General features: G+C 72.6%; 54 protein-coding genes (1 of these 54 running past the window's edge). 36 read left to right on the top strand and 18 right to left on the bottom strand.

All coding sequences use genetic code 11. From position 1 onward, the window contains the following. Positions 1–120: 120 nt before the first annotated feature. The 8 genes from mshD to pstB all read left to right on the top strand — a co-directional run bounded on the left by mshD (position 121) and on the right by pstB (position 9,737). Positions 121–1,158 (top strand): mycothiol synthase, encoded by a 1,038-nt coding sequence (gene mshD / locus ACIPLC_RS31200; RefSeq protein WP_400476393.1) that lies wholly within the window; start codon positions 121–123, stop codon positions 1,156–1,158. A gap of 300 nt (positions 1,159–1,458) precedes the next feature. Further along, on the top strand, positions 1,459–3,636 hold the full coding sequence (locus ACIPLC_RS31205) for an RNA degradosome polyphosphate kinase (RefSeq protein ID WP_400476445.1): 2,178 nt from the start codon (positions 1,459–1,461) through the stop codon (positions 3,634–3,636). A gap of 103 nt (positions 3,637–3,739) precedes the next feature. After that, positions 3,740–4,828 carry a CHAD domain-containing protein gene (locus tag ACIPLC_RS31210; protein ID WP_400476394.1) on the top strand — a complete coding sequence of 363 codons (1,089 nt, stop codon included), beginning with the start codon at positions 3,740–3,742 and terminating at the stop codon, positions 4,826–4,828. Between the two features lie 67 nt (positions 4,829–4,895). Then, positions 4,896–5,339, top strand: a complete 444-nt coding sequence (locus tag ACIPLC_RS31215) for an NUDIX hydrolase (RefSeq protein ID WP_400476446.1) — start codon at positions 4,896–4,898, stop codon at positions 5,337–5,339. Positions 5,340–5,583: 244 nt separating this feature from the next. After that, the gene (gene pstS, locus ACIPLC_RS31220) at positions 5,584–6,714 is read left to right on the top strand and encodes a phosphate ABC transporter substrate-binding protein PstS (protein ID WP_400476395.1); all 1,131 of its coding nucleotides are present in this window, start codon (positions 5,584–5,586) and stop codon (positions 6,712–6,714) included. 148 nt (positions 6,715–6,862) lie between these two features. Beyond that, on the top strand, positions 6,863–7,840 hold the full coding sequence (gene pstC / locus ACIPLC_RS31225; RefSeq protein ID WP_400476396.1) for a phosphate ABC transporter permease subunit PstC: 978 nt from the start codon (positions 6,863–6,865) through the stop codon (positions 7,838–7,840). Next, positions 7,837–8,913 (top strand): phosphate ABC transporter permease PstA, encoded by a 1,077-nt coding sequence (gene pstA / locus ACIPLC_RS31230; RefSeq protein WP_400476397.1) that lies wholly within the window; start codon positions 7,837–7,839, stop codon positions 8,911–8,913. Before pstC ends, pstA begins: the two co-directional genes overlap by 4 nt. A gap of 47 nt (positions 8,914–8,960) precedes the next feature. Next, positions 8,961–9,737 (top strand): phosphate ABC transporter ATP-binding protein PstB, encoded by a 777-nt coding sequence (gene pstB / locus ACIPLC_RS31235; RefSeq protein ID WP_400476398.1) that lies wholly within the window; start codon positions 8,961–8,963, stop codon positions 9,735–9,737. A gap of 156 nt (positions 9,738–9,893) precedes the next feature. On the opposite strand, the gene ACIPLC_RS31240 is transcribed toward pstB, so the two are convergent. Together ACIPLC_RS31240 and ACIPLC_RS31245 are read right to left on the bottom strand one after the other, a co-directional pair. After that, complete coding sequence (locus tag ACIPLC_RS31240; protein WP_063348283.1) at positions 9,894–10,889, bottom strand: inorganic phosphate transporter; 996 nt, start codon at positions 10,887–10,889, stop codon at positions 9,894–9,896. 5 nt (positions 10,890–10,894) lie between these two features. Next, positions 10,895–11,515, bottom strand: coding sequence for a DUF47 domain-containing protein (locus ACIPLC_RS31245; RefSeq protein ID WP_063348282.1), 621 nt, complete (start codon positions 11,513–11,515; stop codon positions 10,895–10,897). Between the two features lie 370 nt (positions 11,516–11,885). Here ACIPLC_RS31245 and ACIPLC_RS31250 point away from each other — a divergent pair, with 370 nt between their 5' ends. Next, the gene (locus ACIPLC_RS31250; RefSeq protein ID WP_400476399.1) at positions 11,886–12,278 is read left to right on the top strand and encodes a metal-sensitive transcriptional regulator; all 393 of its coding nucleotides are present in this window, start codon (positions 11,886–11,888) and stop codon (positions 12,276–12,278) included. Positions 12,279–12,355: 77 nt separating this feature from the next. On the opposite strand, the gene ACIPLC_RS31255 is transcribed toward ACIPLC_RS31250, so the two are convergent. Together ACIPLC_RS31255 and ACIPLC_RS31260 are read right to left on the bottom strand one after the other, a co-directional pair. Next, on the bottom strand, positions 12,356–12,556 hold the full coding sequence (locus ACIPLC_RS31255) for a hypothetical protein (protein WP_400476400.1): 201 nt from the start codon (positions 12,554–12,556) through the stop codon (positions 12,356–12,358). A gap of 196 nt (positions 12,557–12,752) precedes the next feature. Continuing rightward, entirely contained in the window at positions 12,753–13,652 is a 900-nt protein-coding gene (locus ACIPLC_RS31260; RefSeq protein ID WP_400476401.1) for a hypothetical protein, read from the bottom strand. Between the two features lie 163 nt (positions 13,653–13,815). Between ACIPLC_RS31260 and ACIPLC_RS31265 the strand changes: the two genes are divergently transcribed. Then, positions 13,816–14,013 (top strand): hypothetical protein, encoded by a 198-nt coding sequence (locus ACIPLC_RS31265; RefSeq protein WP_400476402.1) that lies wholly within the window; start codon positions 13,816–13,818, stop codon positions 14,011–14,013. A gap of 14 nt (positions 14,014–14,027) precedes the next feature. On the opposite strand, the gene ACIPLC_RS31270 is transcribed toward ACIPLC_RS31265, so the two are convergent. Further along, positions 14,028–14,747, bottom strand: a complete 720-nt coding sequence (locus ACIPLC_RS31270) for a phosphatase PAP2 family protein (RefSeq protein ID WP_400476403.1) — start codon at positions 14,745–14,747, stop codon at positions 14,028–14,030. A 184-nt stretch (positions 14,748–14,931) separates the two neighbouring features. After that, positions 14,932–16,158 (bottom strand): NlpC/P60 family protein, encoded by a 1,227-nt coding sequence (locus ACIPLC_RS31275; RefSeq protein WP_400476404.1) that lies wholly within the window; start codon positions 16,156–16,158, stop codon positions 14,932–14,934. A 239-nt stretch (positions 16,159–16,397) separates the two neighbouring features. Between ACIPLC_RS31275 and ACIPLC_RS31280 the strand changes: the two genes are divergently transcribed. The 6 genes from ACIPLC_RS31280 (at position 16,398) to ACIPLC_RS31305 (ending at position 24,046) form a co-directional block, all read left to right on the top strand. Further along, positions 16,398–16,748, top strand: coding sequence for a hypothetical protein (locus ACIPLC_RS31280; RefSeq protein ID WP_350885142.1), 351 nt, complete (start codon positions 16,398–16,400; stop codon positions 16,746–16,748). Between the two features lie 166 nt (positions 16,749–16,914). Then, positions 16,915–17,730 carry a hypothetical protein gene (locus ACIPLC_RS31285; protein ID WP_400476405.1) on the top strand — a complete coding sequence of 272 codons (816 nt, stop codon included), beginning with the start codon at positions 16,915–16,917 and terminating at the stop codon, positions 17,728–17,730. Beyond that, positions 17,720–19,018, top strand: coding sequence for a hypothetical protein (locus ACIPLC_RS31290; protein ID WP_400476406.1), 1,299 nt, complete (start codon positions 17,720–17,722; stop codon positions 19,016–19,018). Before ACIPLC_RS31285 ends, ACIPLC_RS31290 begins: the two co-directional genes overlap by 11 nt. Positions 19,019–19,025: 7 nt before the next feature. Next, the gene (locus ACIPLC_RS31295; RefSeq protein ID WP_400476407.1) at positions 19,026–20,615 is read left to right on the top strand and encodes an SCO6880 family protein; all 1,590 of its coding nucleotides are present in this window, start codon (positions 19,026–19,028) and stop codon (positions 20,613–20,615) included. Positions 20,616–20,669: 54 nt separating this feature from the next. Then, on the top strand, positions 20,670–22,019 hold the full coding sequence (locus ACIPLC_RS31300; RefSeq protein WP_350885150.1) for an ATP-binding protein: 1,350 nt from the start codon (positions 20,670–20,672) through the stop codon (positions 22,017–22,019). Between the two features lie 227 nt (positions 22,020–22,246). After that, positions 22,247–24,046 (top strand): bifunctional metallophosphatase/5'-nucleotidase, encoded by a 1,800-nt coding sequence (locus ACIPLC_RS31305; protein WP_400476408.1) that lies wholly within the window; start codon positions 22,247–22,249, stop codon positions 24,044–24,046. 58 nt (positions 24,047–24,104) lie between these two features. Here ACIPLC_RS31305 and ACIPLC_RS31310 read toward each other — a convergent pair whose 3' ends face one another. The 5 genes from ACIPLC_RS31310 to ACIPLC_RS31330 all read right to left on the bottom strand — a co-directional run bounded on the left by ACIPLC_RS31310 (position 24,105) and on the right by ACIPLC_RS31330 (position 29,631). Then, the gene (locus ACIPLC_RS31310; RefSeq protein ID WP_400476409.1) at positions 24,105–25,619 is read right to left on the bottom strand and encodes a sensor histidine kinase; all 1,515 of its coding nucleotides are present in this window, start codon (positions 25,617–25,619) and stop codon (positions 24,105–24,107) included. Next, positions 25,616–26,386 (bottom strand): response regulator transcription factor, encoded by a 771-nt coding sequence (locus ACIPLC_RS31315; protein WP_400476410.1) that lies wholly within the window; start codon positions 26,384–26,386, stop codon positions 25,616–25,618. Before ACIPLC_RS31315 ends, ACIPLC_RS31310 begins: the two co-directional genes overlap by 4 nt. Before the next feature lie 63 nt (positions 26,387–26,449). After that, positions 26,450–27,586, bottom strand: a complete 1,137-nt coding sequence (locus ACIPLC_RS31320; protein ID WP_400476411.1) for a S1C family serine protease — start codon at positions 27,584–27,586, stop codon at positions 26,450–26,452. A gap of 125 nt (positions 27,587–27,711) precedes the next feature. Continuing rightward, the gene (locus ACIPLC_RS31325) at positions 27,712–28,773 is read right to left on the bottom strand and encodes a LacI family DNA-binding transcriptional regulator (protein WP_400476412.1); all 1,062 of its coding nucleotides are present in this window, start codon (positions 28,771–28,773) and stop codon (positions 27,712–27,714) included. A gap of 126 nt (positions 28,774–28,899) precedes the next feature. Then, positions 28,900–29,631 (bottom strand): response regulator transcription factor, encoded by a 732-nt coding sequence (locus ACIPLC_RS31330; RefSeq protein WP_400476413.1) that lies wholly within the window; start codon positions 29,629–29,631, stop codon positions 28,900–28,902. A gap of 679 nt (positions 29,632–30,310) precedes the next feature. Here ACIPLC_RS31330 and ACIPLC_RS31335 point away from each other — a divergent pair. From ACIPLC_RS31335 to ACIPLC_RS31365, 7 genes are all read left to right on the top strand, one after another. Beyond that, positions 30,311–30,604 carry a MoaD/ThiS family protein gene (locus tag ACIPLC_RS31335; RefSeq protein WP_400476414.1) on the top strand — a complete coding sequence of 98 codons (294 nt, stop codon included), beginning with the start codon at positions 30,311–30,313 and terminating at the stop codon, positions 30,602–30,604. Between the two features lie 14 nt (positions 30,605–30,618). Next, on the top strand, positions 30,619–31,959 hold the full coding sequence (locus tag ACIPLC_RS31340; protein WP_400476447.1) for a hypothetical protein: 1,341 nt from the start codon (positions 30,619–30,621) through the stop codon (positions 31,957–31,959). Between the two features lie 214 nt (positions 31,960–32,173). Then, positions 32,174–32,899 carry a DUF2993 domain-containing protein gene (locus ACIPLC_RS31345; RefSeq protein ID WP_400476415.1) on the top strand — a complete coding sequence of 242 codons (726 nt, stop codon included), beginning with the start codon at positions 32,174–32,176 and terminating at the stop codon, positions 32,897–32,899. Positions 32,900–33,171: 272 nt separating this feature from the next. After that, positions 33,172–33,252 carry an Ms5788A family Cys-rich leader peptide gene (locus tag ACIPLC_RS31350; RefSeq protein WP_369405619.1) on the top strand — a complete coding sequence of 27 codons (81 nt, stop codon included), beginning with the start codon at positions 33,172–33,174 and terminating at the stop codon, positions 33,250–33,252. 232 nt (positions 33,253–33,484) lie between these two features. After that, the gene (locus ACIPLC_RS31355; RefSeq protein ID WP_400476416.1) at positions 33,485–34,321 is read left to right on the top strand and encodes a sulfurtransferase; all 837 of its coding nucleotides are present in this window, start codon (positions 33,485–33,487) and stop codon (positions 34,319–34,321) included. A gap of 38 nt (positions 34,322–34,359) precedes the next feature. Beyond that, a complete protein-coding gene (locus ACIPLC_RS31360; protein WP_030059605.1) occupies positions 34,360–34,650 on the top strand; it encodes a DUF1416 domain-containing protein in 291 nt (96 codons plus the stop codon). A 115-nt stretch (positions 34,651–34,765) separates the two neighbouring features. Further along, complete coding sequence (locus tag ACIPLC_RS31365) at positions 34,766–35,038, top strand: DUF3099 domain-containing protein (RefSeq protein WP_400476417.1); 273 nt, start codon at positions 34,766–34,768, stop codon at positions 35,036–35,038. A 13-nt stretch (positions 35,039–35,051) separates the two neighbouring features. On the opposite strand, the gene ACIPLC_RS31370 is transcribed toward ACIPLC_RS31365, so the two are convergent. Beyond that, positions 35,052–35,414, bottom strand: a complete 363-nt coding sequence (locus ACIPLC_RS31370) for a DsrE family protein (protein WP_400476418.1) — start codon at positions 35,412–35,414, stop codon at positions 35,052–35,054. A 348-nt stretch (positions 35,415–35,762) separates the two neighbouring features. Here ACIPLC_RS31370 and ACIPLC_RS31375 point away from each other — a divergent pair, with 348 nt between their 5' ends. From ACIPLC_RS31375 to ACIPLC_RS31385, 3 genes are all read left to right on the top strand, one after another. Continuing rightward, positions 35,763–36,347, top strand: coding sequence for an FABP family protein (locus ACIPLC_RS31375; RefSeq protein ID WP_400476419.1), 585 nt, complete (start codon positions 35,763–35,765; stop codon positions 36,345–36,347). Positions 36,348–36,453: 106 nt separating this feature from the next. Continuing rightward, positions 36,454–36,918: a Fur family transcriptional regulator gene (locus tag ACIPLC_RS31380; protein WP_400476420.1), complete on the top strand. Its 465-nt coding sequence runs from the start codon at positions 36,454–36,456 to the stop codon at positions 36,916–36,918. A gap of 10 nt (positions 36,919–36,928) precedes the next feature. Continuing rightward, complete coding sequence (locus tag ACIPLC_RS31385; RefSeq protein WP_400476421.1) at positions 36,929–37,891, top strand: YgfZ/GcvT domain-containing protein; 963 nt, start codon at positions 36,929–36,931, stop codon at positions 37,889–37,891. A 19-nt stretch (positions 37,892–37,910) separates the two neighbouring features. Here ACIPLC_RS31385 and dtd read toward each other — a convergent pair whose 3' ends face one another. Continuing rightward, entirely contained in the window at positions 37,911–38,351 is a 441-nt protein-coding gene (dtd, locus tag ACIPLC_RS31390; RefSeq protein WP_400476422.1) for a D-aminoacyl-tRNA deacylase, read from the bottom strand. 497 nt (positions 38,352–38,848) lie between these two features. Here dtd and ACIPLC_RS31395 point away from each other — a divergent pair, with 497 nt between their 5' ends. The 3 genes from ACIPLC_RS31395 (at position 38,849) to ACIPLC_RS31405 (ending at position 40,834) form a co-directional block, all read left to right on the top strand. Further along, positions 38,849–39,460 (top strand): ABC transporter substrate-binding protein, encoded by a 612-nt coding sequence (locus ACIPLC_RS31395; RefSeq protein WP_400476423.1) that lies wholly within the window; start codon positions 38,849–38,851, stop codon positions 39,458–39,460. Positions 39,461–39,531: 71 nt separating this feature from the next. Further along, entirely contained in the window at positions 39,532–40,494 is a 963-nt protein-coding gene (locus ACIPLC_RS31400; protein ID WP_400476424.1) for an asparaginase, read from the top strand. A 130-nt stretch (positions 40,495–40,624) separates the two neighbouring features. Next, a complete protein-coding gene (locus ACIPLC_RS31405; RefSeq protein WP_063348261.1) occupies positions 40,625–40,834 on the top strand; it encodes a dodecin in 210 nt (69 codons plus the stop codon). Positions 40,835–40,917: 83 nt separating this feature from the next. Here ACIPLC_RS31405 and ACIPLC_RS31410 read toward each other — a convergent pair whose 3' ends face one another. The 3 genes from ACIPLC_RS31410 to ACIPLC_RS31420 all read right to left on the bottom strand — a co-directional run bounded on the left by ACIPLC_RS31410 (position 40,918) and on the right by ACIPLC_RS31420 (position 43,828). Continuing rightward, positions 40,918–41,733, bottom strand: coding sequence for a heme ABC transporter ATP-binding protein (locus tag ACIPLC_RS31410; RefSeq protein WP_400476425.1), 816 nt, complete (start codon positions 41,731–41,733; stop codon positions 40,918–40,920). After that, on the bottom strand, positions 41,730–42,740 hold the full coding sequence (locus ACIPLC_RS31415) for a FecCD family ABC transporter permease (protein WP_400476448.1): 1,011 nt from the start codon (positions 42,738–42,740) through the stop codon (positions 41,730–41,732). Before ACIPLC_RS31415 ends, ACIPLC_RS31410 begins: the two co-directional genes overlap by 4 nt. A 62-nt stretch (positions 42,741–42,802) precedes the next feature. Then, a complete protein-coding gene (locus tag ACIPLC_RS31420) occupies positions 42,803–43,828 on the bottom strand; it encodes a hemin ABC transporter substrate-binding protein (RefSeq protein ID WP_400476426.1) in 1,026 nt (341 codons plus the stop codon). Between the two features lie 170 nt (positions 43,829–43,998). Here ACIPLC_RS31420 and ACIPLC_RS31425 point away from each other — a divergent pair, with 170 nt between their 5' ends. Then, positions 43,999–45,576 (top strand): HtaA domain-containing protein, encoded by a 1,578-nt coding sequence (locus tag ACIPLC_RS31425; protein ID WP_400476427.1) that lies wholly within the window; start codon positions 43,999–44,001, stop codon positions 45,574–45,576. A 54-nt stretch (positions 45,577–45,630) separates the two neighbouring features. Further along, complete coding sequence (locus ACIPLC_RS31430) at positions 45,631–47,277, top strand: HtaA domain-containing protein (protein ID WP_400476428.1); 1,647 nt, start codon at positions 45,631–45,633, stop codon at positions 47,275–47,277. Between the two features lie 94 nt (positions 47,278–47,371). Here ACIPLC_RS31430 and ACIPLC_RS31435 read toward each other — a convergent pair whose 3' ends face one another. Together ACIPLC_RS31435 and ACIPLC_RS31440 are read right to left on the bottom strand one after the other, a co-directional pair. Then, complete coding sequence (locus ACIPLC_RS31435) at positions 47,372–48,040, bottom strand: heme oxygenase (biliverdin-producing) (RefSeq protein ID WP_400476429.1); 669 nt, start codon at positions 48,038–48,040, stop codon at positions 47,372–47,374. 217 nt (positions 48,041–48,257) lie between these two features. Beyond that, entirely contained in the window at positions 48,258–48,749 is a 492-nt protein-coding gene (locus tag ACIPLC_RS31440) for an inorganic diphosphatase (protein ID WP_063348256.1), read from the bottom strand. Between the two features lie 76 nt (positions 48,750–48,825). Here ACIPLC_RS31440 and dacB point away from each other — a divergent pair, with 76 nt between their 5' ends. The 5 genes from dacB to ftsH all read left to right on the top strand — a co-directional run. Then, the gene (gene dacB, locus ACIPLC_RS31445; protein WP_400476430.1) at positions 48,826–50,466 is read left to right on the top strand and encodes a D-alanyl-D-alanine carboxypeptidase/D-alanyl-D-alanine-endopeptidase; all 1,641 of its coding nucleotides are present in this window, start codon (positions 48,826–48,828) and stop codon (positions 50,464–50,466) included. A gap of 181 nt (positions 50,467–50,647) precedes the next feature. After that, positions 50,648–51,823, top strand: a complete 1,176-nt coding sequence (locus ACIPLC_RS31450; RefSeq protein WP_400476431.1) for a zinc-dependent metalloprotease — start codon at positions 50,648–50,650, stop codon at positions 51,821–51,823. Between the two features lie 284 nt (positions 51,824–52,107). Then, on the top strand, positions 52,108–53,235 hold the full coding sequence (gene tilS / locus ACIPLC_RS31455) for a tRNA lysidine(34) synthetase TilS (RefSeq protein ID WP_363376734.1): 1,128 nt from the start codon (positions 52,108–52,110) through the stop codon (positions 53,233–53,235). Positions 53,236–53,305: 70 nt separating this feature from the next. Continuing rightward, positions 53,306–53,860, top strand: a complete 555-nt coding sequence (hpt, locus tag ACIPLC_RS31460) for a hypoxanthine phosphoribosyltransferase (RefSeq protein ID WP_350553213.1) — start codon at positions 53,306–53,308, stop codon at positions 53,858–53,860. A gap of 229 nt (positions 53,861–54,089) precedes the next feature. Next, positions 54,090–56,069: the 5' portion of an ATP-dependent zinc metalloprotease FtsH gene (ftsH, locus tag ACIPLC_RS31465; protein WP_400476432.1), read on the top strand. 75 nt of this gene lie beyond the right edge of the window; only the first 1,980 of its 2,055 coding nucleotides appear in the window; it begins with the start codon at positions 54,090–54,092; its stop codon lies beyond the right edge, outside the window.

Genomic DNA, 56,069 nt, shown 5'->3' on the forward strand with positions numbered 1-56,069 from the left:
GGTACTGCAGGGGGGACCCTGTGGGAGAGTAGGACGCCGCCGAACAATCATTCACAAAGAACCCCCATCCGGGAAACCGGATGGGGGTTCTTTGCATTTCCGGTGACGTATCGTCAGGGCATGGACGATCAGACAGCGGTCATTGCGAACAGTGTGCTCCGCCCCGAGCAGCGCGACGGCGCCCTGCGCGTTCTGGCGGACGCCCAGGCGGTGGACGGCCGGGCTGCCGTGTCCGAGCAGGGCCGGCTTCGGCTCCGTTCCTCGGACACGTCGCGCCCGGGTGTCAGCCACTTCATCGAGGTCGAGGTCGAGGTCGAGGCCGACACCGGGACCGAGGCCGACATCGAGGGCAAGCAGTCAGGCGCCGCCGTCGTCGGCTACGGGCAGCTCGAAGTCCAGGAGGGCCCCGCCGCCAACCCTGCCGCCAACCCCGCCGCCGAGCTGGTGGTCGACCCGGCCGCCCGCGGTCGCGGCCTGGCCCGGCCGCTGGTGGACGCGGTGCTGGGGGAGGCCCATCGGGCCGGCCGCGACGCGGTGGACTTCTGGGTGCACGGCGGTCACCCGGCGGCCCGGCACCTGGCGGGCCGGTACGGCGCCGAGCTGGTCCGCGAGCTGCGGCAGATGCGCCGCACCGGGCCGCAGACCGAGGCCGTCGCCGTACCGGAGGGCGTCGAGCTCCGGACCTTCCGCCCCGGGGAGGACGATGCCGAGTGGCTGCGGCTGAACGCGCTGGCCTTCGCCCACCACCCGGAGCAGGGTTCCTGGACGGAGCAGGACCTGGCCGAGCGGTTGGCCGAGCCCTGGTTCGACCCGGCCGGTTTCTTCCTCGCCACCCGGGACGGCAAGGTGGTCGGCTTCCACTGGACCAAGGTGCACCCGGCGACCGCCACCGAGTCGGCGCTCGGCGAGGTGTACGTGGTCGGGGTGGACCCGGCGGAGCAGGGCAGCGGTCTCGGCCGTGCCCTGACCGCTGCCGGTCTGCGCCACCTGACGGGCTCGGACGCCTCGGGCGCCGGCGAGCGTGGACTGGAGACGGTCCTGCTCTACGTCGACGCTGACAATCCGGCCGCTGTGCGGGTATATGAACGACTGGGGTTCACCATCCACGAGGTGGACCTCATGTACCGCGTCCAGTATCGAGAGGACCAAGCGGCCTAGCAGCCCGGCGGCCTAGCGGCTCCGGGCGGTCCGGGGCAAGGGGTCGGACGTCATCGGGCCTTGCCCCGACCGACTCAGCTTTCCTCCTGGCCATGCGGTGTTTACCGTGGATTCAATTGATGCCGCGAAGATCACAGGATGAAGTCCGTAGGGTCTCGCTCGTGCAGAGTCGACCGCCATGCGCCGGCCGGCCCTGTACGGACCGCGCCCGGCGGGTGGGCGTTGGCCCTGGGCGAGGACGACGGCCCGCACAGCCATTCGCGTCCGGACGCCGTCCTGCTGCTGGAGGAGCTGGAGCCCATGAGCATCCCCCGCCCCGTCTCTGCCCCGCTGTCCCCGCCGGCCAGGATGTCCGGTGCGCTGGGGATACCGCCGGAGCTGCCGGCCGAGGACGAGCAGGAGTTCGACGCACTGCCGCAGGGCCGCTTCCTGGACCGCGAGCGCAGCTGGCTCGCCTTCAACGAGCGGGTCCTGGAACTGGCCGAGGACCCGGGCATCCCGCTGCTGGAGCGGGCCAAGTTCCTCGCCATCTTCGCGAGCAACCTGGACGAGTTCTTCATGGTCCGGGTGGCCGGCCTGAAGCGCCGGATCGCGACGGGTGTCGCCCAGCGCAGCGCCTCCGGCCTGCAGCCGCGCGAGGTGCTGGACCTGATCTGGACCCGCTCGCGCGAGCTGATGGCGCGGCACGCCGCCGCCTTCCAGCAGGAGGTGCTGCCGGACCTCGCGACCGAGGGCATCGAGGTGGTCCGCTGGCCGGAGCTGGCGGAGAAGGAGCAGGCCCGGCTGCACACCCTGTTCCGGCAGAAGATCTTCCCGGTCCTCACCCCGCTGGCGGTCGACCCGGCGCACCCCTTCCCGTACATATCGGGACTCTCGCTCAACCTGGCCGTCGTGGTGCGCAACCCGGTGTCGGGGCACAAGCACTTCGCCCGGGTGAAGGTGCCGCAGTCGCTGGCCCGCTTCCTGGAGGCCTCGCCGCAGCGCTACGTCCCGCTGGAGGACGTGATGGGCGCGCACCTGGAGGAGCTGTTCCCGGGCATGGAGGTGCTCGCCCACCACGCCTTCCGGGTGACCCGCAACGAGGACCTGGAGGTGGAGGAGGACGACACCGAGAACATCCTCAAGGCCCTGGAGAAGGAGCTGATGCGGCGGCGCTTCGGCCCGCCGGTGCGGCTGGAGGTCGAGGAGTCGATCGACCCCTACATCCTGGACCTGCTGGTGCGGGAGCTGAACATCACCGAGGCGGAGGTCTTCCCGCTGCCCGGGCCGCTCGACCTGACCGGCCTGTTCGGGATCGCCGAACTGGACCGCCCGGAGCTGAAGTACCCGAAGTTCGTGGCGGGCACCGCCCGCGGGCTGACCGACGTCGAGTCGGCGTCCCAGCCGGACATCTTCGCCGCGATGCGCGAGCGGGACGTCCTGCTGCACCACCCGTACGACAGCTTCTCCACCTCGGTGCAGGCCTTCCTGGAGCAGGCCGCCGCCGACCCGGACGTCCTGGCGATCAAGCAGACGCTGTACCGCACCTCCGGTGACTCGCCGATCGTGGACGCGCTGATCGACGCGGCGGAGTCGGGCAAGCAGGTGCTGGTCCTGGTCGAGATCAAGGCGCGCTTCGACGAGCAGGCCAACATCAAGTGGGCCCGCAAGCTGGAGGAGTCCGGCTGCCACGTGGTCTACGGCCTGGTCGGGCTGAAGACGCACTGCAAGCTGTCGCTGGTGGTCCGCCAGGAGGGCGACACCCTGCGCCGCTACTCGCACGTCGGCACCGGCAACTACCACCCGAAGACCGCCCGGCTGTACGAGGACCTGGGGCTGCTGACCTCGGACCCGCAGGTCGGCGCCGACCTCTCGGACCTCTTCAACCGGCTGTCCGGCTACTCGCGCCGCGAGTCCTACCGCCGCCTGCTGACCGCCCCGCGCGGCCTGCGCGACGGGTTGGTCTCCCGGATCCACAACGAGATCGCCCACCACCGGGCCGGCCGGCCGGCGTACGTGAAGCTCAAGGTCAACTCGATCGTCGACGAGGCCCTGATCGACGCGCTGTACCGGGCCTCGCAGGCCGGTGTGCCGGTGGACGTCTGGGTGCGCGGGATCTGCGCGATCCGGCCGGGCGTGCCGGGGCTGAGCGAGAACGTCCGGGTCCGCAGCATCCTGGGCCGCTTCCTGGAGCACTCCCGGGTCTTCGTGTTCGGCAACAACGGCGATCCGGAGGTCTGGATCGGCAGCGCCGACATGATGCACCGCAACCTGGACCGCCGGATCGAGGCGCTGATGCGGATCACCGACCCGGCCCACCGGGCCGAGCTGTCCGGGCTGATCGACCTCGGGATGTCGGACGAGACCGAGTCCTGGCACCTGGGGCAGGACGGCGCGTGGACCCGCCACTCGCAGGACGCCGAGGGCCGGCCGCTGCGGCACGTCCAGGATCTGCTCATCGACTCGCGCCAGCGCCGCCGGGCCGCCGCCCCGCGCTGACGCGACCACTGATGCGAGCCGCTGGAACCGCAGGGGACCGGTTCCAGCGGTCGGCCACCAGCCCCGGGGGGACGAACCCGGGGGAACGGGGATCTACCACGCCATGACCGATGCGCCGATGACGGCCCAGGCGGCCGCCACAGCGACCGCCGGGGACATCCTCTCCAGCCACCTCACCGCCCAGGCTGGCGCGTTCCTGCGCGCCCTGCCGCTGGCGGTGGGCGAGGTCGGCGCCAGACCGGGGACGGCTGCGGTCATCCCGGCGGCCGGCACCGCCGACCTGCTGCGGGCGGTCCGGCGGATCGGCGGGCTGCTGCACACCTTCGGCTCCGTGTTCGAGCAGGCCTGGGCCCAGGAGTCGCGCACCGAACTGCGCTGGCTGCTCAACCTGCTGGCGCTGGAGCCCGGGTACGTCCGCCGCTCGGCCCGACTGCTGGGCGCGCTGGACTCGCTGAGCGGCAGCGACCCGGACGGGACGGGCATGCTGGCCGGGCACGCCGGGGCGCCCAAGGCGCGGGCGCTGCTCGACCGGCAGCTGACCCTGGCCCGGACCAGGGCGCACTCCTCGGTGCTCCAGGAGCTCCGGTCGGCCCGGCTGCACGCGCTGGCGGACCGGATGACGCTGCTGGTCGGCGAGGCGCCGCTGCTGGAGTCGGCGGGCGGCCGGGCGCCGGCGGTGCTGCTGCCGCAGGCGGCCGCCGCGTTCACGGCGCTGTCCGTGAGCGCCCAGCAGCTGCCGCTGCACCGGGCCGCCACGCCGTACGGCGGCGACGGGCTGCGCCGGCTGGGCGCCGTCCCGGCGGCGCGCGGCGCGGTGGACGCGGACACGGCGCTGGCGGCCGACGACGCGCCGTGGGCGCGGACGCGGATCCTGGTGAAGCGGGCCCGGTACGCGCTGGAGGTGTGCGGTCGCGGGTCCGCCGAGCTGGACGAGCTGGACGGGGTGCTGGGCCGGCACCAGGAGGCGGCGGACGCCGCGGTCACCGCGGCCACCGCGGCGCGGACCCCGCGGATCACCCCGGCGACCGCCTACGTGCTGGGCGTGGTGCATGCTGATCAGCGACTGGAGGTGGAGGCGGCGCGGTACGCCTTCGGCCGCCGGTGGCCCGACCTCCCGCCCGGTCCGGACGGCTGGCCGGACCTCCCCCCTGCCGAGGGCCGGGGGCATTCCCCCGCACCACGGACGGCCTGAATTGCGCGATCGCCTGAGCACCGGGCAGGCACGGGACGCAACCGCGACCGGGGCGGGGCACGCCCCGGTGATCCTGGCGGCGGGCGCGGTGCTGTGGCTGCCGGGCCGGCCGAAGAAGAGCGGCCGGCTGGGGCGGCCGCGGATCGCGGTGATCCACCGGCCCAAGTACGACGACTGGAGCCTGCCGAAGGGCAAGCTCGACCCGGGCGAGGGGGTGGTCGCGGCGGCGCTGCGCGAGGTGCGCGAGGAGACCGGGTTCGCCTGCCTGCTCGGTCCGGAGCTGCCGGCCCAGCACTACCTGGCGCAGGGCCGGCCGAAGGAGGTGCGCTACTGGGCGGCGGTGCCGGCGAGCGGGGCGTTCCGGCCGAACCGCGAGGTGGACCGGCTGGAGTGGCTGCCCGCCGGGAAGGCCCGCGCCCGGTTGACGCACGACCGCGACCGGTTGCTGGTCGACGCCCTACTGGCGATCCTGGGTGCGAAGCCCGTACGGGTGAGCGACCACCGGCGGTGAAGGAACGATGGAAGTGATCTCGTCGCGTCCTTGCCGTGACGCAACCGTGACTACCTGACGTAGTTTCCTGTCATCCTTTCGAGGTTCACTCTCCGTTCACTTGCGACCGGCTGTCGTGTCACCTACCCGGCCTAACTTCGGGTTTACCGGAGGGCCGAACGGGCCCCGGACCACAGCAGAACCCGCGCTCCGCCGTCCTCGCACGGCCCGCGCGACGGGCAATGCCACAGAAAGGGACACCCCTGTGAAGCTCCAGCGGAACGGCCGCTCCAAGGCCCTCGCCATCGGTGCCATGGCGCTCGTCAGCTCGCTGTCGCTCGCTGCCTGCGGCTCGGACGACAACGGTGCCAAGGCCACCGGTGGCTCCAGCGGCTCCGCTTCGGCCGCCGCGGTCAACTGTGGCAAGGGCGGGACGCTGCTCGCTGCGGGCTCGACGGCTCAGGCCAACGCGATCGACGTGTGGAAGACCACCTACGGCGCGTCCTGCTCCGGCACCACCGTCAACTACAGCGGTGGCGGCTCCGGCGCCGGTGTGCAGCAGTTCAACCAGGGCAAGGTCGCCTTCGCCGGCACCGACTTCGCGCTCAAGCCCGCCGACGTCGACGCTTCCAAGACGGTCTGCACCGGCGGCAAGGCGATCGACCTGCCGCTGGTCGCGGGTCTCGTCTCGCTGGTCTACAACGTCGACAACGTCGACAACCTGGTCCTGGACGGCCCGACCTCCGCCAAGATCTTCGACTCGCAGATCACCAAGTGGAACGACCCGGCGATCGCCGCCCTGAACCCGGGCGTCCAGCTGCCGGACGCCGAGATCCAGACCGTCCACCGCTCGGACGACTCCGGTACCTCGTACAACCTCACCTCCTACTTCGCCAAGACCTCCGGCGGCGCCTGGACCGCCGCGCCGGACAAGGCGTGGAAGGGCAAGGGCGGCCAGTCCGCCCAGGGCAGCGCCGGCGTCTCCGCGCAGATCAAGCAGGTCAAGAACTCCATCGGTTACGCCGAGCTGTCCTACGCGCAGAGCAACAACCTCAAGAGCGCCAAGATCGCCACCGGTGCGGCCAAGCCCGTCGAGGCGACCGCGGCCAACGCCGCCCTCACCTTCGCCTCCTCCACCGTCGTGGGCACCGACGGCGACCTCGCCCTCTCCCTGGACTACGGCACCAAGGCCGACAACGCCTACCCGATCGTCCTGGTGACCTACGAGATCGCCTGCGACAAGGGCAACAAGCCGGAGAACCTCGACAACCTCAAGTCCTTCCTGAACTACGCCATCAGCGACGGCGCTCAGAAGGCGATCGGCGACAAGGGCTACGTCCCGCTGCCCGCCGCGATCAGCGACAAGGTCAAGGCCGCCGTCTCCTCCCTGGCCTGACCCGACAGGAGCACCGGTGGGACGGCCCCGTGAGCGAGGGGGGCCGGGGTCGTCCCACCGGAACGCACCGACCCAGCACAACGTCCGGGGCACCGCCGCCATGGTGCCGTCCCCCTTCCGGGGCGGCACCACCAGACCGGAGTAGACAATGACTTCATCCTCCCCTGCCGCCCCGCGAGGCAGGGAACGCCGAACGCGCGACAGCCGTTTCGGCGACAAGATCTTCATGAACCTCGCCCGTGGTTCGGGCATCCTGCTGCTGGTCATCATGGCCGCGATCGCCGGCTTCCTGGCCTGGCGCGCGGGCCTGGCCCTCAGCACCAACGAGGGCAACTTCCTCACCACCTTCGAGTGGACGCCGGACGCCACGAAGCCGGTCTTCGGCATCGCCGTCCTGGCCTTCGGCACCCTCGTCAGCGCCGTCATCGCGATGACGATCGCCGTCCCGGTGGCCATCGGGATCGCGCTGTTCATCTCGCACTACGCGCCGCGGAAGATCGCCCAGCCGTTCGCCTTCCTGGTCGACCTGCTCGCCGCCGTCCCCAGCATCGTCTACGGCCTGTGGGGCGCGCTCTTCCTGGTCCCGCACATGGACGGCCTGACCAGCTGGCTCAACCAGTACCTCGGCTGGACGTACATCTTCGACCAGACCAAGACCGGTACCCCGCGCAACCTGTTCACCGTCGGCATCCTGCTGGCGATCATGGTCCTGCCGATCATCACGGCGGTCTCCCGCGAGGTGTTCCGCCAGGTGCCGCGGATGCAGGAGGAGGCGGCGCTCGCGCTCGGCGCGACCCGCTGGGAGATGATCCGCACCGCGGTGCTGCCGTTCGGCCGCCCCGGCATCATCTCGGCCTCGATGCTCGGCCTCGGGCGCGCGCTCGGCGAGACCATCGCGGTCGCGGTGGTGCTGTCCGCGAGCAACGTGCTCTCGCTGCACATCCTCGACGCGGGCGGCGGCACCTTCGCGCAGAACATCGCGCTGAAGTTCGCCGAGGCCGGCAACAACGGGCGCGACGCCCTGATGGCCTCCGGCCTCGTCCTGTTCGTCATCACCCTGCTGGTGAACGGCGCCGCGCGACTGATCATCGCCCGCCGCAAGGAGTACTCGGGGGCCAACGCATGACCGCGGCAACGACTTCCGTCACGGCCGACGCCCGGCTGATCAGCCGGTCGCTGACCGCCAACCGGCTGCCCAAGTGGGCCCCGGCCGTCATCGCGGTCGGCTCGATCGCGGTCGGCTGCGGGATCGGTGCCGTCGGCGGGCTGGAGAGCCACCTGCAGTGGGGCCTGATCTCGGCCCTGCTGTTCCTGCTGGTCAGCTACGGCGCCTCGGCCCAGGTCGAGGGCCGGCGCCAGGCCAAGGACCGGTTCGCCACCTCGGTGGTCTGGGTCGCCTTCATCCTGGCCGTGGTCCCGCTGATCTCCCTGACGGTCTACACGGTCCAGCAGGGCATCGGCGTGGTGAACGGGAACTTCCTGAGCCACTCGATGAAGGGCGTGATCGCCTCCGGCCCCGGCGGCGGCATCTACCACGCACTGCTCGGCACCATGCAGCAGGTCGCCCTGGCCACCGCGATGGCCGCCCCGGTGGGTCTGCTGACCGCCGTCTACCTGGTCGAGTACGGCCGGGGCAAGCTCGCCAAGGCCGTCACCTTCTTCGTCGACGTCATGACGGGCATCCCGTCGATCGTCGCCGGTCTGTTCATCCTGTCGCTCTGGAACATCGCCCTGGGCTTCAGCTACTCGGGCTTCTCGGGCAGCCTCGCGCTGGCGATCCTGATGATGCCGGTCGTGGTCCGGTCCACCGAGGAGATGCTCAAGCTCGTCCCGAACGAGCTGCGCGAGGCCTCGTACGCGCTCGGCGTGCCGAAGTGGAAGACCATCCTGCGGATCGTCCTCCCCACCGCGATCGGCGGCATCACCACCGGCGTGATGCTGGCGGTCGCCCGCATCACGGGCGAGACCGCCCCGGTGCTGATGCTGGTCTTCGGCGCCGACGCCATCAACAGCAACCCGTTCGACGGACCGCAGCAGTCCCTGCCGATGTACATCTGGCAGCAGTACTCAGTGGTCAACAACGACAACGGCTACGCCCGCGCCTGGGGCGCCGCGCTGGTGCTGATCGCCTTCGTGATGGGGCTCAACCTCATCGCCCGGGGCATCGCACGCTGGCGCTCGCCCAAGGGCGGACACTGAGCGACCGACTGACTGACGTACGAAGACAGACGAGAGAAGCAACGATCATGGCCAAGCGCATCGACGTCAGCGGACTGTCCGCCTACTACGGCACCACCAAGGCCATCGAGGACATCTCGATGAGCATCGAACCCCGCTCGGTGACCGCCTTCATCGGCCCCTCCGGCTGCGGCAAGTCCACCTTCCTGCGCACCCTCAACCGGATGCACGAGGTGATCCCCGGAGCCCGGGTCGAGGGCAAGGTGCTCCTGGACGACGAGAACCTCTACGGTTCGAACGTCGACCCGGTCGCCGTCCGCCGTTCGGTCGGCATGGTCTTCCAGCGCCCGAACCCGTTCCCGACCATGTCGATCTACGACAACGTGGTCGCCGGCCTCAAGCTCGCGGGCGTGCGCAAGAAGTCCGTCCTGGACGAGGTGGTGGAGCGCTCGCTGAAGGGCGCCAACCTCTGGAACGAGGTCCACACCCGGCTGAGCAAGCCGGGGGCCGGCCTCTCCGGCGGTCAGCAGCAGCGGCTGTGCATCGCCCGCGCCATCGCGGTCGAGCCGCAGGTCCTGCTGATGGACGAACCCTGCTCCGCGCTCGACCCGATCTCCACCCTCGCCATCGAGGACCTGATCGGCGAGCTGAAGTCGCAGTTCACCATCGTCATCGTGACCCACAACATGCAGCAGGCGGCCCGCGTCAGCGACCGCACCGCCTTCTTCAACCTGGCCGGTGTCGGCCAGCCGGGCAAGCTGGTCGAGCTGGACGACACCCAGCGGATCTTCTCCAACCCGTCGGTCCAGGCGACCGAGGACTACATCTCCGGCCGCTTCGGCTAGGCGGACCCCCGCCACCGGTCGACGGACCGCGGTGTCCGGAGGCGAACGGCGAGCACACAGGCTGCTCCGCGGTGCTGCATGGCGGTGCCGCCGTGGAGCATGAAGAAGGGCCCGCCCCCGAGATGTGGGGGCGGGCCCTGTCACGTGCGGGGCCGGTCAGCCCCAGAACAGGTGGGCGAACCAGTACACCAGCGCTGCGACGATGGCGGCCGCCGGCATCGTGATGAACCAGCCGAGCACGATGTTCTTGGCGACGCCCCAGCGCACCGCGCGGATCCGCTTGGTGGCCCCCGCGCCCATGATCGCCGCGGTGATCACGTGGGTGGTGGAGATCGGCGCCTTGAAGACGAACGAGGTGACGTACATGACCGTCGCGGCGGTGGCCTCGGCGGCGAAGCCCTGCGGCGGGTCCAGCTCGATGATCTTGCGTCCGAGCGTCCGCATGATCCGCCAGCCGCCCGCGTAGGTGCCCAGCGAGAGCATCGTGGCGCAGGAGATCTTCACCCACACCGGGATGCCCTCGCCGGAGTGGTGGCCGGAGATGGTGAGCGCCATCACCACGATGCCCATCGTCTTCTGGGCGTCCTGCAGGCCGTGCGCCAGCGCCATCGCGGCGGCCGAGGCGGTCTGGGCGACCCGGAAGTTGCGCTTGGCCTTGTGCGGGTTGGCCCGGCGGAAGATCCACAGGATCGCCAGCATCACCAGGAAGCCGCCGACCAGGCCGACCACCGGCGAGACGATCATCGGGATGACGATCTTGTCGAGGACGCCGCCCCAGATCACGTCGATGCCGCCGGCCATGGCCGCGCCCACCATGCCGCCGAACAGCGCGTGCGAGGAGGAGGACGGCAGGCCGAAGTACCAGGTGACCAGGTTCCAGGCGATCGCCCCGACCAGTGCGGCGAACAGGATCACCATGCCCCGGTCGCCGGTGGGCGTCTCGATGATCCCCTGGGATACGGTGTGCGCCACGCCGCTGCCGAGGAAGGCGCCGGCCAGGTTCATCACGGCGGCCATCGCCAGCGCGGCCCTGGGGGTCAGCGCCCGGGTGGAGACCGAGGTGGCGATCGCGTTCGCGGAGTCGTGGAAGCCGTTGGTGTAGGTGAAGAAGAACGCAACGCCGACGACGGCGATGAGTGCTGCCATGTCCACGAGGGTCAGGACTCCTTGACGGCGATGGTCTCCACCGTGTTGGCGACGTGCTCGAACGCGTCCGCCGCCTCCTCAAGGACGTCCACGACCTGCTTGAGCTTGAGCACCTCGATGGCGTCGTACTGGCCGGAGAACAGGTGGGCGAGCAGCTTGCGGTGGATCTGGTCGGCCTGGTTCTCCAGCCGGTTGACCTCGATCCAGTACTCGGTGAGGTTCGACATGCTGCGCAGGTTCGGCATCGCCTCGGCGGTGAGCTCGGCGGCCCGTGCCAGCACCTCGATCTGCTGCTCGATCCCCTTCGGCAGCGTCTGGATGTCGTAGAGGACGACCAGGTCGACGGCCTCCTCCATGAAGTCCATGATGTCGTCCAGCGACGAGGCGAGGTTGTAGATGTCCTCGCGGTCGAAGGGCGTGATGAAGGACGAGTTCAGCTGGTGGAACACGGCATGGGTGGTGTCGTCCCCGGCGTGCTCGGCGGCGCGCATGCGCTCGACGATCTCCGCGCGGGCCGACACGTCTGATCCCAGCAGTTCCAGCAGGAGCTTCGAACCGACGACGAGGTTCTCCGCGGCGGCAGAGAACATGTCGTAGAAGCTCGTCTCCTTCGGGGTCAGGCTAAAACGCACGGAAATCTCCGATGTGCGGGGTAGGGACTGAACGATGCTAGGTGCAACCAAGCGCAATCGCGCAAACGGGGTGGTGCCGGTGGAGGCGGAACCTCCCCTTCCGTTCGGCTGCCGCACCAGCTGACCCGGACCGCACACCCAGGTGCGGACGTGAGCCCCCAGTCTGACGGAACCTCGCCCGGATTGTCCCCGTGGTACGTGCGGAAGACCGGGGCGCCGCTCAGACGGGTGAACCACGCCGCGGCCCGTCCGCAGCCGGTCCGGAACCCTTCGGCACATGCCGCGTCGGCCGTCGGAACACCACGGACGGCCCCGGTGTTGGACACTGGTGGCCGACGCAGCCACCAGGCATCCAGACGAAGGCGGGCCGATGACCACGACGCAAGCGCGCACCGAGCCGGACCACGGGCACGGCACCGCCGCGCAGGCCGACGCACCCGCCGCCCCCGCGGCCGCCGCAGGGCATCAGGGCGGGCACGGCCCGCACGGCTACAGCGCGCAGAAGGACGCCCACCTCAAGCGGCTGCGCCGGATCGAGGGCCAGATCCGCGGCCTCCAGCGCATGGTCGACGAGGACGTCTACTGCATCGACGTGCTCACCCAGGTGTCGGCCAGCACCAAGGCGCTGCAGTCCTTCGCGCTCTCCCTGCTGGAGGAGCACCTGCGGCACTGCGTCGCGGCCGCCGCCGAGGAGGGCGGCGCCGAACTCGACGCCAAGGTCACGGAGGCCACCGCCGCGATCGGCCGACTGCTGCGCAGCTGAGGCCGGGCCCGGGCCGGGCGAGCGGGGGCGGCTGCAAAACGGCTAGGGCCTGTCCGGCGGATCTTGTCGGACAGGCCCTAGCCGTCGGCCCGCCGCCAGGACTCGCCGTCGGCCCGCCCCGGTTCGGCCCGGTCGAGCAGCACCTCGTCGATCCGCTCGGTCGGCAGCCGGTCGCCGGTGCTGGCCGTCGCGGCGATCATCAGCTCGCCGGCCAGATCAATCTCGTCGAGGGCCGCGTCGTCGTGGCCGCCGCTGCGGCCGCCCGTGGACGACACCACCTGCACCACCCCTTCAGTGCCTCGCCAGCCCGGGCGGCAGCCACCCGACGTCCAGCCTAGGCACTTCGGAGCCCGTCCACATGGCACGGACGGGCCATCTCGGCGCCGCCGAAACGGGTGACCGCCGCTCCCCGGGCAGCCACCCGCTCCGGCGGCGCCCCGGTTCGCCCCGGCGCCGGAGCCCTGCCCCGGCGGCCTACTTCGGGCTCTCCGAGGGCTTCATCGCGTAGATGTCCGAGGCCGGCGGCTCGGCCGCCTCCACCGGTTTGCCGAAGTCCGTCACCGAGGTGGTCGACGTCACCTTCACCTGGTCCTTGGCTTCCTTCGAACCGGCCACCCCGGCGAAGGTGAACACCTCGACCACCTTGCGCAGCCTGCCCTGGTCGTCCAGCCAGGCGTCGTACGGGACGTCCTTCACGGTGAAGGTCTGGGCCCCCATCCGCAGGCCGTCCCCGCCGCGGCCGCCGGTCGCGTCGGCCGCCTTGGCCAGGTCCAGGGTGCCGCGGTAGTGGTGCAGCGCCACTCCGTCGACGGTGTCGGTGCCGACCGCGTCCGCCTTCTGCGCCCCGCGCAGCGCGCCCGCCGCGGAGGCCGGGTCGGTGGCGCCGCTGCTGACCAGGTTGCCGTCCGGCAACTGGCGCACGTCCAGCTTGACCCACTTGCCCTCGGGCACCTTGGCGCCGCTGTTCTGCAGGTAGACGGTGCCCGGCAGGACCACCTCGACGATCTTCCCGGTGGTCGCCGCGCCCGGCGGCACCTGGACCTCCAGGCGGCCGATCCGCTTCACGTAGTCGTAGCCGCCCGTCCCGGTGAAGACGGCCTTCTTCTCGGACGACTCGGTGACCAACTCGGTGGCGGTGTGCGCGGCGCCGGTGCGGCCAGTGATGTCGGCGGTGTTGCGCACCGCCGTCAACGGGTCCGCGGCGAGCTGGTCGGGGGGGCCCGACTGCTGGTCGGAGGAGCCGCCGCCGGAGCCGGCCGCGCAGCCGGCGGACAGGCCGGCCAGGGCGGCGGCGAGCAGGGCGGCCCCGGCCGCCGCACGCAGATGCGGCAGCGGACGGCGCCCCGGCCGTCCGCTGCGCTGCTGGTCGGTCATCTTCATCCTCGCGACAACCCCCTCGGGCCCGACTGCCCTGCCGGACACCACCAGGTGGGCAGAGCTCTTTCCGGGCAAACGAGTTGAGCCGCAAAGGGTTACGCGGAAGGGGCCCTGTGGACGGCATCGCGCGCCGGGCGTCCGGCGCGTTACGGTGAACCACGTGCACAGTGAGCTGCCGGCCTCCCCCGGCACCGCCCGGATGCCCGAACACCGCGTCGCGGTCAGCGAGCGTGGTTCCTTCGCCTTCGCGACCTGCAGCTGCGGCTGGTTCTCACCGGCCCGCCGCTCGCGCGACCTGGCCCGGCGCGAGGGGGACGACCACCTCGCCCTCGCCGAGAGCGGCGACGGACCGGGGTAGCCGGGCCGGGCGGCTCACGCCGCCAGATCGGACTCCGGCGGCTGCTCCTCGGAACGCACCGTCCCGCGCTCGCGTCCGCGCCGCCGACCCCGCGGGCCGCCGCCGGCTCCGGCGCGCTCCGGCGCCCGGATCAGCGGGGCGAGGGCGGTCCGGCCCAGCGCGTGGCAGAGCGGGACCAGCACCGCCATCGCGATCGGCGCCAGCAGCAGCACCACCGCGGCGGCGAGCGCGAAGCCGCCGATCACGTCGGTCGGGTAGTGCACGCCCATGAACATCCGGCAGAAGCCCTGTAACAGGGCCAGGCCCCCGGCGATCCAGCCGAGCCGCCGGTTCACCAGGAACAGCGCCACCGCCACGCCCATCGTCATGGTCGAGTGGTCGCTGACGAAGGAGTGGGTGCCCGCCTTGCCGTCCACCAGCACCAACAGCCCGCTGTGGTCGACGAACGGGCGCGGGCGGTTCACGATCGCGGCGATCGGCAGGTTGGCCAGCTCGGCGATGGCGACGGAGAGCGGCACCCAGAGCAGCCCGGCGACGGCCACCGGCGCGTCCGGGCGGCGTCTCGCCTGTAGCCAGGCCACCAGGCCCAGCATCGCCAGGCCGATCAGGATGCCGTACTCACCGATCCACGAGACCAGGTGGTCCAGCCACTGCGGGGAGCGCTTGGCCAGACCGTTGACGGCGTAGAGCAGGCCGAGGTCGGGGTTGGTCGTGTCGGCAAGCGGCGTCGACACGCCGCACCTCCTTCTGGTCCGCTGCACCTGTTCGATCCGGTCGGGGCCCTCCCCGCGCGGGAAGCTGACGGTGGGCCATCGGGATCAACGCCATCGCCGGGGCACAGCGTTCCACGGAAACGCGCGGTTATGGAAACTTGACTCAGCGTCCACAGGGCACTCACACCTCGGGGCCTGGGGCGGCTCAGTTCCTCGCCGCCCGCCGCCCCGCCCCGGCGGGGTCCGGGCCGGCCGGGGCGGGCGGCGCGGCGGCCGCGGGCGGTCCGGCGGCGGGCGGGGTGGGGGCGGTGCTCGGGGTCGCCAGGGCCGCCGGCGCCACCGGGGCCGACGGGGTGGTCGGTGCGGCCGGGCCGGTCGGCGCCGTCGTGCCCGGGCGGCTCGGGGCGCTCACGGAACCGTCCGCGTTGCGACTCGGCAGCGCCTGGGCGCCGTCCGAGGTGACCCGGGTCGCGCCGATGTACTCCCTGGTGTCGATCTTGTCGTAGCGGATCACCGCGCCGGTGTGCGGCGCGTTGATCATGTAACCGCCGCCGACGTAGATCCCGACGTGGTGGATACTCCGCGGATCGTTCAGGTCCGTTGCCCAGAACACCAGGTCGCCCGGTCGCAGCTGATCGCGCGACGGGTGCGGCCCGGCGTACCACTGGTCGTTCGCCACCCGGGGCAGGGCGATGCCCACGCTGGCGTACGCCGCCTGGGTCAGGCCCGAGCAGTCGAACCGCCCGTTCTGCGAGGGCAGCCCCTCCCCGCCCCACAGGTACGGCGTCCCGAGCTTGCTCTGGGCGAAGTAGATCGCCCCGGCCGACTGCCCGGACACCTCCACCGGCGCCGTGGGCACGGTGAAGCTGCGGGCCATCGCCTGAATGTTCCTCACATAGCCCTGGGTCTCCTTGTACGGCGGCACCCCGTTGTACTTGGTCACCGCGTACGGGCCGGCGTTGTAGGCGGCCAGCAGGTTGGCCTGCCGGTCGCCCGGGACCTTGGCGACGTCCTTCGCGAGCGCGCAGTCGAAGGTCGCCGCCGAGGCGATCGCGTCCAGCGGGTCCCAGACGTCCTTCCGGCCGTCCCCATTGGCGTCCGTGCCGTACGCCGCCCAGGTATCGGGCATGAACTGCGCCATTCCCTGTGCCCCGACGCCCGATTGGGCCTTCGGATCGAAACCGCTTTCCTGGTACAGCTGTGCCGCGAGCATCGGCGGCGAGATCTCCGGGCAGAGCGCGCCCCACTGCTGGATCGGCGCCTGGAACGCCGCCGGGACCGTCCCCGGCGAGAGCGCGGCGCGATTCGCCGACTGCTGCGGCGTCCCGCTCGCCGCGAACGTCCCCACCGTCACCAGGCCGAGGAGCCCGAACGTCACAACTCCCGCAGCAGCGGCGGCCGTACCGGCCTTCCGGAGTACCATCAGCACCATCCCGACGAATCGTCAGTCGAAGTGTTCCGGAAGGCGTTGCTCACCGCAATCATCAGAGATACAAAGAGTGAGCGCTATCCTTCGTACGGTGGACATCCTCGCGTACGTGTCCGATGCCTCACCACCAATCCGCGAGAAGTAGCCAAGTCGACATCAGATCTGGCCAAGAATAGGTACCGCCCCTTCGCGCGGGCGGGGTCAGGGCCCTTGAATTTGCCTGATCGGGCGGTGAGATGGAAATGAACCTGAGCAGCGTGCACACGAACGCGATCGGCCACCTGGCCGAAGACCCTCCAAAGAAGCCGAATATCGACACCATCATCGGCGGGATCGCCCCGGACTGGGGCCCGTTCGCGACACTCGGGTCGGAGGCCAGGGTGATGGTCGAGGTCATCATGGCCGTCGCCATCCTCATCTGCCTCGGCATCGCCGTCTGGGGGGCGGCCAAACAGCGGATCGGTGCGACCGCGATGCGCGACAGCTTCGGCGCCGAACAGGGCAAGGGGCTGATCGTCGCCGGCCTGACCGGCGTGTTCATCATTGGATCACTCGGCACTCTGTTCACCATTGTCTACGGCATGGCGATCTGACGATCGGACAGCAGTGGCCAGGCCCGCCCCGCGGTCAGGTCTCCCGTCCGGACCACCCCGAGCCCACCCGCCAGTAGTCCACCCCCCGTTCCCACCCTCCGTCCGCGCCCGCCCCCGGCCGGAGGGCCCCCGGAGCCCCCCGGCTCCCCGCACCAGGAGGGCCGCCGTGCCGTTGTCCGACGACCAGCCGCACACCCGTACGCGGCTGCCGGTCGGCGAACAGCCCTCCTCCCAGCCGGCCCAGCGCCAGGCCCGGCCGCTCCGCACCCTGCTGACCGTCCTCGTCGTCGTCACCCTGCTCGTCGTGGCCATCTCCATCGCCAACCGCGACAAAGCCGACCCCGGCAGCACCAGCCGCTCCGCCGACCGCGCCGCCCCCACCGCGCCCGCCGGCGCCGGCCCCGCCCCCAGCGGCGACCAGCCCGTCGGCACCACCGTCAACGGCATCGGATCCGGCTACCCGCACACCGACCAGGGCGCCCAGTCCGCCGCCGCCAACTACGCGGTGGCGATCGGCTCCGCCGACATGTTCCGTGCCGACAGCCGCCACACCATCGTCGCCACCATCGCCGACCCGGGCGCGGCCCCGGGCCTGCAGAGCCGGCTGGACCAGGGGTTCGGCGGCGACACCGCCGCCCGCTACGGCCTCGACGCCCAGGGCCGCGCGCCCAAGGGCCTCACCTTCGTCAGCCGCACCGTCCCGGTCGGCGCCAAGTCGACCGGCTACAGCGACGGCGACGCCAAGGTCGAGGTCTGGTGCACCGGCCTCACCGGCCTCGCCGGCGAACACTCCGTCCAGCCCGTGACGACGAGCTGGTTCACCCTCACGCTCTCGCTCCACTGGACGGGCAGCGACTGGAAGCTCACCGACTTCACCAGCAAGCAGGGTCCCGCACCGATGCCGGGGGACCAGCAGGCCGCCACCGCCGACGAGATCACCGGCGCCGTCCAGCAGTTCGGGGGGTTCCGCTATGCCCGTTGACCAGACCTCGCACCGCTCCACCACACGCCGAGCGGGCACACTGGCGGGCGCGTTCGCCGCCCTGCAGGTCGCGGCGCTGCTGGGGGCCCAGCGGGTGTTCGCCGAGCCGTCACCGACGGCCACGCCGACGCCGGGTGCCACGCCGAGCGCCAACTGCCCTGACCTACCGATCTCCGGCAACGGGATTCTCTGCGTGGACAAGCCGGGCATCGGCTCGCTCCCGGGGAGCGGCACCGTCGGGAGTGTGACCGATCCGCTGGGGTCGTTGGCCAAGGGGTGTGCCCAGGCGGCGGCCTGGGTGGTGCGGAAGCTGTCGAGCGCGATCGACGGGACGACGCAGGTGGACTTCACCAATGCGTCGTTCCTGCAGCAGTACGCGGTGGTGTTCGCCGTGTCGACGGTGATCACGCTGGTGCTGTGGCTGCTGGCGGTGACGAAGCGGGCGGTGCGGGGGGCGCCGTTGGCGACGGCGTTCACGGAGGCGATCGGCTTCCTGTGGCTGACCGTCGTGGCGTCCGCGTTCACGCCGCTGATCCTCTTCACCGTGGTGAGCGTGACGGACGGGCTGACCAAGGCGATCGCGGTGGGGACGAAGTCGGACACCGGGTCGTACCTGGGGGCGTTCGCCGACACCCTGGAGAAGGGGGACATGGGCGGCGGCCCGCTGATCCTGATCATCGTGTCGCTGGTGGCGGTGCTGGCGGCGGCGGTGCTCTGGATCGAGCTGCTGATCCGGGCGGCGATGCTGTACGTGGGCGCGCTGCTGGGTACGGCGGTGTACGCGGGGCTGGTGGACAAGCAGCTGTGGAAGCACGTGCGCCGGTGGGCGGGGGTGATGGTGGCGGTGGACCTGGCGAAGCCGATCATCGTGGTCATCCTGGGCCTGGCGGGTGCGGTGGCGACGGGGGCCGGGGCCAACGACGACTTCGCGCGGGTGCTGTCGGGGCTGGCGATCCTGTTCCTGTCGATCTTCGCGAGCGCCGCGGTGTACCGCTTCGTGCCGGGCTTCGGCGACGAGATCATGAACATGCGTCATGCCCGGGCGAGTGCGGTGTCGGCCGGTTCGGCGATGATCAACGGCACCGCGAACCTGATGAAGCAGGGCATCACCACCCACGGCGACCGCGGGCCGGTCGGTGCGGGTGGTGGCGGCGGGGGTGCGGGCGGCGGTTCGGTCGCGCCGGGCATCGCCGCGCACGCCGGCCGGACGCCGGCGCCACCACCGCAGGCCGGGCCTCCGCAGACCTCGGTTCCGATCCGCGACAGCAACTCAGCGAAGGGAGGGTGACGGGTAAGTGAGCAGCGAACCGCTCGGCCAGTACGGGGCCCAGTACGCCCAGCCGTACGTGCACCAGCGCCGCACCTACCTGATCGGCAAGGCCCGCCCGAACGCGCCGATCGGCCGGAACCGGGAGTCCGGCGAGATCGTCCTGATCATCTTCGGCGCGTTCCTCGGCATGCTCTGGGGCCTGCTGATGCCGATCCTGCCGCTGCGGATCGGCGGCCTGATCGGCCTGCCCATGGTGGCCATCGCGGCGGTCTACGTGCCGTACCGCAAACGGACGTTCTACAAGTGGGCGGAGATCAACCGCACCTACCGCCGGACGGTCCGGAGCGGCCGGTCGGTGTGGCGCTCGGACGTGATGGACGCCGGCACCCGGATGGACGGCCGGGAGGTGGAGGTCGGCCCGCCGCCCGGGGTGGGGCGGCTGCGCTGGCTGACCGCGCCGTTCGGGCCGGACGAGGTCGGCGTGCTGATGCACCTGGAGCGGCGGACGGTGACGGCCGCGATCGAGATCGAGGGCCCCGGTGTCGGCCTGCGCGACTCGGAGGACCAGGAGGCGCTGGTCGACCGGTTCGGCACGCTGCTGAAGCACGTCGCCAACGGGGACGGCTTCGTGACCCGGCTGCAGATCCTGGCCCGGACGCTGCCGGCCGACCCGGACGCGCACGCCAAGGACGTCGAGCGGCGCGGGGACCACGACGCGCCGCGCTGGCTGCAGGACTCGTACGACCAACTGCAGTCGATGGTGTCGACCTCCTCGGAGCAGCACCGGGCGTACCTGGTGGCCTGCATGCACTACACCCGCGACCTGGCGGCCGAGGCGCACGCGATGGGCCACAGTGCCTATGAACAGCGTGCGACCGGTCGGCGGGCCCGGGACGACGAGGGGCTGGCGGCCGTGATGGCGCGCGAGCTGACCGACATCTGCGCCCGCCTGGCGGAGGCGGACATCCGGGTGCGCCAGCCGCTGGGGCAGGCCCGGCTCTCCTCGCTGCTGCACTCGATGTACGACCCGGACCACCCGATCGACCACATCCAGGCGATGTCCCGGCGCAACGCCTGGCCGGCCGAGCTGGACGCGACCCACCCGCAGTTCCTGCAGGCGAAGACGCGCGAGTCGGCGACCAGGGAGCCGTGGTGCCACGCCACCGCGTGGATCAAGGAGTGGCCGCTGACCCCGGTGGGGGTCAACTTCCTGGCGCCGCTGCTGGTGCACACCCCGGACGTGATCCGGACGGTCGCGGTGACGATGGACCTGGAGCCCACCGACGTCGCGATCGAGCGGATGCTGACCGAGAAGACCAACGACGAGGCGGAGGCCAGCCGGGCGGCCAAGATGAACCGGACGGTCGACCCGCGCGACCTGGCCCACACCGGCCGGGTGGACCAGCGCGGCGACGACCTGGCCTCCGGTGCGGCCGGCGTGAACCTGGTCGGCTACATCACGGTGTCCTCGCGCAACCCCGACGCGCTGGCCCGGGACAAGCGCACCATCCGGGCCTCGGCCGGCAAGAGCTACCTCAAGCTGGAGTGGTGCGACCGCGAGCACCACCGGGCGTTCGTCAACACCCTGCCGTTCGCGACCGGCATCCGCCGCTGACACCCGGTCCGCACCGCTCCACCACCGCCCGTCGACCAGACCAGGAGGCCGTACATGGCGCTCGGCAACCTCTCCGAGGCGTTCACCAGCCTGATGTTCGGCAAGGTGGAGACCACCCGGCTGCCGGTGCGCACCTCCACCGGCCAGGCGCAGGCGGTCTACCTGCCCACCGCCGCGCCGGGGCTGGGCGACTCGGGCGTGATCATCGGCCGTGAGGTGTACAGCGGCAAGGGGTACGTCTACGACCCCTTCCAGCTGTACGGCCAGCAGCTGCCGGCCCCGCACTGGCTGGTGCTCGGTGAGTCCGGCAACGGCAAGTCGGCGCTGGAGAAGACGTACGTGCTGCGGCAGTTGAGGTTCCGCGACCGGCAGGTCGTGGTGCTCGACGCGCAGGGCGAGGACGGCGTCGGCGAGTGGAACCTGATCGCCAACGCGCTGGGCATAAAGTCGATCCGGCTCGACCCGATGGCAGCCCGGGACGGCGGGGTGAAGCTCAACCCGCTGGACCCGGCGATCACCCAGACCGGCCAGCTGTCGCTGCTGCGCACCATCGTCGAGGTGGCGATGGGGCGCGGCCTGGAGGAGCGGGCCGGGTTCGCGCTGAAGGCCGCGCACGCCCATGTGGTGGCCACGGTGAAGGACCGTCAGCCGGTGCTCGACGACATCATCGACACCCTGCGCAGCCCCGAGCTGTCCTCGGTGGAGTCGCTGGGCGTGGCGGTGGACGAGGTGCAGTCCTGGGGCCTGGACGTGGCGCTGGTGCTGGACCGCCTGGTCGACGGCGACCTGCGCGGCATGTTCGACGGGTCGACCACCGACGGCATCGACCTGGACGCGCCGCTGATCGTCTTCGACCTCTCGCACATCGACCGCAACTCGATCGCGATGCCGATCCTGATGGCGATCGTCGGCGTGTGGCTGGAGCACACCTGGATCCGGCCGGACCGGAAGAAGCGCATCTTCCTGGTCGAGGAGGCCTGGCACATCATCAACAGCCCGTTCGTGGCGCAGCTGTTCCAGCGGCTGCTGAAGTTCGGCCGCCGGCTCGGGCTCTCGTTCGTCGCGGTGGTGCACCACCTGTCGGACGTGGTGGACGGCGCGGCGGCCAAGGAGGCGTCGGCGATCCTGAAGATGGCCTCCACCCGGACGATCTACATGCAGAAGGCGGAGGAGGCGCGGGCCACCGGCCGGGTGCTGGGGCTGCCGCGCTGGGCGGTGGAGATCATTCCCACCCTGTCGCCGGGCATCGCGGTCTGGGACGTCAACGGCAACGTGCAGGTGGTCAAGCACATCATCACCGAGGCCGAGCGGCCGCTGGTGTACACCGACCGTGCGATGACCGAGGACGCGGTGGCCGAACGGGACCGGGCTGAGCGGCAGTTGGCGGCCGAGCCGGGAGTCTGAGCGGCAGGCCGGGGGGTCTGGCCGGTTCCGGCCGGGGGTCTGGGCGGGCTGGGACGGTGGCGCCGGCCCTGGTCGGACGGCGACGGTTCGTCAGTAGGTAATCCTCTCGTTACGTTCAACGTCCTGACAGCTACGCGCGTTGACTCTAGGCTGCACAGGCGCAACACATCGCCCAGACGCCCGGTCCAGTCCACAGCGGGCGCTCCTCCAAGGTGCAGGGGACCTTCATGCTCACCGTCAGATCCCGACGCGCGGCGCTCGCCGTCGTCGCCGCCGCAGGTCTGTTCGGCACGGTGGCCGTGCCGACGGCCGCCCAGGCCGCCGACGCCAACGCCAAGCGTCACAAGACCGTCAACCTCCAGCTGCTGGCGATCAACGACTTCCACGGCAACCTGGAGCCCCCGGCCGGTTCCTCCGGCACCATCAGGGAGATCGACCCGGCCACCGGCAAGGAGGTCTCGACCCCGGCCGGCGGCATCGAGTACCTGGCCACCGAGCTGCGCAAGGCCCGGATCCCGGCCGACGACTCGATCACCGTCGCGGCCGGCGACATCATCGGCGCCAGCCCGCTCACCTCGGCGCTCTTCCACGACGAGCCGACCATCGAGGCGATGGACAAGCTCGGCCTGGACGTCACCTCGGTCGGCAACCACGAGTTCGACGAGGGCGCGCAGGAGCTGCTGCGCATGCAGGACGGCGGCTGCCACCCGGTCGACGGCTGCTACGAGCCCGGCCGTACGTTCAAGGGCGCCAACTTCAACTACCTGTCGGCCAACGTCACCGACGAGAAGACCGGCAAGCCGCTGCTGGCCCCGTACTGGGTGACCAAGTCCCAGGGCGTGAAGGTCGGCTTCATCGGCGTCACCCTGGAGGGCACGCCGAACATCGTGACCGCCGAGGGCGTCAAGGGCCTGAAGTTCGCCAACGAGGTCACCACGATCAACAAGTACGCCGCCGAGCTCAAGGCCAAGGGCGTCAACTCGATCGTCGCGCTGATCCACGAGGGCGGCTACCCGGCCAGCAGCGTCTACAACTACGACTGCGGCCCGGCCGGCCAGGGCATCTCCGGTCCGATCGTCGACATCTCCAAGAAGCTCGACCCGTCGATCGGGGCGATCGTCACCGGTCACACCCACAACGCGTACGCCTGCACCATCCCCGACCCCAACGGCGTCCCGCGCTCGGTCACCAGTGCCGCCTCCTTCGGCCGGCTGTACACCGAGATCGACATGAAGCTGGACAAGACCACCGGCGAGATCGTCCGTCCGACGGTCAAGGCCGAGAACCACGTGGTGCGCCGCACCGTCGAGAAGGCGCCCGACATGACGGCGCTGGTCGACCACTACTCCAAGCTGGCCGCCCCGATCGCCAACCGCCCGATCGGCTACATCGCCTCGGACATCAACGGCCGCGGCAGCAGTGACCTGGAGAAGCCGCTCGGCGACCTGATCGCCGACGCGCAGGTGGAGGGGCTCGCCCCGGCCGCCAAGGGCGGGGCGCAGGTCGCCTTCATGAACCCCGGCGGCATCCGCGCCGACCTGGTCCACAAGGCCTCCGGCGCCGAGGGCGACGGAGTGGTGACCTACGGCGAGGCGTTCACCGTCCAGCCGTTCACCAACATGATGCAGGTCAAGACGCTGACCGGTGCCCAGCTGGTGCAGCTGCTCCAGCAGCAGGTCAGCGGCTCCAACGCGGACGCGCCGAAGATCCTCCAGCCGTCCTCGGGCCTCCACTACACCCTGGACATGCGCAAGACCGGCGCGGACCGGGTGGTCGTCGACTCGATCCGGCTGAACGGTGCCCCGATCGACCCGGCCGCCACGTACCGGGTCGCGGCCAACGAGTTCCTGGCCGGCGGCGGCGACGGCTTCCCGGCCTTCGCGGCCGGCACCGACAAGCTCGTCGGCGCCTCCGACCTGGACGTCTTCACCGCCTACCTGGGTGCCCACAGCTCGGCGGCCTCGCCGCTGAAGGCCCCGGCGCAGGACCGGATCAAGGTCATCGGCCCGGGCGTCGACATCGACTGACCGTGAGCCGGTACGGGACGGGCGGGGCGCTGTCGGGGCGCCCCGCCCGTCCTGTTTCCTATTCGGGGCTGGGGCCGCCGGGCAGCCGGACGGTCGCCAGCGCGCCCGGACCGCCGTCCCCGGCCGGGCCCAGCGACACCTCGCCGCCCGCCTCCCGGACGCTCTGCGCGACGATCGACAGGCCGAGGCCGGAGCCGGGCAGCTGTCGTGAGGACGGCGAACGCCAGAACCGGTCGAACACGTACTGCAGTTCCTCCGGCGGAATGCCGGGGCCGTGGTCGCGGACGGTCAACACGCCCTGCTGGAGCCGGACTTCGACGGTGCCGCCGGGCGGGCTGTACTTGACCGCGTTGTCCAGCAGGTTGATCACCGCCCGTTCGAGCGCGGCGGCGTCGCCGTGCACGAACCAGGGGTCGGTCGCGGTCTCGAAGACCAGCCCCGGGCCGCGCAGTTTCGCCCGCTCGACCGCCCGCCCGGCGATCTCGTGCAGTGCCACCACGGTGAGGTTGCGGACCGGCTTGGGGGAGTCCGGGCGGGACAGCTGGAGCAGGTCCCCGATCAGGACGGTGAGCTCCTGCATCTGCGCCTTCATGTTGCCCAGCAGCTTGGTCTTGGTCGCGGCGGGCAGCGGGCGGCCCGTGTCGTTGCTGCGGATCAGCAGGTCGACGTTGGTGCGCAGTGAGGTGAGCGGGGTGCGCAGCTCGTGCCCGGCGTCGGCGATCAGACGGGTCTGCCGCTCGCGGGAGTTGGCGAGGGCGGTGCTCATCGAGTTGAAGGAGGTGGAGAGCCGGGCGATCTCGTCGTCCCCGTGGACGGGGATGGTGGTGCCGACCTCCTCGGTGCGGGCGATGTGCTCGACGGCGTCGGTGAGTCGGTCGACGGGCTTGAGGGAGGAGCGGGCGACCACGCGGCCGGCGATCGCGGCGAGGATGATTCCGCCGAGGGCCACTCCACCGAGGATGAAGGCGAGTTGTCGGAGGGATTCCTCGGCGGCCTGCGTGGAGGTGGCGACCATCACCAGTGCGGTCGGATAGCCGAGGACCTCCGAGGGGGCGCTGGTCACCAGGACCATGGCGGGCTTGCCGTTGGTGTAGTGGCCGTCCCGGATGATCGACTGGCCGGGCTTGAGGTTCAGGACCTTGCTGTCGTCCGTCTGGACCAGGATCGCCTTGCTGGCGCTCATCGGCAGGCAGACCAGCGGGGGACGGGCCGGGCTGAGCAGGACGTACTGGGTGTCCCGGGGGACGGAGGCTCCGACCGGGGGCTGCCGGACGTTGCCCTGGAGGTTCCGGAGGGCGGCCTGGGGGGTCGCCGCGCAGTCGCTGACGTTGATCGGGGGGAGCTGGACCCGGATGTTCTGGAGGTCGCTGTGGATCAGTCCGTACATCCGCTGTTCCACGATGAACCAGCAGGCCAGCGCCGACAGGGCGATGGCCACCGCCACCGCGGCCGCGCTCAGGAAGGTGAGGCGGCTGCGGAGGGAGCGGGAGCGGAACCAGTGGATGAGGCGCCGGCGGCGGGGGGTGCTCGGTGGGCTCAGCGGCGGGGGAGGGTAGGGGGTGGGGGAGGTCACGGGGTGGCGCCGGCGGCCGGGCGCAGGGCGTAGCCGACGCCGCGCACGGTCTGGATGAGGCGGGGCATGCCGCCCTGCTCGGTCTTGCGGCGCAGGTACATCACGTAGACGTCCAGGGAGTTGGAGGAGGGCTCGAAGTCGAAGCCCCAGACGGCCTTGAGGATCTGTTCGCGGGTGAGGACCTGGCGGGGGTGGGAGAGGAACATCTCCAGCAGCATGAACTCGGTGCGGGTGAGTTCGACGGGCTTGCCGGCGCGGGTGACCTCGCGGGTGGCGGTGTTCATCCGCAGGTCGGCGAAGGCCAGCACCTCGCTCTCGTCCTCGGCGGCGGCGCGGGCGGCGGCCTCGGTGGCGAGGGCGTTGCGGCGCAGCAGGGCGCGGACGCGGGCGAGCAGTTCGTCGAGCTCGAAGGGCTTGGCGAGGTAGTCGTCGGCGCCGACGTCCAGGCCGGTGACGCGGTCGCCGACGGCGTCGCGGGCGGTGAGCATCAGGACGGGGACGGTGTCGCCGCGGGAGCGCATCCGGCGGACGGCGGTGAGGCCGTCCATCCGGGGCATCATGATGTCCAGCAGGACGAGGTCGGGCCGGTCGCGTTCGACGGATTCCAGGGCCTCGTAGCCGTCGGTGGCGGTGGCGACCTCGTAGCCCTCGAAGGCGAGGCTGCTCTCCAGGGCGTCCCGGAGGGCGGGTTCGTCGTCGACCACGAGGAGCCGGGCGGAGGGGTGGCCGGGCTCGGCGGCGGTGCGGTCGTCGGCGGACGGGGTCATGGGCTGCTGCCCTTTCTCGTCGGGTGGAGGGCCTGCTGGGAGTACCGGGGGTCATTGTCCGTCTTACAGGCTCTGGCCGGCCTCCAGTTTCGGCAGAACCTGCTTGATGTCGTTGATCGGGATGGCGAAGCCGAGGCCGACGCTGCCGGCGCTGCCGCCGCCGGCGGTGGAGCTGGTGCCGCTGGGGGCGTACATCGCCGAGTTGATGCCGATGACCTGGCCGTTGGCGTTGATGAGCGGGCCGCCGGAGTTGCCGGGGTTGAGGGCGGCGTCGGTCTGGAAGGCCTTGTAGGTGGTGCTGCTGCCGCTGTTCTGCTGCGGGAGGTTGCCGCGTGTTCCGGGCAGGCCGGGCAGGCCGGGCAGGCTGGGGAAGCCGAAGCCGCCGTTGCTGCTGGTGGTGCCCTCGTCGAGCTGGACGGTGACGTCGCGGTTCTCGGCGCTGATGATGCCGGAGGTGACGGTGCCGGTGAGGCCGTCGGGGTTGCCGATGGCGACGACGGGGTCGCCGACGGCCACGCTGGAGGAGTCGCCGAGGGTGGCGGGGGCGAGGTTCTTGGCGCCGTTCGCGGTGATCACGGCGACGTCGAGGGACTTGTCGGTGCCGGTGACGGTGGCCTGGGCGGTGGAGCCGTCCTTGAAGGCGACGGTGATCTGGCCGCCGTCGGCCGCGGTGTCGATGACGTGGTAGTTGGTGAGGATCCGTCCGCTGGTGTCGAGGACGACGCCGGTGCCGGTGGCGGTGCCGTTGCCGTTCTTGACGGTGATCTGGACGACGCTCGGCGAGACGGCGGCGGCGATGGCCGGCACGTCGGCGCCGCCGTCGGAGCGGGCGGAGACGGGGCTGGCGACGGTGCTGGTGCGGGTGCCGGAGCCGTGCTGCTCGGCGGCGACGACCCCGCCGGTGACGCCGCCGATGACGGCGGCGACCGCGGCGACGGCGGTGACCAGGGCGAGCCGCCCGCGCAGCAGGCCGCGTCGGGCGCGGTTGCCGTGGCCGCCGTGGCCGCCGGGCTGGCCGGCGGTGGGCGGCTCGGGGGGCATGGGCGGGGTCGGGGGCGGGGTGTCGAAGCCGCCTGCCGAGTGGTCCTCGCGGTACCCGTAGGCGGTCGTGGCGGCGCTGCTGCCGAGGACGGTGCCCTCGACCACGCGGGGCTCGTACGGACCGTACTGCTCGTCGTGGTGCTGCTGCTGTTCGCTCATGCCGACCAACGTCCGCCCGGCGGATGAGGAAGGGATGAGAACCGGCTCAGAAGGGTCCGAGAAGCCCGTTGGGTTCTCATAAAGCCTGGTCAGGCGGCGTTCGGCGGCGCCACGGGCGGAGGCTGCTACTCCGCTTCCCCGGTCGGGCCCGTCGTGGCGCCGCCGCAGCCGCAGGAACGGCGGATCACCAGGCGGGACGGGAACTTGCGGACCCGCTCGGTGTCCGATCCGGGCACCATCAGCGAGTCGTCGAGCACCAGGTCCACGGCGGCCCGGGCCATCGCGTCGCGGTCGGAGGCGACGGTGGTCAGCGGCGGGTCGGCGAGGGCGGCCTCGGGGACGTCGTCGAAGCCGGCCACCGCGAGGTCCTCCGGGACCTTCAGGCCGACCTCGCGGGCGGCCCGCAGCACGCCGATCGCCTGGTCGTCGGTGGAGCAGAAGATCGCCTGCGGCCGCCCCGGCGAGCGCAGCACGCCGAGCGCGACCTCGTACGCGCCGTAGCGGTGGAAGGGCGCGTCGATCAGGTGGGGCTCGGTGGGCAGGCCGTGCGCGTCCATGGCGCGCTGCCAGCCCTCGACGTGGTCGATGACCGGGTCGCCGGGGGCCGGGGACTCCACCGGGCCGCCGAAGCAGGCCACGTACGGGTGCCCGTGCACCTCCAGCAGGTGGCGGACGACGGCCTCGGCGCCGCCCACGTCGTCGGTGACCACCGCGACGTCGTCGATCGCCTCGGGGCGGCGGTGCAGCAGGACGACCTTGGCGCCCTCCATCGCGGCGAACTCCTCGGCGGCGCGCTGCGAGGGGCCCTGGCTGACCAGGATCAGGCCGGAGACGCGCATGCCGAGGAAGGCCCGGACGTAGTGCACCTCGCGGTCGTCCACGTAGTCGGAGTTGCCGATCAGCACGAGCTTGCCGCGCTCGGAGGCGGCCCGTTCCACGGCGTGCGCCATCTCGGCGAAGAAGGGCTGGCGGGCGTCCGGGACGACCATGCCGATCAGGTTGGTCCGGCGGGAGGCCATCGCCTGGGCGACGCTGTTCGGCCGGTAGCCGAGCTGCTCGATCGCGGCGACGACCTTCTCCCGGGTCGCGGGCGCGACCGGGCGCGGCCCGTTGTTGATGACGTAGCTGACGACCGCGGTCGAGGTACCAGCCAGCCGGGCTACATCGTCGCGCGTCACTTTGGCCACGGGGGGAGTCTACGCGTGTGGCGTGCGCGTCGGCAGTGGGACCTGGGGCTTTCCGGCAAGGCTTTCGGCAGGTGCCGGGGGAGCGAACCGGACGAGCCGGGCGGGGACGGCCCGCCCGGCCGCCGGTCAGGCCTCCAGCGGCGTCGAGGGGCGCTGGGCGAGCTCCGGGCGCTCGCCCTTATCCGGCTTCTCCGGGACGACGAAGCGGTAGCCGACGTTGCGCACGGTGCCGATCAGCTGCTCGTGCTCGACGCCGAGCTTGGCGCGCAGCCGCCGGACGTGCACGTCCACCGTCCGGGTGCCGCCGAAGTAGTCGTAGCCCCAGACCTCCTGCAGCAGCTGGGCCCGGGTGAAGACCCGGCCCGGGTGCTGGGCGAGGTACTTGATCAGCTCGAACTCCTTGAAGGTGAGGTCGAGCGCCCGGCCCTTGAGCTTGGCGGAGTAGGTGGCCTCGTCGACCGACAGGTCGCCGTTGCGGATCTCCATCGGGCTGTCGTCGGTGGTGATGTGGAGCCGGCCGAGTGCGAGCCGCAGCCGGGCCTCGACCTCGGCCGGGCCGGCCGTGTCCAGCAGGACGTCGTCGATGCCCCACTCGGCGGTGACGGCGGCGAGGCCGCCCTCGGTCACCACCAGGATCAGCGGGCAGCCGATGCCGGTGGAGCGCAGCAACTGGCAGAGGCTGCGGATCTGCGGCAGGTCGCGCCGGCCGTCGACCAGGATGACGTCCGCACTGGGGGTGTCCACCAGGGCGGATCCCTCGGCGGGGGCCACCCGGACGTTGTGCAGCAGCAGGCCGAGGGCCGGCAGCACCTCCGCGGAGGGTTGCAGTGCGTTGGTGAGGAGGAGGAGAGAACTCATACCCGGTAGTCCCCTTTCCGGGTCGTCGCGGTCGCGTTACGGCTGCCGCCACAGCCGGATGGCGCACGTGCTGAGGTCGGGGGGAGGAGGACGGGCGCCCGAGAAGCGCCGGTGGGCCGGCCGGTGCGCAGGACGCGACGGCACCCGCGCCGAGGGTCCCGCAACCCCTGGCGCACCGTTTCTGCCCTGCTCATCCCGCGAACCCTCCGGTCTGTTCCGGCCCCGGGCGGCGGCCCGGGCGCCGGGTGGACACCCCGGCCGGCCGCGGCACGTCGTTGTGCCGCGTGGGGCGGGGCGTTTCCCGCGACGCGCCGGGGGTGGGCCGACGAATCGCAAGAACGTCCGTACTGGCGTCCTGAAAGCACAAAAGGACCCGGGGGCGACTCTGCCCGGATCCCTCTTGGACGTCGAGGATAGCCGACGGCCCTGCGCGCCGGGAGGGCTCGAATCCGGCGGTTCGCCCAATCCGGGCGCGCGCCGGGTGAGCCTGGACACAGCTTCGAGCCGTCCTCCGGGCCCCCTCGGCCAGGGCGATTGCCGGTCGTGGCGGCGGACACGCCATCATGGGACGCACATCGGCGGCGCCGTACGAGTCCATCTTTCGAGTGGTCGGGCGGCCCGGTGGCGAGCCGGACCGGGGCACCGGGGCCGGGCGAGGACGACGAGAAGGGGTGGCCCGATGGGTGCGACCACGGAGCCCGCGAGCGGCGCCCGGGTGCGCGGGACGATCCGCTACTGGGCGGCCGCGAAGTCCGAGGCCGGGCTGGCCGAGGAGCCGTACGAGGCGGTGACCCTGGCGGAGGCGCTGGCGGCGGCCAGGCGGCGGCACGCGGACCGGCCGAAGCTCGTCCAGTTGCTCGGGCACTGCTCCTACCTGGTCGACGGCTCCCAGGTCGGCGGCCGGGACCACACGACCGTGCCCCTCACCGAGGGCGGCACGGTCGAGGTGCTGCCGCCGTTCGCGGGAGGCTGAGCGGCGTGACGGACATGAACGACGCGAACCAGGGCGGCTACGGCGAGTGGCCGCAGCAGCCCCAGCAGCCCCAGCCGCATCCGCGGCAGCAGCCCCACCCGCAGTACCCGCACCCCCCGTACCCGCAGGCGCAGGCGCCGCAACCGGGGCAGCAGCAGCCGTACGGCTACCCGGGGTACGGGCAGCCGCCGATGGACGACGCGGCGACGACGCTGCTGCCGCCCGTGCCCGCGATGGACGACGCGGCCACCACGCTGCTGCCGCCCGTCCCCCCGGTGGAGGACGCGGCCGCGACCACGCTGCTGCCGCCGGTGGTCGTGTCCGGCGCGATGCCGGTCGCCCCGCCGCCCCGGACGCCCGTGCCGCCGCAGGCGCGGCATGCCGCGCCGCCGCAGGCCCGGCACGCTGCTCCGTCGCAGGCTCCGCAGCCGATGGCCCAGCCGATGGCCCCGCAGGTGGCCCAGCCGATGGCGACCCAGCCGATGGCGGCCCCGCAACAGGGGGCGCCCGCCTTCGACCCGCCGACCATGACGCTCAAGCGCCCGGTCGTCCCCGGCGGCCCGGCGGGTGCCCCGCCCGTGCCGCCGTACGCGGCCGTCCCGGCGCAGCCCGCGCCGGTGGCGCCGCCCGCCGGCCCGCGCGGCCGGACGGGCTCGCCGATCATTGATCCGGGCCTGCAGCCCGCGCTGATCACCGCCGGCGTGGCCGCGCTGCTGGCCGGCGGCGCCGCGCTCGGGCAGGTGGCACTGGCACTGGTGGTGGCGCTGCTCCAGGTGCTGACGGCGGCCGGCTGGTTCCGGCTGAACGGGATGTGGCCGGCCCGCCAGGGCATCGCGCTCGCCGCGCTGGCCGGGCTGACCGCGGACGCGGCGGTGCTGCTGGCGGACTCCGACGGCGGCGTGGCGGCGGTGGTCGGCACGCTGGGCGGGTTCTTCCTGCTGGTCCTGGTGCTGCAGACGTTCCGTCCCTCGGACCCGAAGGAGCGGTTCTACGCGCTGACGGTGCTCGGCTCGGCCACGGTGGTGACGGCCCTGTGCACCACGCTGCTGGCGGCCGACTGGGTGCCGGCCGGGGTGGGCGCGGTCGCGCTGGCCACGGTGCTGGCCGCGGCGCCGCTGCCCGGCCCGAAGCAGCTGGGCCCGGCGCTGGGCCTGGCGGTGGCCGTGCTGCTGGGTCTGCTGGTGGGCGCGCCGCCGGCGCTGGGGGTGCTGGCGGGGCTGGGCGCGCTGGTCGGCCGCCGGGTCGCGGCGTACGACTTCCCGTCCCGGTTCGTGCACATGACGGCGGGCGTGGCGCTGCCGCTGGCGGTGGCCTCGCCGCTGATCTGGATCGCCACGGACCTGCTGGCCGGCTGACGCCCGGCCGTCGACTCCGAGTCCCGCTCCGGAACCATGCTCCGGGGCGGGACGTCGTACGGTCGGGCGGAAACGGCCTCGGCCGGGGGCCGCTGCGGGAACACCGGACGAGGACTGCGAACGCCCACGACGCACGGCACGACGCACGGCACGACGCACGAGCACGACGCACAGCGGCAAGGAACGACGGCGACCGGCGACGACGGGGAGAGCGATGCGCGGATGGCTGAAGGCGACGATCGGCCTGGTGGTGCTCTCCGGCCTGCTGGTCGGCGCGGACCGGATCGCGGTCGGGGTGGCCGAGGACCAGGCCGCCGACCGGATGGTGAGCAGCGGCCGGATGAGCCAGCGGCCGGACATCTCGATCGAGGGCTTCCCGTTCCTCACCCAGGCGCTGTCGAGGAAGCTGGACGACGTCCGGATCTCCTCCGACGGCCTGACCGTCGGTGACGGCGGCCACCAGGTGGCGCTGCACTCCTTCAAGGCCCGGCTGTCCGGCGTCACGGTGAGCGACAGCCTGAAGAGCGCCACGGTGGGCAGCGGCACCGGCAGCGGCCTGATCTCGTACGCGGACCTCGCGCAGCTGCTGCCGCCGGCCTCCCAGCTGATGTCGGGGGCGGGCAAGCTGCCGGTGGGCGGCAACACCCGGCTGGCCCTGTCGTACGGCGGGCCGGGCAGGATCAAGGCCGCGCTGGGGCCGATCGAGGTCGGTGAGGGTGCGGTGCACAACAGCGGGAACACCGTCACCGCGGACGGCTTCCAGCTCAGTGCGCTGGCCGGGATGTTCGCCGGGGTCACCGACCACCGGCTGGAGCCGATGAGCTTCACCCTCGACTCGCTCCCGGCCGGGCTGAAACTGGCCGACAAGGACGGGGCGATGCCGTTGCCGGAGGGCCTGCAACTGACCTTCGATGGCAAGGGCGTCAAGCTGCTGGGCTGACCGGTCGGGCGCTCCCGGGCGGTCCGTTCCTTCCGTTCCTTCTGCTCCGTCCCTTCCGTTTCTTCCGTTCCGCTCCGCGAGACGCGCCGTCCAGCGCGGGTCGCGGAGCGGTGTCGTTTCCGCCCGTTGTGTGCCGCCCGGGGCCGCCGGTCTCGGGCGGAACGGCCGCCCCGCGGACCGTAAACGGGTAAAATCTCAACATTCGGTCCGCTTGGTCTCATTATTCGGTACGCTGATGACAGCGGGCCTTCGGTGTCCCTAGCATCGTCGACATGAAGCGACAGGCGGATCTCACGAAGCGGCGGGCGGTCGACCTGTGCCGCGTGGCCGCCTGTCTGTGTCGAATGCGCTAACTCGGCGTTTTGGCTGGGCAGTTGAAGCCCGCCGCCGAGCTTCCCGGTGACCTTGCCCGGCCGCCCCGGCCAGCCGTCGCCGCCGCACCCCGCAGCTCCCCGCCCGGTCGGCCCGGACTGCCGCCCTCGTCCCAGTATTCGGACAGGAATTCGGACCGTAGTCGCCCGGGCACCCCGCAGCACCTCCCGAGCAGAACCTTCCGCAAACCGCCCTCGGATGGAGAACACCACCATGAGCCGCAGCGACGTCCTGGTCGACGCCGACTGGGTCCAGGCCCGCCTGGACGACCCGAAGGTCGTCATCGTCGAGGTCGACGAGGACACCTCCGCGTACGACAAGAACCACATCCGCAACGCGGTCCGGATCGACTGGAAGCAGGACCTCCAGGACCCGGTCCGCCGCGACTTCATCGACCAGGCCGGCTTCGAGGCGCTGCTCAGCGCCAAGGGCATCGCCAACGACGACACCGTCGTGCTCTACGGCGGCAACAACAACTGGTTCGCCTCGTACGCCTACTGGTACTTCAAGCTGTACGGCCACGGTGACGTCCGCCTGCTGGACGGCGGCCGCAAGAAGTGGGAGCTGGACTCCCGCGACCTGGTCGCCGAGGTGCCGGCCCGCGAGGCCACCGCGTACCGGGCGCAGGCCGCCGACTCCTCGATCCGCGCCTTCCGCGACGACGTGCTCGCGGCCATCGGCGAGCTCAACCTGGTCGACGTCCGTTCGCCCGACGAGTTCTCCGGCAAGCTGCTCGCCCCGGCGCACCTCCCGCAGGAGCAGTCGCAGCGCCCCGGCCACGTGCCGAGCGCCCGCAACATCCCGTGGGCCAAGAACGCCAACGACGACGGCACCTTCAAGAGCGACGACGAGCTCAAGGCGCTGTACGAGGCCGAGGGCATCGACCTGGCGAAGGACACCATCGCCTACTGCCGCATCGGCGAGCGTTCCGCGCTCACCTGGTTCGTCCTGCACGAGCTGCTCGGCCAGCAGAACGTCAAGAACTACGACGGTTCGTGGACCGAGTACGGCAGCCTCGTCGGCGTGCCGATCGAGCTCGGCAGCAACTGAGCCTGCGGCTCGACCGTCGTCAGAAGGGAAGACAAGACATGTGCGGTGCGAAGGCCGGCGGGCCGGACCTGGCAGGAGTTGACGTGGCGAACGAGACGATCATCCAGGGTTCGGTGACCCGCGACGGCGAGCCGGTCAACGGCTACGTCCGGTTGCTCGACGAGGGGGGCGAGTTCACGGCCGAGGTGCCCACCTCGGCGACCGGCCAGTTCCGGTTCTTCGCCCGCCCGGGCAAGTGGACCCTGCGCGCGCTGGTGCCGGGCCAGACCGTGGACCGTCAGGTGGTGGCCTCCCAGGGCACCGCCGTCGAGGTGGCGATCGCGGTCTGATCCGCGCCCGAGCCGACCGACCCCGCTTGATCCGCTCGATTTGATCCGCTCGATCCGCGGACGAAGCACACCGAGGGCCCTGCCGCGGCAGGGCCCTCGGTCGTACCGTGGAGACGTGCAGGCAAGGCGGCGGCGTCATTACTACTTCGCCCTGATGGGCGTCTGTCTGGGCCTGTTCGTGCTGGCCTGGGGCGTGGTGAGGTTCTTCTCCGTGCCCGCCGCGATCGGCATGTGCGTGGTCGCGATGGTGATCCCGCCGACCGCCGCCGTGTTCGCCAACAAGCGGGACCCGGACGACGACTGGTGGAACGACCCGCGCTGGGACGATCCGAAGTGGGACGAGCCCGGCCACGACCGGGACCACCCCGACCACGAGGAGCGCCCGTAGGCGCCCGTAGGCGTCAGTAGACGAGCGCCTGGACGTTGTCGGTCATGATCTCGCTGACGAAGACCTGCGCGCCCGCGATCCGGACGCCCTCGACGGTGTCCTGCTGCCCGATCCCGCGCCGCGCCGCGCACTGGGTGCACAGCGTCACCGAGCCGCTCGCGAGGATCGCCTCCAGCAGGTCCGGCAGCGGTGCCGAGTGCGGCAGTTCGAACTCCGCCGCCCGCCCCGGCAGGGCGAACCAGGAGGACTCCCCGGTCAGCCAGAGCGAGACCTCGATCCCGCTGGCGACGGCCACCGCCGCGACCGTGAACGCCTGCGAACACCGCTCCGGCGCATCGGCCCCGGCGGTGACCTTGATGACGAGTTTCTTCGACATGGCGCCACCTTAGAGGGCTCGCGGCCCCCGCTCGCCGTCATCCCAGGATCCCTTGGGGAAACCTTGGACGGCGGGGGAAAATCGGCGCGAACGGTGACGTGGCGGGGCTCACCGCGACCGGCCGATGACCGGCGGATAGAGTGAGCGGCAGCAAAATCCACCACACTGTCGCCGCCTGGGAGCCACCCGTGTCCGGTCTGGAAATCTTCTTCGACGGTCTGCTGGCCCTCATGGCCGTGCTGATCACCTGGTTCGCCATCTTCTCGGTGATGAAGCTCTACCAGGGCCAGCGCTGATCCTGCCGTACGGTTGAGGCAGCCCACACCGACGACGACAGCGACCAGGAACATGATCGAGATCCCCTCTGACCTCCACAGGGACGTCGTCCCGCTCGCCTTCCTCCTCGGCACTTGGGAGGGCGCGGGCGTCTACGACTTCCCCGGCTCCGAGAAGTGCAACTTCGGCCAGGAGATCGTGATCCGGCACGACGGCCGGCCCTTCCTGGAGTTCCGCTCCCGCACCTGGGTGCTGAACAACGAGGGCGAGAAGGTCCGTCCGCTGGAGAACGAGCACGCGTTCTGGCGCATCACCAGCAACCACGACGGCACCAGCGGCGCCCGCGGGATCGAGATCTCCTCCGTCCGGGACGACGGCACCGTGGAGATCTGGTACGGCGAGCTGGCCGACGGCAAGCCGCAGATCGACGTCTCCACGGACGCGGTCGCCCGGATCGAGGGCTCGCCGGAGTACTCGGGTGGCAAGCGGCTGTACGGCTTCGTCAACGAGGAACTGCTCTGGGTCGGCGAGAAGGCTGCCCCGAACGTGCCGCTGCGCCCGTACATGTCGGCCCAGCTGAAGAAGGTGCTCAGCCCGGCCCAGTTGATCAAGGACATCAACGACCTGCCGGACGACGGCATCGCGTTCTTCAAGTGAGCCCGGCCCTCCGCTGAGGGGGACGGCTTTCGCACGAGGTAGGGACCGGCCCCCGGCCGGTCCCTACACTTGCCTCAGGACCCCCGACCTTGGCAGGGACAGCACCGTGGCGGACACCGGCACCACCGACTGGCAGCTCTCCGGCGACTGGAAGGCCGACCTGCGCGAACGCGGCTACCGGCTGACCCCGCAGCGGCAGCTCGTGCTGGAGGCCGTCGACCGCCTCGACCACGCCACCCCCGACGAGATCCTCTGCCACGTCCGGCAGACTGCCAGCGGCGTCAACATCTCCACCGTCTACCGGACCCTGGAGCTGCTGGAGGAACTCGGCCTGGTCTCGCACGCCCACCTCGGCCACGGCGCCCCGACCTACCACCTGGCCGGCCGCCACCACCACCTGCACCTGGTCTGCCGGGACTGCGACCAGGTCTCCGAGACCGGCACCGAGATCGCCGAGCCGCTGATCCGCAGCCTGCGCGAACAGCACGGCTTCGACACCGACCTCAAGCACTTCGCCATCTTCGGCCGCTGCGCCGACTGCACCGCCAAGCTCGCGGACGGCCGGTCGTAAGCTGGCCGGTATGAAGAGCCCGCTGCTGAGCCTGCCCGGAGCCGTCCCCGCCGAAGGCGCCGACGAGGGCGTCGCCGCCCACTACGGCGACATCTTCCGCGAGCAACGCAACCTCGCACAGGGCACGGGCTTCGTCGACCTCTCGCACCGCGGCGTGCTCACCGTCACCGGCCAGGACCGCCTGGCCTGGCTGCACCTGCTGCTCACCCAGCACGTCAGCGCGCTGGCGCCGCAGGAGGCCACCGAGGCGCTGGTGCTCTCCCCGAACGGGCACGTCGAGCACGCGCTCTACCTGGTCGACGACGGCACCACCACCTGGGCGCACGTCGAGCCGGGCACCCAGGAGGCGCTGCTGGGCTACCTGGAGAGCATGAAGTTCTTCTACCGGGTGGAGGCCGCCGACGCGACCGCCGAGTACGCCGTGGTGCACCTGCCGGCGGGCTCCACCGCATCCGTCGAGGGCGTCGCGGCGGTGCGCGAACTCCCGTACGGGCGGGACCTGTTCGTGCCGCGCGCGGAGCTGGCGAAGCTGACCGCCGGGTACGGCCCGGCGGCGGGGGTCTGGGCGTACGAGGCACTGCGGATCGAGGGCCACCGACCGAGGCTGGGCTTCGAGACCGACCACCGGACCATCCCGCACGAGGTGGACTGGCTGCGCACCGCCGTCCACCTGCAGAAGGGCTGCTACCGCGGGCAGGAGACCGTCGCCCGGGTGCACAACCTGGGCCGCCCGCCGCGCCGGCTGGTCTTCCTGCACCTGGACGGCACCGAGGAGACGCTGCCCCCGCACGGGACGGAGGTGCGGCTGGCCGCCGAGCCGGACGGCCGCCCGCTCGGCTTCGTCACCTCCTCGGCCCGCCACCACGAGCTGGGGCCGATCGCGCTGGCGATCGTCAAGCGGAACGTCCCGGTGGACGCGGTGCTGCTGGCCGGGACGGTGCCGGGCACCCAGGACGTGATCGTCCCGCAGTAGCCGGTGCGCCGGCCGCGGGTCAGACCTCCACGAGGACGGTGAACGGGCCGTCGTTCACCAGCGCCACCTGCATGTCGGCGCCGAACCGGCCCGTCTCCACCTTGGCGCCGAGCGCGCGCAGGTGGGCGACCACCTCGTCCACCAGCGGCTCGGCGACCGGGCCGGGGGCGGCGGCGTTCCAGGTGGGGCGACGGCCCTTGCGGGCGTCGCCGTACAGGGTGAACTGGCTGATCACCAGCAGCGGGGCCCCGAGGTCGGAGCAGGACTGCTCGACGCCCTCGTCGTCGGCGGGCAGCAGCCGCAGCGTCCACAGCTTGCGGGCCAGCTGGGCGGCCTTGGCCGGGGTGTCCTCGTGGGTGACGCCGACCAGGACGCAGAGCCCGGGCCCCTCGATCGCGCCGACGGTCTCTCCGGCCACGGTCACCCTGGCCTCGGTCACTCGCTGCACCACTGCTCGCATGCCGCCATTGTGCCGGAGGCCGAGGTGCCGCCCGACGGGCACCCGGGGCCGCCCGGCGGTACCCGGGGCGTGCAGGAGGGGCGCGTAGATGGGTGGCACGCGCTGGGTAGTGCACGCCTGCGCGGGGTCGGGCGCCGCTCTCCCTGCGGAAAGGCCCGGTCATATCAGCCACCCCCGTTCGCCAGGGGGCCGTTCGGGTGCACGGGCAGTGCGCCCGCGCCGGGCGGGGTGGCACGCTGGTGGACCGTACGAAGGGCCCGGCGCGCCATGAGGTCCGCCGCACCGGGCCGGGTCCGGCCGGGCGGTCGAGCCGGTAGGTCAGGCGTTCTGGCGGTATCGCCCCGGTGGGTGGTTCCGGCCGGGAACCGGAACCTCCGGGGGTGGCCGGGCGTGCCAACGGACGGGACGCGTGAGCCCGTCGGGGGACGGGCCGGACCGGCGGCAGGGACGCAGTGCCGCGAGCGGGCGGGATCGGACGACGGCAGGTGGGTTGGTTGATGGACGCGAGCAGCGCGGCGTGGGACCGGGCCGGGCAGGTGGCGGAGGTCGCCGGGGGCGCCGGGGCCCTGGGCGCGGCGATAGAGCCCGAGCTGGAGCGGCTGGGCCTGGACCAGCTGCGGATCCTGCGCCGGGAGACCCTGGAGCAGGAGGCCGACCTCTCCTACCTGCGGCGGCTGCTGCACGGGCGGATGGACATCCTGCGCGCCGAACTGGACCGCCGGCCCGGCGGCCCGGTCCGCGCGGCCGGGGTGGGCGGCGCCGACGGGCCCCCCGGCGACCTGCTGGACCGCCTCCCGGCCATCCTGACCGACGCGCCCTCCACCGTGCGGCGCTCGGCCCGGCACGTCACGCTCGGGCCGCCGCGCGGCCACGAGTCCCAGCTGGAGGCGGACGCGCTGATGGGGGACGTCCAGCTCGCCGACCTGGCCGTGCACCCGGCGGAGGAGCTGCTGGCCGCGCTGGAGCGGCTGCGCGCGCACGAGCGCGAGGTGTCCGGACGGCGGCAGCGGCTGCTGCGGACGGCCGACGGTTGCAACGCGGAGATCACCCGCAGGTACCGTGATGGGGAAGCACGGGTCGAGGACCTGCTCGCAGGGGGGCCGCTCTGACCGGGTGAGGTACCACGGGCGGGCGGGGCCCGGCTCGCCCCCGGTTCACCCTCCCCCGGAAGGCTCCTGCCATGTCCCAGTCCGCCACCCCGCCCGTCGTTCTCGCCGAGGTCATACGCTCGGGCTTCACCGAGGGCCGGCACCACGGCTCCCTGGTGCTGCTCGCCGCCGACGGCTCGGTGGAGTTCGCGCTCGGCGACCCCGACGCGCCGGTCTTCCCCCGGTCGACCGCCAAGCCGTTCCAGGCGGTGGCGACGCTGCGGGCCGGGCTGGCGATCGAGGGCGAGCTGTTGGCGCTGGCCGCCTCCAGCCACTCCGCGGAATCGTTTCACCTCGATGGTGTCCGGACCATCCTGAGCTCCGCCGGGCTCGATGAGTCCGCCCTGCACACCCCGGCCGACCTCCCGCTGGACGAGACCGAGGCGGAACTGCTGCTCGGCTCCGGCGGCCGCCGCGCCCCCATCCTGATGGACTGCTCCGGCAAGCACGCCGGCTGGCTGGCGGCCTGCGTCGCCAACGGCTGGGACACCGCGAGCTACCTCGACCCCGAGCACCCGATCCAGCGGCTGGCCCGCGAGGCGCTGGAGGAGGGCACCGGCGAGAGCGCCGCGCACGCCGGGGTGGACGGCTGCGGCGCGCCGCTGCTGGCCGTCACGCTGACCGGCCTGGCGCGCGGCTACCGCGGCCTGGTGCTGGCCGCCGAGGGCACGGCGCAGCGCCGGGTGGCCGACGCGATGCGCGCCCACCCCGAGTACGTGGCCGGCACCCGCCGGGCCGACACCTGGCTGATGCGGGCCGTTCCCGGCGCGCTGTCCAAGATGGGCGCCGAGGCCGTGCAGGTGGTGGCGCTGCCGGACGGGCGGGCGCTCGCCTTCAAGATCGACGACGGCGGCGAGCGGGCCCGCGGCCCGGTGCTGGCGGCCGCGCTGCGCCGGCTCGGGGTGACCGGCGCGGACGAGACCGTCGAGCGGATCGGCGCGGCCCCGCTGCTGGGCGGCGGCGCCCCGGTCGGGCAGGTGCGGGCGGCGTTCTAGCGGCCTTCCCGGGGCCTGTCGGCGGCCTTCCAGGGGACGCGGGGCGGCCGGTGGCGGTCGTCGGCGTGCGGGCGGACCGGCGGCGGTGCACGGTGGACCGGGGGCCGTCGCACAGCTGAGGGAGTCCGCCATGACTGACCACGTGTACCGGGTGACCGAGATCGTCGGATCCTCGACCGAGAGCGTCGACGCCGCGATCCGCAACGGGGTGGAGCGGGCCTCCCGGACGCTGCGCAACCTCGACTGGTTCGAGGTGACGCAGGTCCGGGGCCACCTGGAGGACGGCGGGGTGAAGCACTACCAGGTCGGACTGAAGCTCGGCTTCCGGCTGGAGGACTGAGCCCGCCCGCACAACCCGCCCGCAGCCGCAGCCCGCCCGCAGCCGCAGTCGCGCCCCCGTCCTCGGCCCCGGCCCGCGCCCGGTCAGCGTTCGGGCAGCACCAGCGGCACCCCGGTGCGCGGGTGCGCCAGCACCTCGACCGGGTGGCCGTACACCTCGCTGAGCAGCGGGGCCCGCAGCACCTCGGCGACCGGCCCGTCCGCGACCGTCGCCCCGGCGGTCAGCAGCACCACCCGGTCCGCGTAGGCCGCCGCCAGGGACAGGTCGTGCAGCACCACGACCACGCCGTCCCCGGCGGCGGCGCGCTCCCGGGCGACTCGCAGCACCAGCTCCTGGTGGCGCAGGTCGAGGGCGGCGGTCGGCTCGTCCAGCAGCAGCAGCGGGGCGCGCTGGGCCAGCACCCGGGCCAGCGCCACCCGGGCCCGTTCGCCGCCGGACAGGGCGGTGAAGGGGCGCCCGGCGAAGGCGGCGGACTCGGTGGCGGCCATCGCCTCGGCGACCACGGCCTCGTCCTCGGCGGCGGCCGCCGTACCGGTCCAGGGGGCGCGGCCCATCCGGACCACCTCGTCGGCCGGGAACGGGAAGGACAGCGCGGCGGACTGCGGCAGCAGCGCGCGGTGCAGGGCGAGCTCGGCGGCGCCGTAGCCGGCCAGTGGGCGGCCGCGCAGCCGGACCTCGCCGCCGTCCGGCCGGACGTCGCCGGCCAGGACGGACAGCAGGGTGGACTTGCCGGCGCCGTTCGGCCCGAGCAGCGCGACCACCTCTCCGGCGGCGACCCGCACCGACGCGCCGTCCAGCAGGGTGCGCCCGCCGACGGTCAGCCGGACGGCCTCGGCGGTCAGCAACTCGCTTCCGAGCGAGGGCCGTTCGGGCACCTCTCGGGGGGTTCGCAGTCTCATGCCCAGCCTCCCTGCCTGGTCCTGGTCCGGCGTAGCAGCCAGAAGAAGAACGGACTGCCGATCAGCGCGGTGAGCACCCCGAGCGGCAGCTCGGCCGGCTCGGCGATGGTCCGGGCGGCGAGGTCGGCGGCCACCAGGACCAGCGCGCCGCCGAGTGCCGAGGCGGGCAGCAGGAAGCGGTGGCCCGGCCCGGCCAGCATCCGCAGCAGGTGCGGGACGACCAGCCCGACGAAGCCGATGATGCCGCTGACCGCGACGGCCGCGGCGGTGAGCAGCGCGACGACGGTGATCAGCACCAGCCGCATCCGCTCGACGTCCACCCCGAGGTGGCGGGCCGGGCGCTCGCCGAGGGCCAGCAGGTCCAGCTTGCGGGCGTACAGCGGGGCGACGGCCAGGCCGGCGGCGGCGAACGGCAGGACGGCGAGCACCTTGCCCCAGGTGGCCTGGGAGAGCGAGCCGAGCTGCCAGAAGGTGACCTGGCTGATCGCGGCGGAGTCGGCGGTGAACAGGAAGATCCCGATCAGCGCGCCGCAGAAGGCGTTCACGGCGACCCCGGTGAGGATCAGCGTGACCACCTCGGTGCGTCCGCCGGAGCGGGCCATCAGGTACACCGCGAAGACCGTCAGCAGGCCGCTGGCGAAGGCGAAGACGGTGACCGTCCAGCTGCCGAGGGCGTCCAGGCCGAGCACGATGCAGGCCACCGCGCCGACCGCGCCGCCCGAGGAGACGCCGATCACGGCGGGCTCGGCCAGCGGGTTGCCGAACACGCCCTGCATCAGCGCCCCGGCGCAGCCGAGCGAGCCGCCGACCAGCAGGGCGAGCACCACCCGGGGGAGCCGGACGTTCCACAGCACCGACTCGGGCACCCGGTCCAGGGCGTGCCCGCCGAGGCCGAGCCGGTGGGCGGCGGAGGCCAGGACGTCGCCGAACGGGATGCGGTAGGCGCCGATGCCGGCCGCGAGCAGGGCGCAGAGCAGCAGGGCGGCGGCGAGCCCGGCGGTGATCAGGGTGGTCCTGCCGACGGTGCGCGCGGCCTTCTTCGGTACGGTCTCCTCCCGTACGGCGGTGGTCACTTGGCGTCCGCCGGGTAGAGCTGGGCGGCGATCTCGCGCAGCACCTGGGGGGTGCGCGGGCCGTAGCTGAGCAGTTGGCCGTCCTCGATCGAGACGATCCGGCGGTCGAGGCCGGCCGGGGTCTGGGCGACGCCGGGCAGCTTGAGCAGGCCGTCGACGCCGCCGACCGAGTCCAGGCCCTTGCTCATCACCAGGACGGCGTCGGGCGCGGCCTTGACCAGGGCCTCGCTGGTGAGCGGGGTGAAGTCGCCGGTGAGGCCGGCGGCGGTGCCGGCGTCCTGGCCGCCGACCGCCTCGATCAGCGAGCCGGCGCCCGAGGCGGGCCCGCCGAGCAGGTAGACGGTGGCGCTGCCGCGCAGGTAGAGGAAGGCGACTTTGGGGTGGCGGGCGGCGGTCGGGACGGCGGCCTTGGCCTCGTCGATCCGCTGTTCGGTGCGCTCCTTCAACTGCCGTCCGGCGTCCGGGACTCCGAGGGCGGCGGCGACGGTGTCGATGCGCGGGCCGACGTCGGCGAGCCGCTTGGCGTCGTCGAGGACGAGCAGGGGGACGCCGGCCGCGCGGATCTGCGCGATGGCCTCGGCCGGGCCGGTGGAGCGGTCGGCGAGGACGACGGTGGGGTGCAGCGACAGCACGCCCTCGGCGGACACGTCGTGGGCCTGGGTGATCACCGGCAGGGCGGCGGCCTGCCGGAAGGTGGTGGAGACGTCCCGGGCGACCACCTTGGGGCCGAGGCCGAGGCTGAACACCAGCTCGGAGAGGCTGCCGTTGAGCGGGATGATCCGCTCGGCGCTGGTGACGGTGACCTGGCGGCCGTCGACGGAGGCGGTGGTGGCCGGGAGCTGCGGGACGGGCTCGACGGGCAGCGGTTCGACCGCGTCGGGGGCCCGGGAGGAGTTTGCCGCGGCCGCTCCGGTGGCTCCGCCGGACGGGCCGCAGGCGGTGAGGGCGAGCAGCAGGCCGAGGGCGAGCAGCAGGAGGGCGGGCCCGCGGGCCGCCCCGGTTCGAATCGTACTGCTGCTCAACGTGCTTCCCTTCGCTGGGAGTTGTCGCCGATCCGGTCCTGGTGGAGGGGCCGCGACGGGACTCTTGACTCATATATTAGGTTAGCCTTACCTGAGTTTCGCAAGGGGGTCGGCGCCACGTCGGACCCTTCCTTGCCGTGCCCCCGCACCCCGTCGAGGAGTGATCCGCCGTGCCCCTGCCCAGTCGGCTCCGCCGCCTGGCCGCCACCCTGGTGGCCGCCCTCGCCGCCCTGCTGGCGCTGGGCCTGTCACCCGGCCCGGCGGTGGCGGCGGAGGGCAAGGTCGCCGGTGGACGGCTGGACTGGGGCATCAAGCAGTCCTTCCTGACGTACGTCACCGGGCCCATCGCCAAGGGGAGTTGGACGCTCACCGGCGGCGCGGCCACGGTCGGCGGCAGCACCTTCCGGTTCCACTCCGCGACCGGCGGCTACGACCCGGCGACCGGCACGCTGACCGCCGCCTTCTCCGGCGGGGTCCGGTTCACCGGGCACCAGGAGAACGGCGCCAACGCGCTCGACCTGAGCCTCGGCCGGCTCACCGTCCGGGCCGTCCAGGGCGGCGCGGCCGGGCTGTACGCCGACGTCAGCAGCAAGTCCAAGGACACCGGGCAGGTCAGCAGTGCGAACCAGGCCAAGCTGGCCGACCTCTCGCTGGCCGGCGTCGACCTGCGCGGTGCGGCCGGCACCCTGACGCTCGGCAACGTGCCGGGCACCCTCACCGACGCCGGTGCGAAGGCCTTCGGCAACTTCTACCCCGCCGGGACGGCCCTGGACCCGCTCACCCTCTCGGTCAACCTTCCTGCCGCGCAGGCGACTTCGTCGGCCCCGTCGCCGACCGCCGCGGCCACCCCCTCGGCGGCCGTCCCCTCCGCGGCCCCCTCGGCGGCCGCCGTGCCGACCCCCTCGGCGACCGCCGAGACCCCGTCCGGCGCCCAGGCCCCCGCCCGGACCGAGTTCGCGAACGGCGCCCTCGACTGGGGCGTGCGCCGCACCTTCCGCGACTACGTCACCGGCGCGATCGCCCAGGGTCGCTGGGAGCTCGGCGCCGGCGCGGCGGACGGCGGCGCCTACTTCCGCTGGACCCCGGCCAAGGGCGCGTACGACCCCGCGAACGGCGACCTCACCGCCGCCTTCACCGGCACCGTGCGCTTCACCGGCCTGCGCAGCGGCGACACCTACGGCCTGGACCTCACCCTCGCCAACCCGGGTGTCACCGTGGCCGGCGGCCAGGGCCGACTGGTCGCAGATGTCTCCGGCCGGACCCCGGACGGCGCCACCCAACAGCTCACCGGCGTCGAGCTGGCGGCCTTCGACCCGGCCGGGCTCAAGCCCGAGGGCGGCCTGCTGAAGGCCGTCGAGGTGCCGCTGAAACTCACCGAGGGCGGCGCCGAGGCCTTCGGCGGCCTCTACCCGGCCGGTACCGAGATGGATCCGCTGAGCTTCGCGGTGGCGCTCGACCCGGCCGCCGCGCTGCCCCCGCTGCCCGACCTCGGCAGCGCCCCGGCCACCGCGCCGAGCGCCACCGCGACCCCCGCCACCAGCCCGTCCGCCGCGCCCGTCGCCGCCTCCTCCCCGGGCGGCTTCCCGGTGGCGGCCGTGGCCGGCGGCGCCGTGCTGGTGGCCGCGCTCGCCGTGACCGGCGGCCTGCTCGTCCGGCGCCGCCGCGCGGCCGCCGCGTCGGGCGCGGGCGCCGACGGCGGCCCCGACGGCGGCCCCGGTGCTGCGTCGGGCCCCGGCGACGCGGCCTGACACCTCGGAGCCCCCCCGCTCCCTCCCCCCGCCCCATCCGAACGGAGTCCCACCATGTCCCGCAACCGCACCAGGCTGGCCGCCCTCGCGGCCGCCACCGCCGGCCTCGGCCTGACCGCCCTCGGCGCCCCCGCACTGGCCTTCGGCGCGGGCGGCCCCGGCAGCGTCACGTACGACACCGGCGCGCTGGACTGGGGTGTGAAGGCCAGCTTCCGCAGCTACGTCAGCGGCCCGGCCTCCCAGGGCGGCGCCATCGAACTGACCGGCGGCGCCACCACCAACGCCGACGGCACCTTCCACTTCGGCCTGGCGAACGCCACGTACGACCTCGCCACCCACGCGCTGAGCTCCTCCTTCACCGGCGGGGTCCGCTTCACCGCCCACCACGGCGCGCTGGACGTCGCCCTCAGCGACCTCAAGGTCACCACCGCCGGGACGACCGGCACGCTCACCGCCGACACCGCCTCCAAGGAGTCGATGGGCGCCACCGAGGTCACCCGACGGGACGACGTGCCGCTGGTGACGTTCACCGTCGGGCGGGACACCACCACCGGGGTGCCGACGGCGGCCAAGCTGACCGAGCAGGGCGCCAAGGCCTTCGCGGGCTTCTACGCGGCCGGGACGGACATGGACCCGCTGTCGCTGCTGCTGAAGCAGAGCCCGGCGACGCCGTCGCCGACCGCCACGGCGACCGCCACCGCTTCGCCGACGGCCCCGACCCCGACCTCGACGCCGTCCGCCACGGGCACGCCGACCGCCTCGCCGTCCGCCACCGGCACGCCGTCGACCACGCCCTCCGCCACGCCGTCGGCCACCTCGACGCCGTCCGCGACGCAGTCGCCGAGCGCCACCGCCTCGCCGTCCACGAGCGCCACCCCGTCCGCGACCGGGACCCCGGCGCCCACCGGCGCCCCCGGCCGGCTGCCCGTGCTGAACGGGAGCCTCGACTGGACGGTCAAGGAGAGCTTCCGCGCGTACCTGGCCACCCCGACGGCGAGCGGCAAGGTCGAGTTCGGCGGCGGCGCGGCCGACTACCGCTTCGGCGGCGCCACCGGCGGCTACAACACCGCCGACCACTCGCTGACCGCCGCGTTCAACGGCTCGGTCCGCTTCCTCGGCCACCCCGGCAAGGACGGCTGGGCGCTCGACACCACGCTCTCCAAGCTGGGCCTGACGATCGACCAGGGCGGTGCCTTCCTGACCGCCGACGTGAACGGCAAGTCCCCCGACGGCAAGGCGACGTCGCTGAGCGGCGCGCGGATCGCCAAGCTGGACGTGCCCGCCGCCGCCCTGAAGCCGGTCAACGGCGTGGTGACGCTCTCCGGCGTCCCGGCCACGCTCACGGCCGAGGGCGTCCCGGTGTTCTCCAACTACCCGGCGGGCACGGCCCTGGACCCGGTCAGCGCCACCCTGGCGTTCGATAAGGACGCCAAGCTGCCGGCCGTCCCGCCGACCGCCGGCTCCGGCGCCGGTGGCGCCAACCAGGCTGCCGGAGGCCAGGGTTCGGGCACCGGCGCGGTCGGCGGCGCCTCGCTGACCACCGGCGGCGGCCTGAGCGGTACGGGCGGCGGGGGCGGCGTGCTGGCCGCCACCGGCTCGGAGACTCCGGTGGTTCCGCTGCTGGCCACCGCGGCCGGCCTGCTGCTGGTCGGCGGCAGCGCCACCGTGCTGGTGCGCAACCGACGCGGCGCGCGCTCCTGACGCACCCCCCGGACGCGCGACGGCCCCGGCGAGCAACCGCTCGCCGGGGCCGATCCGTTGGCGCACCCGAGCGGGTGTGCCCGGGGAGAGCCGTTCAGGCGCTCAGCGGGTAGCGCGCGTCCAGGTCCCGGAAGACCGCGCCGTTGAGCACGAAGGCCCGCTTGCACTCCTCGACCACCCGGCGCCGCTCCACCTCGTCCATCGCCAGCCCGGCCGCGTCCAGTCGGGCCCGGTACTCGCGCTTGAAGGCGGCCGGGTTGTCGACCTCCTCGAAGACGTAGAACCGCACGCCGTCGCCCTTGCGTTCGAAGCCCCAGGTCTTCTCGGCCATGCCGCGGATGATCTGACCGCCGGACAGGTCGCCCAGGTAGCGGGTGTAGTGGTGCGCGATGTACCCGGCGGGCCACGTCCCGGCCAGTTCCTCCACCCGCGCGACGTACGCGGCGGTGGCCGGCAGCGGCGCCAGCCCGTCCCGCCAGTCCGGCCCGCGCAGGTGCGCCAGGTCGCGCTCGATGGCGGCGGTGCGCAGCAGCGCCCGGTCGATGAAGGGCCCGGCGAGCGGGTGCTCCGCCAGGTGCCCGGCGCGGCTCTCCAGGGCCCGGTAGACGTACCAGAGCTGGCCGGTGAGGTCGGCGTAGGCCTCGATCCCGAGCCGGCCGCCCAGCAGGTGGCTCATGAACGAGGACTGCTCCGCAGCCTCGTGCTCCTCGCTGCTGGCGGTGCGGAGCGCGGTGGAGAACGGGACGGGCTCGGGCGTGGGCATGCGGCCTCCAGGGATCGGACTCGGCCTCGACTGTTTTGGTTAGCCTAACCTAATGAACCGTCTTGCCGACAGGCTGTCGGCAAGACCGGCCGCGCCCGGCCCCGGACACGGCGAAGGCCGGGGCCCGCGGACGAATCCGCGAACCCCGGCCTCCGGCTGCCCCGACCTACCTCGAACTGCCCAGAACTGCCTGGTCGAACGAGATCGGAACGACGGCTCAGTGACCGCCCTGCTCCGCCAGACGCTTGATCGAAGCGGTGACCTCGGCCTCGGCCTCGGCGCGGCCGACCCAGTTGGCGCCCTCGACGGACTTGCCCGGCTCCAGGTCCTTGTAGACCTCGAAGAAGTGCTGGATCTCCAGGCGGTCGAACTCCGACACGTGGTGGATGTCCCGCAGGTGCTCCCAGCGCGGGTCGGTGGCCGGAACGCACAGCAGCTTGTCGTCGCCACCGGCCTCGTCGGTCATCTGGAACATGCCGATGGCGCGGCACTTGATGAGGCAACCCGGGAAGGTCGGCTCGTCCAGGATCACCAGCGCGTCCAGCGGGTCGCCGTCCTCGCCGAGCGTGCCCTCCACGTAGCCGTAGTCGGCCGGGTAGCGGGTCGAGGTGAAGAGCATCCGGTCGAGCCGCAGCCGGCCGCTCTCGTGGTCGACCTCGTACTTGTTACGAGAGCCCTTCGGGATTTCGATAAGGACGTCGAATTCCAACGGTTCCTCCAAGGTAGGGACTGACAGAATCCAAGTGTCTCCTACGGGAGTGAGTGCTCAGGAAAGGGGCCGGTCGGTGGGAACAGGGGTCGGGGCGGCGCGCCGCCGCAAGGGGACGGCCGCCGGACTGTTCGGAGCGGCCCTGCTGGTCGCCGGAACGGTCCTGACCTCGGGCGGAGCGTACGCGCAGCCCTCCCCGGGCCCCGGCGGCCACAGCACCGAGCACGGCGAGGGCGACGGCCGGGACGGCCGCGACGGCGGGAAGGGCGGCCGGGGGAGGGGCGACGGCAAGCCCGGGCCGGGCGACACCCCGGCCACCCGCCCGGGCGAACAGCCCACCGCCCCCGGCACCACCGGCGGCTCCACGCCCACCGGCACCGGCTCCACGGGCCCCACCGGCTCGGCCCCCGCCCCGGGCGGCGGCGCCCGCCCGGCCCCCGCCCCCGGCGCCGTCCTGGCCACCGTCGAGGCCGGTGGCTCCGCCGCCGCACCCACCGCCCAGGGCCTCCGGCAGGCGCTCGCCACCGCCGTCGCCGACAAGAGCCTCGGCACCGTCACCTTCGCCGTCGCGGACGCCGCCAGCGGCCAACTCCTGTACGGCTCCGGCGAGAACACCCCGGCCACCCCCGCCTCCACCACCAAACTGGCCACCGCCATCGCGGCCCTGTCGCTGATCCCCGGCGACACCCGGCTGACCACCCGGGTGGTCCGGGGCGCGGACCCGAGCACGATCACCCTGGTCGGCGGCGGCGACCCGACGCTCACCGCGCTGCCCGCCGACCAGGTCCAGATCGGCGGCCAGGCCGCCGACGCCGACACCGCCCCCGCCTCGCTCGACGCCCTGGCCCGGCAGACCGCCGCCGCCCTCAAGGCCGCCGGCACCACCACCGTCAGACTCGACTACGACCTGTCGACGTACGCGGGCAACCCGCAGCACAAGAACCACGACGCGCAGAACATCGCCCTGGTCGTCCCGCTGATGGTCGACGAGGCCAAGGCGGACCCCAAGAGCCGTGACGATGCGCCGGCCCGGGTCGCCGACCCGGCCGGGAAGGCCGCCGAGGGCTTCGCGGCCCTGCTCAAGGCCCAGGGCATCACCGTCGACGGCACGGCCAAGCCCGCCGCCGCCCCGGCCGCTCCCGCCGCCCCCGTCCTCGGCCGGGTGGACTCGCCGACCGTCGCCCGGCTGGTCGAGCGCATGCTCACCACCTCCGACAACCAGCTCGCCGAGGCGATGGCCCGTCAGGCGGCCCTCGCCGCCGGCCAACCGGCCAGCTTCGAGGGCGCCGCCACCGCCGTCACCCAGGAACTCGCCAAGCTCGGCGTGCCGATGACGGGCGTGTCCCTGAACGACGGCAGCGGGCTGCACCCGGGCAACGCGGTCCCGCCGGCCGTCCTCGTCCAACTCCTCGCCCTGGCCGCCTCCGACCAGCACCCGGCGCTGCGCCCGGTGCTCACCGGCCTGCCCATCGCCGGCTTCACCGGCACCCTCGGCAAGCGCTACGGCACCGGCTCGGGCGCCGCCGACGCGGCCGGCCTGATCCGCGCCAAGACCGGCACCCTCAGCGGCGTCAACACCCTCGCCGGCACCGTCGTCGACGCCGACGGCCGCCTCCTCGCCTTCGCCGTCATGACCCGCACCACCGCCCCCGCCGACACCGCCCGCGCCGCCATGGACCGCATCGCCGCCCGCCTCACCGCCTGCGGCTGCCACTGACCCGCTGCCGCCCGCCCGCGGCTCGGCGGTCCGACGCCCACCCCGTCCCCGCCCGGCCGAGGGCGCAGCTCGGTGCCGTCCGCCGGCCACGCGGTGCCCGGTGGTCCGTGGGCAGGGCGGGGGTGAGGGTGTTCGGGGCGGGTGGCTGCCGCTGATGGGTGGGAGCACGTACGGTGAGGGCATGACGAGCGCGAGTGGCGGTGCTGGCATGGTCGACTGGAATCTCGCGGTCGCAACCGCGACCAGGTTGGTGCGGCCGGGGCCGGAGGTGAGCCGGGCGGAGGCGGCGGCGGTGGTCGCCGAACTGCGCCGGCACGCGCTGGAGGCCGAGGAGCACGTCCGGGCGTTCACGGGGATGCGGTCGAGCAGCCTGACGGCGGCCGCCGCGACGCCGGTGCTGGTGGTGGACCGCCCGGGCTGGGTGCGGGCGAACGTGGCCGGTTTCCGTACGGTGGTCCAGCCGCTGGTGGAGAAGCTCCAGGCACGCCGGGCGAGCAGCCCGACGGCGGGGGTGTTCGGCGCGGTGGGGGAGAAGGCCACCGGGATCGAGGTGGGCGCGCTGCTGGCGTTCCTGGCCGGGAAGGTGCTCGGCCAGTACGAGACCTTCGCCCCGGCGGAGCCCTCGCTGGAGGCCCCGGACAGCCCGGCGGCGCTGTTCGACAAGCCGCGGCTGGGGCCGGAGGGCCCGGGGCCCGGCCGGCTGCTGCTGGTGGCGCCGAACATCGTGCACGTCGAGCGGGAACTGGACGTCGACCCGTCCGACTTCCGGCTCTGGGTGTGCCTGCACGAGGAGACGCACCGGACGCAGTTCACCGCGGTGCCGTGGCTGCGTGACCACATCCAGTCCGAGGTGCAGTCCTTCCTGGCGGAGACGGACGTGGATCCGGGCGCCCTGCTGGAGCGGCTGCGGGACGCGGCGGGTTCGCTCGGCGGCGGGCTGCCGGGTGTCGGGGGCCGGGAGGGCGTGCCGTCGGCGGGGCTGATGGAGGTCGTGCAGTCGCCGGCGCAGCGCGAGATCCTGGGCCGGTTGACGGCGGTGATGTCGCTGCTGGAGGGCCACGCGGACGTGGTGATGGACGGGGTCGGCCCGGCGGTGGTGCCGACGGTGGCGGAGATCCGGGAGAAGTTCCAGCAGCGCCGGGACCGCGGGGCGAATCGGCTCGACCTGCTGTTGCGCCGGCTGCTCGGCATGGACGCGAAGCTGCGCCAGTACCAGGACGGCGCGGTGTTCGTGCGCGGGGTGGTGGAGCAGGTCGGCATGGAGGGCTTCAACCGGGTGTGGACCTCCCCGAACACGCTGCCGACCAAGGAGGAGATCCACGATCCGGCCGCCTGGGTCGCCCGCGTCGCCCGCTGAGGCGGGCAGGCACGGCCGTCGCCCGGACCCCAAGCGCCGCGCGGTGGTCGGCGGTTGGTCAAACCCGCTCGTACGAGTGGTCCAATCGGGCAGACGGAGGGTGAAGATACGTTTCTCCATTCACCCGAACGTGGGACGGTGGTCGTACCGGTGGCGCGGGTGGCGTAGCGGGGTGCTCCTTTCTGCCACCATCTGTGAGCGCCCGGTAACAGGGCGCTCATGAAGCTGCGCGGCCCCGCCGCGCGAACCGCCGTCCTGTCCCCTCCGTCGAGGAGTCGTCCGCCGTGGGTCCACACCCCGCAGTCGCAGCGATACGCCTGGCCGTCCGCCGCACGCTCACCGACCTCGCCGCCGAGGCCGGTACCACCTTCACCGCGCCCGTGCGCGAGCCCCGCGAGCGCCCGGCCGGGGCGCCGCTGGTGGGTGCCGCCGTCGGCACCACCCTGATCGGCAACGCCGCCCGCCACCCGTCCGGGCTGCCCCGGACCCCGGCCGCCCCCGGCTCGCCGCTGGTGCTGGTCGCCGTCAGCGGCGGCGCCGACTCGATGGCCCTGGCCATCGCCGCCGCCTTCGAGGCCCCCAAGATCGGCCTGCGGGTCGGCGCCGTCACCGTGGACCACGGCCTGCAGCCCGGCTCCGCCGACCGGGCCGCCCAGGTGGCCGAACGGCTGCGCTCGCTCGGGCTGGACCCGGTCGAGGCGATCCCGGTGCGCGTCGGCCGGTCCGGCGGCCCGGAGGCCGCCGCCCGGGACGCCCGCTACGCGGCCCTGGACGCGGCCGCCGAGCGGCTCGGTGCGGTCGCGGTGCTGCTCGGCCACACCCGGGACGACCAGGCCGAGACGGTGCTGCTCGGCCTGGCGCGCGGGTCGGGCTCCCGCTCGCTGGCCGGGATGCCGGCGCAGAAGGGCCGCTACCGCCGCCCGCTGCTGGAGCTGGACCGGGCGGCCACCCGGCAGGCCTGCTCCGCCCAGGCGATCCCGGTCTGGGACGACCCGCACAACTGTGATCCCGCCTACACCCGCTCGCGGGTCCGGCACGAGGTGCTGCCGGTGCTGGAGAAGCACCTGGGCGGCGGGGTGGTCGAGGCGCTGGCCCGCACCGCCCGGCTGTTCCGCGACGACGCGGACGCGCTCGACCAGTGGGCCTCCCTGGCCGAACGCGACCTCCGGACGGGTGAGGGCGCCCTGGACGCCGTGAAACTCGCCGAACTCCCGCCCGCGGTCCGCCGCCGGGTGCTGCGCAGGGCCGCGCTGCGGGCGGGCTGCCCGGCCGGGGACCTGTTCGCGCGGCACCTGGAGACGATCGACCTGCTGGTCACCGGATGGCGCGGCCAGGGACCGCTGCACCTACCCGGGGGCGTCGAGGCCACCCGCAGGTGTGGCACGCTGGTCTTTCGGCGGCAGGGCGACTGACGGGCGGGCATGTCCCGGGGTAGCCGGCCGCCGGCCACACATACCCCGAACGTTTGAGGACGTATCCCCGGTGGACCAGAACGACATGGGCGCTGACCTCGCGAAGGTGCTCATCAGCAAGGACGAGATCGACGCCAAGCTCCTGGAGCTGGCCGAGCGCATCGACCGGGACTACGCAGGCAAGGATCTGCTGATCGTCGGCGTCCTCAAGGGGGCTGTGATGGTCATGGCCGACCTCGCCCGGACCCTGCACTCGCAGGTCACCATGGACTGGATGGCGGTGTCCTCCTACGGCATGGGCACCAAGTCCTCCGGCGTGGTCCGCATCCTGAAGGACCTGGACACCGACATCGCCGGCCGGGACGTCCTGATCGTCGAGGACATCATCGACTCCGGGCTGACCCTGTCCTGGCTGCTGGGCAACCTGAGCTCGCGCGGCCCGGCCTCGCTGGAGGTCTGCGCCCTGCTCCGCAAGCCGGACGCGGCCAAGGTCGAGATCGACGTGAAGTACGTCGGTTTCGACATTCCGAACGAGTTCGTGGTCGGCTACGGCCTGGACTACGCGGAGAAGCTGCGTAACCTGCCCTTCATCGGGACGCTCGCCCCGCACGTCTACGGGGGTTGAGAGCTCCGTTCGGGCTACGGATGGGAACAGGAGCCGGTTCCCGCCCGTTGGACCGGGCGGACAAAGAACGACAGCCGTGTCGCTGTGCTCCCGCCACGGGCGGGTGCGACTGCGGTACGGTCCATTAAAACCGCTCTTCACATGAGCACCGACCAGGATGCGCCGGCGGCCCCCAGCCCCGCGGCGCCGTTGAGTGGCAGGAGGGACGGGGCGGCAACGCCCCGCATGGATGGACGTCAAGCGATACTTCCGTGCGCCGATCATGTGGATCGTGCTGGCCGTCCTCGCCGTCATCGTGTTGATGCAGGTCGTTTCGGATTCGAACGGCTACAAGACGGTGGACACCGGTCAGGTCGTCGCGGCGATCGACGCCAAGCAGGTCAAGTCCGCGCAGATCACCACTGGTGACTCGAACACGATCAAGATCCAGTTGAAGGACGGCGCCACGCTGTCCAACGCCGGCACCGGCAAGACGCCGTCCGGCAGCAAGTTCCAGGCCTCGTACATCGGCGACCAGGGTGTTGCGATCGCCGACAAGCTCCAGGCCCAGATCAACGACAACGACCAGAGCACGCTCGCCGAGGGCTACACCATCAGCCCCGAGAAGCAGAGCACCTTCGTCAGCCTGCTGCTGTCGATGCTCCCGATCGTCATCATCGTGCTGGTCTTCCTGTTCCTGATGAATCAGATGCAGGGCGGCGGCTCCCGGGTCATGCAGTTCGGCAAGTCCAAGGCCAAGCTGCTCACCAAGGACACCCCGAAGACGACCTTCTCGGACGTCGCGGGCGCCGACGAGGCGGTCGAGGAACTCCACGAGATCAAGGAGTTCCTGCAGGAGCCGGCCAAGTTCCAGGCCGTCGGCGCCAAGATCCCCAAGGGTGTGCTGCTCTACGGCCCGCCCGGTACCGGTAAGACCCTGCTGGCGCGTGCCGTCGCGGGCGAGGCCGGGGTGCCGTTCTACTCGATCTCCGGCTCGGACTTCGTCGAGATGTTCGTGGGTGTCGGCGCCAGCCGCGTCCGCGACCTCTTCGAGCAGGCCAAGGCGAACGCCCCGGCGATCGTCTTCGTCGACGAGATCGACGCCGTCGGCCGGCACCGCGGTGCGGGTCTGGGCGGCGGCCACGACGAGCGCGAGCAGACCCTCAACCAGCTGCTGGTCGAGATGGACGGCTTCGACGTCAAGGGTGGCGTGATCCTGATCGCGGCCACCAACCGCCCCGACATCCTGGACCCGGCGCTGCTGCGCCCGGGCCGCTTCGACCGCCAGATCGCGGTCGAGCGCCCCGACCTCCAGGGCCGGCTGGACATCCTCAAGGTGCACCAGAAGGGCAAGCCGATCGCGCCCGACGTCGACCTCTCGGCCGTCGCCAAGCGCACCCCCGGCTTCACCGGCGCGGACCTGTCGAACGTCCTCAACGAGGCCGCTCTGCTGACCGCCCGTTCGGACAAGAAGCTGATCGACAACGGCATCCTGGACGAGGCGATCGACCGCGTCGTGGCCGGTCCGCAGAAGCGCACTCGGATCATGTCCGAGAAGGAGAAGAAGATCACCGCGTACCACGAGGGCGGCCACGCCCTGGTGGCGGCGGCGTGCCCCAACAGCGACCCGGTGCACAAGATCACGATCCTGTCGCGCGGCCGGGCCCTCGGCTACACCATGGTGCTGCCGGAGGAGGACAAGTACTCCACCACCCGCAACGAGATGCTCGACCAGCTGGCGTACATGCTGGGCGGGCGCGCGGCGGAGGAGCTGGTCTTCCACGACCCGACCACCGGTGCGTCGAACGACATCGAGAAGGCCACCGCCACCGCCCGGGCCATGGTGACCCAGTACGGCATGACCGAGCGGCTCGGCGCCATCAAGTTCGGCTCGGACAACGCGGAGCCGTTCCTGGGCCGTGAGATGGGCCACCAGCGCGACTACTCGGAAGAGGTCGCCGGGCTGGTGGACGAAGAGGTCAAGAAGCTCATCGAGAACGCGCACAACGAGGCCTGGGAGATCCTGGTCGAGAACCGCGACGTGCTCGACAACCTGGTTCTGGAGCTCCTGGAGAAGGAGACCCTGAACAAGGAGCAGATCGCGGAGATCTTCACCCCGATCGTCAAGCGCCCGGCCCGGCCGGCCTGGACGGGCTCGTCCCGTCGCACGCCGTCCACCCGGCCGCCGGTGCAGTCCCCGAAGGAGCTGGCGCTCACCAACGGCGCCGCC

Origin of the sequence: Kitasatospora sp. NPDC086801 (genome assembly GCF_044745805.1) — a bacterium.
Taxonomy (GTDB): domain Bacteria; phylum Actinomycetota; class Actinomycetes; order Streptomycetales; family Streptomycetaceae; genus Kitasatospora.

Bases quoted from the DNA above. Each gene is read 5' to 3' on its own strand.
- mshD (WP_400476393.1), top strand. From the start codon at position 121: ATGGACGATCAGACAGCGGTCATTGCGAACAGTGTGCTCCGCCCCGAG.
- ACIPLC_RS31205 (WP_400476445.1), top strand. From the start codon at position 1,459: ATGAGCATCCCCCGCCCCGTCTCTGCCCCGCTGTCCCCGCCGGCCAGG.
- ACIPLC_RS31210 (WP_400476394.1), top strand. From the start codon at position 3,740: ATGACCGATGCGCCGATGACGGCCCAGGCGGCCGCCACAGCGACCGCC.
- pstC (WP_400476396.1), top strand. From the start codon at position 6,863: ATGACTTCATCCTCCCCTGCCGCCCCGCGAGGCAGGGAACGCCGAACG.
- pstA (WP_400476397.1), top strand. From the start codon at position 7,837: ATGACCGCGGCAACGACTTCCGTCACGGCCGACGCCCGGCTGATCAGC.
- pstB (WP_400476398.1), top strand. From the start codon at position 8,961: ATGGCCAAGCGCATCGACGTCAGCGGACTGTCCGCCTACTACGGCACC.
- ACIPLC_RS31250 (WP_400476399.1), top strand. From the start codon at position 11,886: ATGACCACGACGCAAGCGCGCACCGAGCCGGACCACGGGCACGGCACC.
- ACIPLC_RS31260 (WP_400476401.1), bottom strand. From the start codon at position 13,652: ATGACCGACCAGCAGCGCAGCGGACGGCCGGGGCGCCGTCCGCTGCCG.
- ACIPLC_RS31275 (WP_400476404.1), bottom strand. From the start codon at position 16,158: ATGGTGCTGATGGTACTCCGGAAGGCCGGTACGGCCGCCGCTGCTGCG.
- ACIPLC_RS31280 (WP_350885142.1), top strand. From the start codon at position 16,398: ATGAACCTGAGCAGCGTGCACACGAACGCGATCGGCCACCTGGCCGAA.
- ACIPLC_RS31290 (WP_400476406.1), top strand. From the start codon at position 17,720: ATGCCCGTTGACCAGACCTCGCACCGCTCCACCACACGCCGAGCGGGC.
- ACIPLC_RS31300 (WP_350885150.1), top strand. From the start codon at position 20,670: ATGGCGCTCGGCAACCTCTCCGAGGCGTTCACCAGCCTGATGTTCGGC.
- ACIPLC_RS31305 (WP_400476408.1), top strand. From the start codon at position 22,247: ATGCTCACCGTCAGATCCCGACGCGCGGCGCTCGCCGTCGTCGCCGCC.
- ACIPLC_RS31315 (WP_400476410.1), bottom strand. From the start codon at position 26,386: ATGACCCCGTCCGCCGACGACCGCACCGCCGCCGAGCCCGGCCACCCC.
- ACIPLC_RS31320 (WP_400476411.1), bottom strand. From the start codon at position 27,586: ATGAGCGAACAGCAGCAGCACCACGACGAGCAGTACGGTCCGTACGAG.
- ACIPLC_RS31330 (WP_400476413.1), bottom strand. From the start codon at position 29,631: ATGAGTTCTCTCCTCCTCCTCACCAACGCACTGCAACCCTCCGCGGAG.
- ACIPLC_RS31335 (WP_400476414.1), top strand. From the start codon at position 30,311: ATGGGTGCGACCACGGAGCCCGCGAGCGGCGCCCGGGTGCGCGGGACG.
- ACIPLC_RS31340 (WP_400476447.1), top strand. From the start codon at position 30,619: ATGAACGACGCGAACCAGGGCGGCTACGGCGAGTGGCCGCAGCAGCCC.
- ACIPLC_RS31345 (WP_400476415.1), top strand. From the start codon at position 32,174: ATGCGCGGATGGCTGAAGGCGACGATCGGCCTGGTGGTGCTCTCCGGC.
- ACIPLC_RS31350 (WP_369405619.1), top strand. From the start codon at position 33,172: ATGAAGCGACAGGCGGATCTCACGAAGCGGCGGGCGGTCGACCTGTGC.
- ACIPLC_RS31355 (WP_400476416.1), top strand. From the start codon at position 33,485: ATGAGCCGCAGCGACGTCCTGGTCGACGCCGACTGGGTCCAGGCCCGC.
- ACIPLC_RS31360 (WP_030059605.1), top strand. From the start codon at position 34,360: ATGTGCGGTGCGAAGGCCGGCGGGCCGGACCTGGCAGGAGTTGACGTG.
- ACIPLC_RS31370 (WP_400476418.1), bottom strand. From the start codon at position 35,414: ATGTCGAAGAAACTCGTCATCAAGGTCACCGCCGGGGCCGATGCGCCG.
- ACIPLC_RS31375 (WP_400476419.1), top strand. From the start codon at position 35,763: ATGATCGAGATCCCCTCTGACCTCCACAGGGACGTCGTCCCGCTCGCC.
- ACIPLC_RS31385 (WP_400476421.1), top strand. From the start codon at position 36,929: ATGAAGAGCCCGCTGCTGAGCCTGCCCGGAGCCGTCCCCGCCGAAGGC.
- dtd (WP_400476422.1), bottom strand. From the start codon at position 38,351: ATGCGAGCAGTGGTGCAGCGAGTGACCGAGGCCAGGGTGACCGTGGCC.
- ACIPLC_RS31395 (WP_400476423.1), top strand. From the start codon at position 38,849: ATGGACGCGAGCAGCGCGGCGTGGGACCGGGCCGGGCAGGTGGCGGAG.
- ACIPLC_RS31400 (WP_400476424.1), top strand. From the start codon at position 39,532: ATGTCCCAGTCCGCCACCCCGCCCGTCGTTCTCGCCGAGGTCATACGC.
- ACIPLC_RS31405 (WP_063348261.1), top strand. From the start codon at position 40,625: ATGACTGACCACGTGTACCGGGTGACCGAGATCGTCGGATCCTCGACC.
- ACIPLC_RS31410 (WP_400476425.1), bottom strand. From the start codon at position 41,733: ATGAGACTGCGAACCCCCCGAGAGGTGCCCGAACGGCCCTCGCTCGGA.
- ACIPLC_RS31430 (WP_400476428.1), top strand. From the start codon at position 45,631: ATGTCCCGCAACCGCACCAGGCTGGCCGCCCTCGCGGCCGCCACCGCC.
- ACIPLC_RS31435 (WP_400476429.1), bottom strand. From the start codon at position 48,040: ATGCCCACGCCCGAGCCCGTCCCGTTCTCCACCGCGCTCCGCACCGCC.
- ACIPLC_RS31450 (WP_400476431.1), top strand. From the start codon at position 50,648: ATGACGAGCGCGAGTGGCGGTGCTGGCATGGTCGACTGGAATCTCGCG.